Source organism: Methylotenera versatilis 7, assembly GCF_000799165.1.
GTDB lineage: Bacteria > Pseudomonadota > Gammaproteobacteria > Burkholderiales > Methylophilaceae > Methylotenera_A > Methylotenera_A versatilis_A.
The window spans coordinates 1,268,775-1,326,445 of the sequence record NZ_JUGF01000002.1 but is presented as its reverse complement, the minus strand read 5'-3'; the positions used below and the strand labels follow the sequence as shown (position 1 = coordinate 1,326,445).

Sequence of the window (57,671 nt, the reverse complement as noted above, 5' to 3'; positions counted from 1 at the left end):
CTTGTTAAACCGCGAGTTTATCTTCACAGGCTCACAATCAATAAAGGAACAGATTGAATTGATGGAAATGCAAGGTGCTGGCTTAAAAACAAAAGAAGAAACAATTAAGCTTATTGATTTGATAAATAAAGAGATGTCTTTATTACAGCAAATTAGAGCAGCGCATATAGACGTGATTAGAGGCTAAAACTTTATTTCTAACTAGCCATAATATTACATTCTCGAAGTCCAAAAATGACCAAAATTTAAAATACTAAAATGTCATCATCACACTCTATATACTGCAATAATGTATCTAAAGTGCAATTAATTGCACTGAAAAGTGATTTTGAAAAATACATCCATGCAGCACTGGCTTCCAGTACAAGGAGCTCATATCAATCTGATTTAGCGCACTTTATTAGTTGGGGCGGACACATACCCTCAACCCCTGAAATTATCAGCCAATATTTAGCAGTCCATGCTGATTTACTTGCACCTGCGACCCTTAGTCGGCGTGTAGTGAGTATCAATAGAGCACACACTTCGCAGAATTTACTCTCTCCAACTAAATCAGACTTGGTTAAGGCTACGTTACGCGGTATTAAGCGAATCGTCAGCACTAAACAACGTCAAGTTGAACCTGTCCTTAAAAATAATCTGCTTGATATGGTGGCTGGATTAGAAGGTGTTAAAGGTTACCGTGACCGTGCATTGTTATTAATTGGGTTTGCTGGTGCATTTCGTAGAAGTGAGCTGGTTGGGCTGCAATATTCTGATATTGAATTTGTAGAACATGGTTTGGTTGTACATTTAGGCAAATCTAAGACTGACCAGCAAGGCGAGGGTCGCAAGATAGCGATTCCGTATGCCAGAGGTAGTGTATGCCCGGTGCTTGCACTTAAAGACTGGCTAAAACTCATTGAAATAAGTGAGGGTGCAGTATTTAGGCCAGTCACTCGACACGGAAGAATCGAAACTAGTGCTTTATCCACACAAGCAGTCGCCATCATCGTTAAAGAACGTGCTAAAGCGATTGGCTTAGATGCTAGTAAATTTTCAGGTCATAGTTTACGTGCTGGCCTAGTCACCAGCGCAGCGCAAGCAGGGGTTTCTAGTTGGAAGATACGTCAGCAAACAGGCCATAAGTCAGATGCCATGCTCAACCGCTATATCAGAGATGCTAAACTGTTTATTGATAACGCAGTGAGTGCTATTCTTTAATGTGGATCCTAACTAAGCTATGTATAATTAAATTGTAATTTCTATACAGTCTATTTAGACTTTGGCACACAAGCTAAAAATAAAAACGATAAATCAATATCCACTTGGACTCTATCCTAACTTCATTCATCCTAGTGAGTTTGCATTTTTCTAAGAAGACAATTTTTAAATGCAAAAAAATAATCATATTCCAATCGTAGATTTATTTGCAGGGCCAGGAGGACTTGGTGAAGGCTTTTCCTCACTTGATAATGGCTCTGCTTTTAAAATACTTATTTCAGCTGAGAAGGAAACATCAGCCCATCAAACACTCACTCTAAGAGCTTTTTTTAGAAAATTAAAACTCAAAGGTGGAAATGCTCTAGATTGTTACTATCGCTTTTGCAATGGAGAATCGGCTTTTCCATATGACGAATCTACATTAACAGAGTGGGAAGATGCACAGCTTGAAGCTAGACAGATAGAATTAGGAACTGCTGAGGGTGACAAAGTATTAAATGACTCCATTCAAGCTGGTCAGTTAGGTTCAGAAAAACCTTGGGTGCTAATTGGCGGTCCTCCTTGTCAGGCATATTCAATAGTCGGTAGGTCTAGGAATTTAGGTAATGCTCAGTATAAGGCTGAGAATGATCCTAGGCATTTTCTTTATAAAGAATACTTAGAAATTATTCAGAAATATAAACCAACAGTTTTTGTAATGGAAAATGTAAAAGGGATCCTTTCATCTAAGGTGAACGGCAAGAAGGTGTTTCATGAAATTCTTTCAGACCTGTCAAACCCAGATGAAGCACTTCAGCAAAATCCTTCGGGCTTTAAATATAAAATTTACTCTCTCGTTGTCCCAGCTTATTATGAAACAGGCATGGACGCAGCAACATTTAAGGCGAATGATTTTGTAATAAAAGCGGAAGAATTCGGCATTCCGCAAGCTAGACATAGGGTCATTTTACTGGGAGTCAGGGATGACCTGAGAAAATTGCCAGCTCAGTTAGAAAAGGCACCTACTGTTAAAGTCAGTGATGTGATTAAAGCACTTCCTACCCTTAGAAGCCGCCTAAGCAAGGGTGGGGTTGATACAGCACTTAATTGGGCAACAATAGTAAACCAACATATTGAAGAGTTGAGTGAAGAAGCTTCGTCAGTTGCTGGTCTTGAAGAATTGACTAAAATATTAAGAGCACTTGAATTAGAAGATCGTAGTAATTTTGGATTCGGTGGATTAAGAGTCGATTTTAATAAAAGAATTTACAGTAGGAAAAAATCTAATGATCTACCTATGAATCATTGGTATGAAGATGACCGGCTAAATGTCTGGATGAATCACGAAACTCGTGGACACATGCAAAGTGACTTAAGAAGGTACCTTTATGCTTCGGCATTTGCAACAGCTTATCAACGCTCGCCCAAAGGTCATGAAGAATATACCCTTAGCGGTTTGCGGCCAGCTCACGCAAATTGGGAAAGTGGTAAATTTAGTGATAGGTTTCGTGTGCAACTTTGGGATAAATATGCCACTACAGTAACAAGCCATATTTCAAAAGATGGGCATTACTTTATACATCCAGATCCAAATCAGTGCAGAAGTCTAACAGTAAGGGAAGCGGCAAGATTACAAACATTCCCTGATAATTACTTTTTTCAAGGAAACAGAACACAGCAACTACATCAGGTAGGAAACGCAGTCCCCCCCCTACTAGCTTTAAAAATTGCAGGTATCGTTAAAAATTTGTTGTCCTAGAGTAATTTACTTGGGGGAGATGTCATGCAATTGAAAAAATCAAATGATCTTCTTATGCTTGAAATAGGAGACACAGTTACTAAGAGAAACTTGTTTGATTTAATTCAGTACTCTAAAGTCAAAGATTCGCAGTATTGGAGTGATGAAGATTCAATAATTGGAAATACACCACAGCAAGGAATTAACTGGATTGGGACGCTTCCAGAGTTAAAAGCAGTAATTATTAAGACACGCCTAGGCTTGTATGATCATGATGGTTGGTCTACCGATAATAAGGATATATATTTTTATTCGTTTAAGGCCAATAAGGGAAAAGTGTCTTACTCAGAAAAGGCAAATCAAGTTTTAATTAATCAGCCACAGTATCTATATCCAATATTGTTATTTACAGAGATAAAAAACAACTGGAACTATGAAGGCAAGTTTTTAATTAGTGAGCTTAAAGATAACTATGTTACTTTGCACCGTCAAATTAACTTTGATGAAAGTCATGCCTTAGAGATATCGCAAGAGAATCAACTCTACAAAGAAGGCGGTCGTAAGTTTGTGACCCACCTAATAGCAGAAAGAAATATTAAAATTATAAAAGAGTTAAAAAAAACTCAAAAATGGGAATGCAATATTTGTGAGGAAATTTTTAATGCTAAATATGGAGTTGATTATATCGAAGCACATCATAAAATTCCGATTTCAAACTACTCCGCTGATACCTTTGTGACCCTAGATGATTTTGCATTACTTTGTCCAAATTGTCACAAAGCTGTACATGTGTACATGAAACTCTATGCAATGGAGTATGCAGAAATAAAAGTAAAGTTAAAATCAATTCAAACTAAAAAATGCTTATAAGTGATATTTAGGCTGACATCCTGAACCCTTCATCTTCAGCTCCGGATCTAATTTCAAGCAATCTTTTCCAGTCTTTTTCCAACGGAATTTTCATAAAACCTTGTAGCGTACTAGCTTTGAGTACTAGCGCTTTGTCTAAAGGTGAGAAATGCGACGTAAAATCAGACCAGTAATATAGCTTCATAAAATATCCAGAACTGGTGAGGTTAAGAACTTTACCTTGTATTGAAATGCTATCATCAATGGCGCCTTCTACTACGCCGTCCCTCGCTCTAGCTTTAAACTCATCAACACCAACTAGAAATATATTTATTTCCTCTATCGAGGCAACTTCTAGGTTGGACACATTCTTCCAACATAATTCTTTTTTACACCATTCCCCAACATTCTTTTCACCAGGAGGTGGCTCCAAAATTATTGACTGTATTACGATGGCTATCTTTTCAAGATACCTTATTAAATCAAAAGGAAGTTCCTGTTTAAGCCAAATCAAGTCAAGGTCAATCTCTTTATCAATTGATCTAGCTTCATGAAAAAGCTTTGAAATAGTATAAGTCACAATATTTGCCCTATAGCCACCTTGATACCATGTACTTTTTGCTGAATCTACAATCCTTTCCATTGATGCCCATAAAATGGCAACTGAAACGATATTTTTAAAATATGAATCCCCATATTTTGGACTTATTAAGTCCCAATATTCACTTTCACTAAGTTCAGGATTTTTACTATCAAATTGGTTTGCAAACTTAGTAAAGTTTTTCTGAGCGCCAAGACTTACCCAGTATGGTTTTTCATTCCAAGTATTATCAAATTTTCCGAGCTCTGTTTTATTAATCATTTGCTCACTTGGATACTCTTTATCAAAAGCATTTTTTTGTGATGTACTTAAATACAATCTCTCATTTTGATATTGACCACGTGAACGTTCATAAAACCATTTGCTTTGTATCCTCTGACCTGCACGCGCTGGAGTGAGTAGTCTACGGGATATAGTTTGCATTTTTTGATGAAAAGGATGATTTGCAAAAAAGTCAGCGACTGCCACCTTGTTTTGAGTATTCGCATATTCGGCAATTTTTGGAATCAGATTTTGTGCATTAGATCTTTCTACAACTGTTAGTTTCATTTGTACTGAAACACCATCCAATGAAAGCCTATCTTTCTTTCGTGCGCTGAGAATACTAGCTGTTGTTTGCCCCCCATTAACGATTTGCAAATCCGTTAGTTTCGTAATGACTGGTATGCCAAAACTATGGTCGACCTCTATCGCGGATGCAGTTGCTGCAATCCCATTATTATAGGCAAAGAATAAATCTGGATTATCTTGAATAGTTGACCTTATTCCTTTATTCACCCCACCCTTCATGCCTAGGAATGAGCGCACATTTCCCTCTAGCAATCTACTTCCATATCTGTCGAATAGATTAGCCAATAAATCACCCTTAATTACACAAAGGAAGGACTTCAAGGTATCTGAGTTAGCGGCTTCAATACAAGGAACTCCTGTGCTGGAGTACTCAGAAAAACTAATTTCTACAGCTTCTCGCTCCATACTGGATTGATAGATGGCAGAAAGCCTCTCCAAATCCCAAATGTGTTTTTCCAGTGGAATACCAGCGACCTCTCCTTGAAGCTCTTCTTTAAATTTGCTGCTTAGAGTCAAATTGGTGAGAATGTGCAGTCGAATCCTGTTGATTTTCTTTTTTTCATTAAATAACTGTAAGGAAAGTTCATAGGCGGGATTCGCCTCTGCAATGCGTTCACAAAGATTATTCTCAATTGACTCTCTAACAAAGTTTTCAAGATACCCAGAAAGTTGATTCACAGTTGAGGTTGAGAGTGTTTCTGGTGTAACAATATCTTCCCATCTACCAATTACAAGCCCAATACTACCGTCTGAATCTTCAAATCTAGTGAACCCATGAACTCTAAGCATCCGATTTCTGGATCCAGTTCCTTGGAACTCAATTTGTTCAAACTCGCCAAAGACAGGGTCTTCCTCTAACCTATTTGCGACTTCATTTACAAATGCGAGTGTGTCTACTAAATGGCTTGCCGCACTTCTTCTCGCAACTAGCTGACGCAATTCGATTAGAAACTCACTTATATCCATGCTATATCCTGAAATTGCTTATTGCAGACAGTGAAATATTATATGCGGCCTCTAAAATCCCTGATGGCATGAGCTCACGCTTTAATTTTGGAAAATCATCAGTAATTGTGAATTTCATTTCATCTGTAACTTTAAAGCAGATGTCCTTATAAAACTCATTTTCTACATATCCTGATTCAAGCACTTTAGCTTTAAAAATGTTTAATGCATTTGGTTCTGAATTTAATATTGCCTCAATTTTTAATACTTGGCTGAGTAGGTTGATATTATTTTTTTCATCGGAATTGCTTTCCCTTAAGACATAAATCCAAAGCTCTATAGGTAAAATTGAATCAAGCTGTTCAATAGATGAAATGCCAACTTGAGTAACTGAAGGTGCAATTGCTTTGATTTCGAGAGCAAAATCATTGAAAATAAAGTCCTGATCTGCACCTTGTGGGCCAATCCATCCCATTACTATAGTTGTAGCGGAGGTTGTTGAAGTCAATAAGTTTTCTAAAGCAACCAACTCCGCCAATAAACCTTTAATTTCATGTTTTTGAAGTAGCCCTTTGTTACTATTTTGAAATAATTTTTTCCATAAATTTAATCTATCTTTAAACAACTTTATTAAAGCTGTTTGGCTTGGCATACCAGCAGAAGCATCAATTAAATCTTGGCATAATCTGCCAAATACAGTTACTAGATCTAAATCATATAAACGTAAGGCCATCAGCCAAGTGCCATTTTTTCTTTGACTTCTAAAATAATCAATTGCTTGAGTTTCAAGGTTAATATCGGGTGGTCTGCAATTGATTTCGATAGCAATTAAAACACTCTTGTCGCTGTCTACTCCTGCAAAGAAACTAAACTTCGCTTCTGGGTCCAATAATTTTAACTGGTAATCTCCCTCTACAAATTGCAAAGACTCATGATTTAAAAGTATGTCTCTCCACACTTGCTCAATCTTCATCTTCTTCATCCTCGTCATTGGATCCAAATAATTCTGCCATAGCTATTTTATTTAGCCGATATACAACTTTAGAATTTGGATTATCTTTTCCTAATTCTTCAAAATCAGGAAAGCTCAGACTTATTGCTACTACTACCTTAGATTCAATATCAGCAGGCAGCATCATATTTTTATCGTCAGGCTCAACGTTACTTAAACCCACAAAGTGAATCGTTAATAGAGGTCTGGAACGGAATAACCGATACATATATGCAGGTGTAGTTTTACCTTTTGTTGGATCTTTTTCTAATTCTTTTAGCCAAGCATTTTCAGCACTTTCAATTTCTCCAACTGACATTCCGACTTTTTCATCTCCAGTATCACCCACCTTTTGCTTATTAACTTTTAGATAATTAACATTTTTTGCAACCACCTCAAACTTTCTATTTTGACATTTTATGTTTGAAGTAATATCTGAAAGATTTTGAACAAAATTGCCAACTTCTGCTCCTATGCCCTGTGGAATACAAATATCCCATTTGCTTAATTTTTCAATATTGTTTTGGCCAATAAAATCAACTAGAGGTTTAGTCTTACTTTTTGAATCTACAATGAATTTAAAATTCATTTCAGAAATATTTAGTTTTGAAATAAACTCATAAACTAATTGTTTATCAACTTTTTCCCATAAATACTTTCTACCAACTTCCCTAGCTAAACCAAGGGTTTTGGCAAAACTATCGGCTATTAATACATTCTCAGTATTTAGATTTAGATTTTTGTTTAAAAAGGGAGTTTCAGCATCAAAACCACTGAAAGATATTTGATGTACTATTTCGGAAGAATTACGCATTTTATTTAAAGCAGTAACTATAAGTAAGTCAGGATGTGACTGAACTCGAATACCAAACTTGTCCGGTGACAACCGGTTTGCACTCATACGACGAAAATCTGTTCTTAATTCACTTACAGCTGTAGAAATATGTGCAAACCTATCAATGGCATCATTATCCATCCAAATTCTGAAAAGATCATCGTATCCTGGTCTGTAACCAAACCATCTTCCCATTTGAAGTAATGTGTCATATGCTTTGGAGTTACGATAAAAATAACTTACACAAAGCCCATAAAGTGTTAATCCCCTAGAAAGAGCGAGTCCTCCAATGGCAATAACTCTTCGACCTTTTTCTGTATTTTTGTATTCCGAATAATTTAATTTTTCATCTGACTTTTGATTAACTTTAACAACCTTTATTGAAGCTGTTGATTTATGCAACTCACTTCTTAATTCATCCCAGCTTACACCAGAATTATGAAATTCATTTTCCCAAATATTTTTAAGATCAATTAACTTTGGGTGAGTCGACCAAGAAGTACTTAAAAGGTATTGAAGGATTTCTTCGTTTAAATCTGTCAAATATTGCCTTAAATATTCAGCAATTTGAGCTTGTACATCATTAAACCTACTTACATTTATTAGCATAGTCCGATGTTTAAGCTTTTCTTTTCGTATGTCACGAATTGCACAAGTCAACATGAAAACTTTAACTGCATCTTTCATGCTTTGAGGAATGTCATCTAATTCATGATCCTTATTATGTGACTCAGGTATAGGTAATTCAATATCTGTAATTATTCTTAATTGACTGTAGTGCTTCCCTTCTTCAGAAAAAATACTTTCTGCTCCAATGTAATTTGAAGGACTATTTAAGCTATATATAAAATTGGAAGGGAAAAGATCTTTTTCGTTTTCTGGATTAATAAACACGTTAGCAAATGGTGTCGCTGTAAAAGCCACATATGTTGATCTAGAAAACTTACTCAACAAATCTCTAATTAATCTATTTATAGTTGCCGGATCATCTTCATCCTTTTTGGTATTGACTGAAGCATTGTCTGCTTCGTCATCTATTATAAGTAATGGCAAGTCATGCTCAGTTAAACTAGCAGGCAATTGTTGAGAAAGCCATTTATTAAGATTTTCAAGCGGAGATTTATTTTTTTTGATTACAAACAAAACTGGCTCACTAATATTGGATAGAGGAATCCCTCTGAGCGCTCTAGAATTTGAAGTTAAGAAATCTGAATCTAATGAAGTTAAAACATTTGCAAATTTGTTTCTATATTTCCCCACTCCAATAGGGTCCATGTTTTGATTAACACCAAGAACATCTCGACTGTTTCTACCTACAAAACCTTCGTCCATTCTTTCCTGAGTTTGTTTCCTGAGTTCTTCAATTAAGCCAGTAAGCAGTACGATAACTTTGTAGCCAGCATCTGCAGCTTTGGCGATAAGCCCACTATAATTTGCAGTTTTTCCAGATTGAACATCCCCCATTACAAGTCCACGGTGTTTCCAGCCGTCGGTCAGTAAAGGATTTCCACATTCGGTAAGAACTTTATCCGTATCTTCATTTAAAACATCAACAACCTCTTTAGTCCATCCTTCTGATATTAATAATTGAGTATAGCTTTTCCAATAGTCCCAAGATATCTTTGCCTTTGCATCCTCTACCCAAGGAATGTGATCATCTGCATGAATAACTTCACCAGAGCTCATCTTAATTCCAATGTTGTGCTCGAGTTGCTTTTTTAAAGAAGTGATTTGCTCTTTACTAATATTGGTGTCAATACTTGAAATTATCACTAAAACTTCATTTAATAAGTCATCTGTAAGCGGCCTCCCATTTACGATATTCATCGCAACACCTAAATGGTTAATTTCCAGATTACTCATTACTTAATTCCTCAATAATTTTATTATGATGTTGGGGATATCTTGCGATTGGGTCTAAGTTAAAAACTTCCGTGATATTAATACCTGCTATCTCTATTAACTTTTTCGCAATTTCGACTAGCTGCTTTATTAACTCACCCTCAAGTTCAAAATCATTTCTTCTGTCTGAGCAAAGATCTGAATATATTGATTCTAAGGGTAAGGCTGTTTCAATAAGCTTCATCAAAAATTGAATACTTTGTTGACCATCTTTATCAATCCGATTTGTTATTTCTAACAACGCTGGATGATTGATGTTTATGTCATATCTAAATGTACCGTGACTAGGTTCAGTTCTTACCCAAATAGGTTCGAAAGATATATTTTTTTGTTTTCTTCCTGGGTATGTAATTGTTGTTCTGCTTGTATTAGCAAAGTGTGGAATTAACTCTTTAAGTCTATTTCTAATAACATCTGGTGGGTACGCAACAGATTTTTTGATATCCAATGACCATAAGTGATCCAATGTATTTGGAATATCTACTTTTACTCGAGTAAGTTTGTAAAATTCTTCTTTTGGTACTAATCTGAACCAGGTTCCCCAAATTACAAGTCTTCTATTTCTATAAATATAAAAACCTTGGTTATGCCTTAAACCATCTTTTCCACCAGCAAGCTGAATCTCATCAATATTGAGATGACTCATGTGTGGCAACACGTAAGGTTGGACATTAATAATTACTTCATTAACAGGTATCCGCTGACCTTCTAATGGCTGAGTAAAAGAATTTTTTGTTAAAAATGGATCTACTGGATGAAGTTTTACACCGTTAATGAAAATATCAACCGGATCTATTCCGTCTTCTTTTTCAGTAAATCTATGAAATACAAATGATAAATGATCAACTAGATCACGCATGCGGTTTTTCATTTCATCCTGAGGTTGATACGCTCCTGACATGAGTTTATCAAGCAATTGCCAGACAACAAGTGTGCCTGCTTCTTGATCAACCAAGCTTTTGAATAAGGGTAACTCTTCTAGCTCAAGTTTTGTTGGTATCGTAACAAACCAACCATTTCTCTCTTGTACATAGTCAAGATCCCAACATCTAGCATAAATCTGACCGCCTTTTTTACTAACTACAGTTAGCTTTCTGCATTGGGATAAAGATGCGGTTTTTAATCCTAGTCCAAAACGTCCAAGATCATTAATCTCTCTTGCATCATTTGGATTGCTGCTGCCATGACGCATTGCATTAGTTAACTCATTTGCATACATCCCCTCACCATTATCAAGTATTGATACAAATGGTTCACGAGATGCATCATATTCAATTTTTATTTGAGAGGCTTTAGCGGAAAGGCTATTATCAATAATATCGGCTATAGCAGTTTGTGCACTATAGCCAACAGCTCTCATAGACTCAATAAGTGAAACTGGGTCTGGAATTACTTCTAGAAATTCCCGCAATTGAAGTACCTTTTTTATAATTATTAAGCTTTGGGCAGTTCATAACATATTAACAGCACTTTTTAAAAAGGTACAACGACCCCAATATCATCGAAGAAATCCAAAATTCGTTGGAAGTTATTTTGAAAGTATTCATGAATAGTTAATGTAAGAATGAGTTTTTGAGATTTACTTTTTTGTTTACAGGTAGTAAATATTCTAACTATCATATCAACTTACAAACCTTAATAAACTCTTGTTAAATAAGTTATCTATGCAGCCAGTGAAGAGTTTTAAGTTTCAATTCAAAGATTAAATAATGCTTGAAGATAGATATATAAGAATTAAAGAACTCGCCATAATGTTGAGTATTGGGAAAAGTACAATTTACAGATTGATACAGCAAAATAAATTTCCAAAGCAAATTAAACTATCCGAAAGAACGAGTGTTTGGAGACTAAGTGTAATTAATAGATGGATGGAAGAAAAAGAAACCCAAAAATGATAATTAATATTTTTAGTTGGGACACTAGCGGGACAGTAATAGAAAAATTTCCCGCATAACTGATAACAATGTAGAAATGTACTTTTTAAGTAAGTTATTGATTCTATTATTGATGTCTATTACTGAATGTTCTGTGTTTATAAATTCCAAGGATTCATAATCCTGGGGTCGAGGGTTCAAGTCCCTCTTTCACCACCAATTCACTGTATTACGCAGTACATTACAGTACACCAAACCCGCATAAATGCTTAGTTTATGCGGGTTTTTTGTTTCTTCTCGTACATTCCAATTCATTGCAATTTAAACCTTAATGGGGGCATAATATAGACAGTTATGCCCCCAATTGATTTTTGATGCCCCCAAAGCAACTTTTTAATAGGTTAATTTAGATGAATCTTTCAGATATTCAAGTTAGAAAAAGCAAATCAGAATCAAAGGCTTACAAACTTTCAGACGGTGGGGGCATGTATCTTGAAGTGATGCCTAACGGCTCAAAATATTGGCGATTAAAATATCGCTTTGATGGGAAAGAGAAAAAACTTGCTTTGGGTGTGTATCCCGATGTGTCTTTAGCGCTTGCTAGAGAGCGTAGGCAAGATGCTAGAAGCTTATTAGCAAAGGGTGTCGACCCAAGTGAAAATAAAAAAGCCGTTAAAGCTGCTAAATTTGAAAAATCTGAAAATAGCTTTGAAGTTGTAGCGCGTGAATGGCTTGCTTCTCACATGGCAAATAAAGCAGCTAGTCATAGAGAAAAAGTTATTAGACGTTTTGAGTTATATATTTTTCCGTGGCTTGGTAGCAAACCAATTGCAGATATTACTACCCCACAAGTGCTAGATGCCATTAAGCGCATTGAAAAATTAGGCATTCTAGAAACTGCTCATCGTGCGCTACAAACATGCGGTCAAGTATTCAGATATGGGGTTCAAACGGGTAGAGCCCTTAGGGATGTAACAGCCGATTTAAAGGGGGCTCTACCCCCCTCTAGAACTGAGCACATGGCATCATTTACTGAACCTAACGATGTTGCTGAATTATTAAGGGCTATAGAAGGGTTTAAGGGGACAATTACAGTGCAATGTGCATTGCGCCTAGCCCCCTTAGTTTTTGTACGTCCTAGCGAGTTAAGAATGGCTAAATGGGCAGATATAGATTTAGAGACTGGGGAGTGGCGTTATCTTGTAAGTAAAACAAAAACAGACCACTTAGTACCCCTACCCCGCCAAGCTATAGAAATACTGAAAGAAATTCAGGGATTTTCAGGGCATCGTGAATATGTTTTTACAGGCGGTCATTCGCCTCTTAGACCAATGAGTGAAAGCGCGATAAATGCAGCACTTAAACGAATGGGTTATGACACAAAAACACAGATTACAGGGCATGGTTTTAGAGCAATGGCACGTACCATTTTGCACGAACGCCTAAACATAGACCCACATATTATTGAACATCAATTGGCGCATAAAGTACCAGATACATTGGGAGCTGCATATAATCGCACTAAATTTATAGCACAGCGTAAAGAGATGATGCAAATTTGGGCAGATTACTTAGATAAATTAAAAGCAGGTGCTATTGTAATAGAACTTAAAAAAGCATAAATAATAATTGTAAAATTCACTCAATAAACAAAGTCATAAATTTAAGATAACTTATTTTTACAAAAATGAGTCAGGGAAGTAAATGAGCGCAGAAATAATAATAAATTACATTCAAGATGGCGTAAAAAAAGGCCTCATTCGCTTTTACGATGAAAACAAACGGATTGAATACATTCATCAAAAGAAAAGCCGCAACTTCACAACGCCTGAAGAGCAAGTCCAAGCCGAAACCTATTGCCGCCTAATTTTAGAGTATGGCTATCCAGTACAACGCGTACTAAATTTCATTACTGTAACAATGGGAGTAGAAAAAAAAGAGGCTGACATCGTGGTGTACAACGATGATGAATGCTTGCAACCGCACATATTAGTAGAATGTAAAAAACAAGAGGTTTCAGAACAAGAATTTACCCAAGCCGTAAATCAAGCTTATTCATACGCTCACGCACTGCCCAATAATGTGAAATTCGTTTGGGTAACTTCTAAAATAAAAAATGTATTCTTTCAGGTTGATAAAGCCAAAAACTTACGGATTGCAGAATCAGATATTCCAGCTTACGGGGTAGATAAACTTGCACCCTATAAGTTTGTAAAAAATGCTGACAAGCTAACTTACAAAGAACATGACCAAAAGTTTTTTGATATTCGCGTGGTAAGTGAAGACGAGCTGACGCGCCGCTTTAAACTTGCACATAATGCGCTATGGGCTGGCGGGCAACTTAACCCATCAGAAGCTTTTGATGAGTTAGACAAACTAATTTTTTGCAAAATTTGGGATGAGCGTATAGCTCGTAAAAATGGCGACCCTTACGACTTTCAAATCATTCAAGTAGAAGCAACCACCCCAGAAATTGCACTTAAAAAGACTAATGAAGCCTTATTTCAACGCGTAAATGCGCTTTATGAAGAAGGCCGTAAAAAAGACCCTGAAGTATTCCGCGATAACATCCGCCTTACAACAGAGCGCGTGCGCACCATTGTTGAGTATTTGCAAGACATTAACCTAAGCAAAACCGATTTAGATAGCAAAGGCCGTGCATTTGAAACTTTCATGGGTTCGTTTTTCCGTGGGGAGTTTGGGCAATACTTCACCCCGCGCCCGATTGTGCAATTTATTGTGAATGTGTTGCCGATTAAGCACGATTCATTAGTATTAGATACCTCATGTGGCAGCGGAGGCTTTTTGCTACATGCGCTTGAAAAAGTGCGCCGCCAAGCCGATGAATACTTTGATAAAGAAAGTAATGAACACTGGCGGCACTGGCACGACTTTGCCGAGAAAAATCTTTACGGTATAGAGATTAATGAGCAAATTAGCCGCACTGCAAAAATGAATATGATTATTCATGATGATGGTCACACCAATGTCATCACAGCAGACGGTTTGCTTAAAGCCGATGCATTGCAGGAACAAACCAAAAATCAAGGCTTTAAGTATGGGCGTTTTGATTTTATTATCACCAACCCGCCATTTGGTAGCGCGGTAAAACTCACCGAAAAAGCCTATCTGCAACAATACGGCTTAGGTAATAAAGACGTTTCTTGGTTAGACCTTAAAAATAGCGGGGTTAAAAACCGTGATAGTCAAAGCACTGAAGTGCTATTTATTGAGCAATGCCACCAGTTTTTAACCGAAAACGGTTACTTAGCCATCGTGTTGCCAGATGGCGTACTGACTAACAGCAGTCTGCAATATGTGCGCGACCAAATTGAAGACTGGTATCGCATTATTGCCGTAGTGAGTTTGCCGCAAACCGCATTTACCGCCACAGGCGCAGGCGTAAAAAGCAGTGTGCTGTTTTTACGTAAATACAGCGAACAACAAACTGAGCTGATTAAACAGCAAAAACTCAGCCTGCAAAATAACATACTCAATGAATACAACTACAAAACAATCGTAGAAAAGTTAGAACGCGAAAAACTAGCTACCATTAAAAATGCCACTGGCGCGGTTTACACTGGCATGCTGGCAGAATACAAAACCACAGAAGACTACAAAACTTGGAAAGCAGAAATTAGCAACGAATACACCGAAAAAATCAATGCGCTAAAAGAACAATTAGAAGAGGCTTATGCTTTAGCCAAACAAAGCAAGCTGCCTGATTACCCAATTTTTATGGCGATTGCCGAAGATATAGGCTATGACGCAACAGGTAAGCAAACAGGCACGAATGAGCTGGACGTAATAGGCTCAGAACTCGCCCGTTTTATTGTAGAGGTGAATAATGGCGGGGTTTGAATTAAGTGCGGGAGCGAATGCGAATAAAGTATTTTTGGCTAATCATTCTGAATTAGCCGAACGATTTGACCCAGAAATGGTTTCGTATAACAAAAAAGTTAAGCAATTCAAATACGCTACCAAACCACTTAAATCTTTGTTGCTTACATCTCCTCAATATGGTGCAAATGAAAGCGGCATAACACGCAACAGTGCACAATCTCCTCGCTATGTGAGGATTACTGACATAAATGAATATGGTAATTTAATTGATGGTTTAGGTGTCACAGCTGAAACTGTAGAGAAAAAATACATATTAAACAACAACGACTTATTGTTTGCCCGCAGTGGAAATACTGTAGGGAAAACCTATTTACATAAGTCCGATGCTGTTTCATACAGCTGTTTTTTCGCAGGCTACATGATTAGATTTGTCGTTGATTCAAAAAAAATACTATCCGATTTTTTGTTTCTTTATACGCAGCTAGCCCCTTATAAAGACTGGGTAAAAGCCGTGCAAAGAACGGCGGGGCAACCTAATATCAATGCTGAAGAATATAAATCATTGTTAATACCTTTGCCCGATTTAGCTACTCAAGAAAAATTTGTTGATAAATATCAGCAAGCCGAACAGGCAAAACAACAAAAAGAAGAGCAAGCGCAAGCCCTGCTAGATAGCATAGACGGCTATTTGTTGGGCGAGCTAGGTATTACCCTTACCGAACAAGATAACCACCTTGAAAAGCGCATTTTTACTGTGCTATTTAGCGAGGTAACAGGTGGACGCTTAGACCCTGATATTTGCTTTACTAAGCATTACAAAATTGAAGGTGGCAGTTATGCAAACTCACCTTTACACAAACTAGCACATGTTAATAAAGGTCAAAGCATTACTTCTAACCATATTATCGCTGGTAAATATCCAGTTATCGCTGGTGGACAAAGCAGTCCATACTCGCACAATGCCTTTAATTATGAAGGTAATATCATTACAGTAAGCGCATCAGGTGCTTATGCAGGGTTTGTTTGGTATCACGATTATCCAATTTTCGCATCGGATTGTTCGGTGATTCAATCGAAAGATGAAGAAATTCTCAATACGCTGTATTTAGCTGAATTACTAAAAACAAAACAAAAAGAAATTTACAATTTACAGCAAGGTGCGGGGCAGCCTCATGTTTACTCCCGCGACTTAATGCAATTAAACATTCCTTTGCCACACATATCAAAACAAAATGAAATTGCCACCCACATCGCGCAAATCCGCGCCCAAGCCAAGCAATTGCAAACAGAAGCCGAAAATATTATAAAGACAGCCAAAACTGAAATTGAGTCTATGATTTTAGGTGATCCAGCATGATACTAAGAGGCCTTTTAGAGCGCTCATTAGGCGGATTTATTTGCATTCGTGGGTATGCAAAACTAGGTGATTTAGCTGAAATTTCAAAACCTAATGAGCAATATCAGCGTGATTTAGTACCAAGCCATAAAAAAGATTTGGAAAAATATCTAAATGCACGTGAAAGTGTTTTTTTCCCAGAAGTAATTCTGAGTTATACACTAAACCCTAGTATGGACAACATTACAATTTCTGGTACTGCTGAAATGCTTACTGCGTCTACCAGTATAGGCAAGAACATAACAATTACACAGTTCAACAGAAGTTATGCCAGTGCTAAAGATAGTAGGCAAAAAGAATGGGTGCGTTTAGTTACTTTAGAAATAAATGACGCCTATCTTGGGTTAGGTGCACCTAGTTTGTTTAATAGGATAGACGGCAATCACCGTTTAAGTGCTGCAAAAGAAGTTGATGCGGACAAAGCTGGTATACAAGCTCCATTTTGTTTGATTTTACTAAATGAAAATGATGAGGATGCAAAACTGCAAAGTGTAATTTTTCATAATATCAATAGTAAAGGTTTAGCATTAACCTCTGAAGAAAACTTGAAAGCGATTTTAGACGATACACGTTTTTCAGATGATGAGCTTAAACATAGTTTTGGTTGGGCTTATGTTAAAGCTAAAGAATTAATTCCTCAAATCGATAACGAATATTTGGGTTCGTTAAACCATGTATTTGGCACAAGACTACGTACAGTAGTCTTGAAAGGACTTGAGTTTTTAGCTTTGCAAAAGTTGATAAAAGAGACGAGCAGTATAAAGTCCATAAAACAAAAACTGGCAGTCGTTAATCAAGTTTTTAAGCAAGAAGCAAGACTGCAAGCCTGCCAAGAAATAGGTCTTTTGGTTGCATTTCTTTATTATGCTTTTAAAGATACTGGCAGTGATTTTGTTTTAACTACAGCATTTAAAAACTGGGTACTGCGAAATCATATTGACGAAATAAAAGATATAGATGCTGCAAGCATTGTAGACGTCTTTGACAGAGTACATGCTTCGCAGTTAAAAATTTTCATGGCAATGCCATATTCAGAAAGTGATGTTAATGATTACAACACCGCTTTAACAAATGCTGTTACTAAAATTAGATTAAATAACCAACACTTAAATATATTAAATTATCCGATTATGAGAACGCACTCGCCAACTCATGATGTTATCCAAGACATTCTGAATAAAATACAAAGTTGCGATGTCTTTATAGCAGATATTACAGACAACAATCCTAATGTGCTTTATGAATACGGTTTTGCGCGTGGTCAAAATAAGGCATGTATTTTATTAAGAAAAAAATCTGCTGAACAAGCAGTTAAGTCTGATTATGCAAATGATTTACGGTTCCACTTTGAGGGTTATACAGAATTAGAATCAAACTTAAAAACTGAAATTGAGCATGTACTTATAGCGCAAGGATTAGAAGTAAAATGACGCCAAAAGAAGTTGCGATTCATTACTTTGTACAAAAAAAATTTGGAATAATTTCAACACTTACTTCAACAATGGCATCTCTAAAACCTAACGAATCTAACGTGTTCATAGAGAAAAATTTAGAGATTGAAGCATACAAGTTAACGTTACGTAACATGCCAGACAACGAGCTTCTAACGTTACATATACAATCATTAGCAAAAGATACTGAGCAACGTAAACGTAACGTGATTAGTGAAGAAAACAGAAGGCCTTACAATCTGCCCTCAGCAAATGCTGATTTTGTGCATTGGGCAAAAGCAGCGCATTGGACACTTGACGAAGCAATAGCCCTATCATTTGGTAAAGAGCCTGCAATTGTTACATGGAAAGAAATTGAAAAATTAAAAGGTCAAACTGCCTTTGCTGTGTCATTTGCAAAACGTAGGGATTTAGCCTTGCGTGCAACCCGCTGGAAAAAGTTTGGTGACACTATTCCACCTGTTATTTTTATTAGCTGGGCTAAAGAGATAAATATTGAGTTGCCGAACGCTTTAATTGAGGAAGTTACAAAAATTGGCGGCGCTGCAACAAACTGGCATGAGCAATATCTAAAACTTAAAGCTGATTACGATGTATTAGCTGCACAACCCACCAATACACAAAAACCAGAATCTACTCGTAAAACCAATAATGTATTGCAAGCATTTACGGCTATCGCTATTGATGCTTATGGTTATGACCCAAAAGCTGAAAAGTCTACAGCCCCACAAGATATAGCAAATGCTTTGGAAAAGCTCGGGGCAGTTGGAAACCCAAAAACTATAAGAAGCTGGCTAAAAGAGGGTGCCGAGCTATTGCCTTCAAACCCGCATAAAGACTAGGACTTATGGGTAATTACCGATAACAAAACGGTAATTACCTTACACTTCGATTTTTGATGTATTAAATACAAACCCATGCAAGGCAATACCGCCTTGTGCAATCCAAACTAAAGGAATGTAAAAATGGGTAATACATCAAAACAAAACGAATCATTCACACCGCAGTTTTACAGACTGCCTCAATTAAAAGCTCGCTTAGGGGTTTCAGGTTCAAGCATTTGGGCTTGGGTTAAAAAAGGCACGTTCCCTGCCCCAATTAAATTAGCCGAAAATACCACCGCATGGCATTTATCAGACATTGAAGCTTGGGAAAAGTCACGTATTCAAGCAAGTCAAAGAATTAACGGTGAAAGCCATGTTTGAGGTTATAAAAATGACACGCTATAACCGATTATTTTTAGGTAGTTGATATGATGGTATCAACTGATAGTAAAGAAATGACTGTTAATCAGCCTCGTAACAATGATGATGAAGTAATCAGGCGGCTTGCAGCGCTTAAACCCTTAGATTATGACCGAATTAGAAAAGAGAGCGCAAAAGAACTCAATATTCGGCCTGCTACTCTAGATAAGCAAATCAAAGAAGCTCAATCTAAGAGTAGTAAGGAAAATTCGCAGTTCGATGATACAGAACCTTGGCATGAGCCCATTAATCCTGCTGGATTGTTAGATGAAATTACATCTACCATACAGCGATTTATAGTTTTAGATAAACACCAAGCCCAAGCAGCTGCTTTGTGGGTTTGCGCGTGTTGGTTTATTGACGAAATTCATTGCGCCCCTATTTTGCTGATTAATGCACCTGAGAGAGCATGTGGAAAAACACAGTTACTTACGGTATTGGCAAAGCTAGCCCCGCGGACAGCACAGGCGAGCAGTATTAGTCCTAGTGTTTTATTTCGCATGATTGAGACTTACAAGCCTACTCTATTTATTGATGAAATTGAAACTGTACTTAATGACAATGAAGACTTACGGGGGTTAATCAATGCAGGCCATACACGCGATAGCGCCTATGTTTGGCGTAGTGTTGCTAAAGGCGATGATTTTGAGCCTAAATGCTTTACCGTATGGGGCATGAAAGCGATTGCAGGCATTAATGCAATCAAACTTGCAGAAACCGTAACTAGTCGCTCTATTATCATCGAGTTAAGGCGGAAAAAGGCCGATGAAATTGTAGAAAGATTAAGGCATGCTGAATCTGACATTTTCCAAATCTTAGCTGCGAAACTTGCAAGGTTTTTGGATGATTTTCATGAGCAAGTTAAAGATGCTCGGCCTAAGTTGCCTGATAATTTGGGCGACCGAGACCAAGATAATTGGGAACCATTATTTCAGATTGCAAATGTAGCTGGTAGTCACTGGGTAGAGACAGCCTTAAATGCTGCTTTAAGTATATCCAATCAAACACAATCACCGCAAAGTAGTGCTAATGAATTACTCGCAGATATTAAAGAGATTTTTGATTCTAAGCAGACAATTAAAATATCAACTATTGATTTAATAAATGCGCTTTGTGAAGACACAGAAAAATCATGGTGCACCTATAACCGAGGAAAACAGTTAAGCCCTAGGCAACTATCAAACAAGCTGAAAGATTATGGAATCACATCTAAGACAATTAGATTTAATAGTTATGAAACTGCTAAGGGTTACGAAGCCATACAATTTAATGACGCCTTTGAACGCTATCTATCTGACTCCGATAATTTGCAGTTACAAAGTAACATTTCGTTGTAAGCCAAAATTGACGAGGCTGTTAATGTTACGTATACAGTAACTGTTACCGTAACATTAACAATAACGTAACGTAACATAGCGCGTAAATGCTGGATGTGACAGTGTTACGTAATGTATACGGTCGGTAACGATTACAGAGCCGTTACCGTACTGTAACGGTAACGGTAACGGTAACGGTTTGACAATAAACTCAAACTTACAGTTTATTAATAAGAAAGCTAATAAATTATTATCTATAATTAATAAAGTCTAAAACAAACATTGGATATATTTAATTATGCTAGATGAACAAGGTAGAAAAATCCTAGAAGTTTTAGTGGCTCATCTACCAAAGGTTAGAGCTGGCAAGCCTGAAACTTATCTAGGCTATAAAAAAATTCATGAAATTCTAGGGTTACCTCAATTAAGAGAACGCTGGGGTGAGAGTCTTAAAGTTCAAGGCTTATCTTCGTTAGCAGAATGGACTAAAAGCAATGAGCTTCCTGCTATAACTGGGTTAATTATTAGTATGGAAACTTATGAGCCAGGCGAGGGTTACTTTTCCCTCTTCAATAAAAGCGAAAATATCTATGAATGGTGGAAAGGGGAGATTGAAAAGTCTAAGGCATTTGACTGGTCACCCTATATCCAAGAAGAATTTAATTTGGTTCCTGCTGATTTAACTGTACCAGACAGGAAAGATATTACAATTTCAAGAATTATTAGAGATACACCTCTGTCAAGACGGGTTAAATCTCTAAATAACCAACAATGCCAAATTTGTGGTATTTCAATAGAAATGCCTGCAGGTAAGAAATATTCTGAAGCGCATCATATTAAGCCTCTTGGTCAACCTCATAACGGGCCAGACATAATAGAAAACATGATTTGTGTATGCCCAAACCACCATGCAATGCTAGATTATGGCGCAATAAAATTAGTTGCTTCTAACTTATTATTTAAACCTAACCATTCAATTTCAGAAGAGTTCATTAATTACCATAATGAATATATTCATAAACCCTAAGTACTATTGTCTAATCGGCTTTGCGTAAATTTTAATAATCTATATTAAATAATTTATGGGGGCACATTTGGGGGCATATCATCATATTAACAATGCTTAATTAAAGCCAGCTATGGCTAAAACAAGTTTGTTTGGTTGACTCTTTCACCATTTCACTATCTTTTGGTATCCAAGATAGTATAGAGAACCCGCCTAAGTGCGGGTTTTTTTATTGACTCTTTCCCACTCATAAGGCCATATCTTCGGATATGGCCTTTTTTTATTTTTATCAATATTTATTTATAGAAACTATGCTGGTGTGCGCTAAAAAATTACGTGTGAGCAGTTAGTAGTTGTGAGTCGCATACTGTCAATTAAGGCATCCACTTTAATTAAAAATTTGAGTGAAATTGTAGCCTAAAGATTAGCGTCGCGAATTTTCGATAAACTAAGTAAACTATCACGATAGTCTTAACAAGGATAACCCAATGAATCAATATCAAGTATTAATCACAGGCGCAAACCGCGGTATTGGTTTGGAATTTACCAGGCAATATGCGGCGGATGGCTGGAGAGTTCTGGCATGCTGCCGCGATCCAGAATCTGCGGCCGCATTGCAGACACTGGCAAGCGCCAGCAAAAATATACAAGTAATCGCGCTTGATGTTGGTAACTTTAGTCAAATTGACAGTCTTGCGTTGCAATTAAAAAACGAAGCAATCGATGTGTTAATTAACAATGCTGGCGTGTATCCACATAGCAACTTTGGTGATACCAATTATGAAGATTGGGCCGAAGCATTTAAGGTTAACAGCATGGCTCCGCTCAAAATGGCAGAAGCATTTGTACAGCACATCGCTCGTAGCCAGCTTAAAAAAATCGCTACACTTAGCAGCAAGATGGGCAGCATTGATGACAATACCAGCGGTGAAAACTACATTTACCGCACCAGCAAAACTGCTGTGAACATGGCGATGAAAAGTTTATCGATTGACTTAAAACCGTATGGTATTAGTATTGTAACTTTGCATCCTGGATGGGTGCAGACTGATATGGGTGGCGCAAATGGGCTGATTAACACGCAGACTAGCGTCACTGGATTACGGCAAGTGATTGCAGATCTAAGCTTACAAAGCACAGGCCAATTTATTGCATTTGATGGTAAATCTATTAATTGGTAACTCCATAAAAATAGCGATGCGCTTATAAAACTGTGTGTTTAAAAGGCGCTCGCTCTTCTAGCTCATTGGTGTATGCAGTCACCCCTTCGGCCTCACGGCTCAAAAACTGTTTGATTGCTCGCTCAAAATCTGGATGTGCGATTTTATGATAGGAGCAAGTTGACCGAGGCTCAAACCCACGCGCCAACTTGTGTTCTCCTTGTGCGCCGCCCTCAAAAAAAGTAATGTCTTCTGCAATACAAAATTGCTGTGCCTGGTAGTAACACAGTTCGAAATGTAAGCCAGATACGAATTGCGTCGCACCCCAATAGCGGCCATACAATGTAGTTCGATTATAAATATTCAAGGCGCTTGCGATGGGATTTCCATCTATTTCAGCCACGATTAACAAAAGATTATCGGGCATTGTTTTCGCGATTTCCGCAAAAAAACTACGTGTCAGATATGGCGTAGAATGGTGCTCACGGTAAGTATTGGTGTAACAATCATAGAAAAAATCCCAATCTCGCTCGCTCGCATCGGCGCCCTTAATTTGCCTGCAAACAATACCTGCCTGTGAAACTTTCTTGCGTTCCTGATGAATTTTTTTGCGTTTATCGTGACTTAATGTAGCTAAAAATGCTTCAAAATCGGGATATTTTTTATTCTGCCATCTAAATTGTACGCCTGTACGCTTTAACCAACCGGCAGCTTGCAATTGTTGCGCACAGCTTTCATCCGGGAAAAGCACATGCACACTGGAAAGCTGGTGTTGCTGCATCACATTTTCTAATGCCTCAATCACCATCATTTGCAGCTCAGGCTGTTCAGTTAATAATCGTCGGCTTGTAATCGGCGAAAAAGGAATGGCAGATAATAATTTGGGATAATAATTAAATCCGCTATGTTGATAGGCATCAGCCCAGGCCCAATCAAACACGTATTCGCCATAAGAATGGTTTTTTAAGTACAAAGGCATTGCTGCTATAAGTTTTCCACCTAACTTAATCACCAAAGGATGCGGCATCCAACCTGTACCCTGCCCGACCGAACCTGAGTTTTCTAATGCGCTTAGAAATGCATGACTCAGCAATGGAGTGCCATCTGTTAACGCATCCCAATCAGCAGGCTTCACTTGACTGATACTGGTGATGATTTCCACGCGAAAATCGTGCGCAGATTCTGCATTAACTTGTTGGGCTTGTACTTGTGTTGAAATATCTTGCGAGGAAGTCATCAATACTTTTCAATCGATACCAAAATCCACATATGACAGTATTGAATATAAGCTAATCGGAGTAAAGACTGCTGTAAAAAAGACCAGCAAAATGAGTTAAATAGATGGGTTGACTTGGACTGAGCTAAATGGGACGTTTGCGGATATTAGACGCTTGTTTGTTATCTTTAGCTTTGCTTTTATCTTTAATTGCGGTTTCAGCTTCTATAATTTTCTGTGCTTCAATTTTAGCTTCTGCGGCTTTTTGACGTTCGATTAATTTCGCCTGTGCAAGCTGTAACTCTTCTAAAGTGATGACGCCATCTTCATCGACATCGACATAGCTAAAATGGCGCGCGATTTGTGGCAAGCACAAAGTAGCTTCTTCACGATCAAGCGAATCATCATTATCTTTATTACAGTCATTAAAGCGCTTCTCGATACTTTCTTGCATGGCTTTGCGTTTATTTGCAATTTGAGCATGCTCTGGGTCAGTCGATCTTGCATAATCCGATAATGCTTTGCGCAAACGGGCACGATCTTCAGGGCTGAAATTGTATTCAAGCGTTTTTTCTAAACCACTTACGTCTGTTTCTTCAATCAACGATTTATCATCACTCAGCAATGCGTTCCTGCTTCCTGCCGAAACAGGCGTTGCAAGCAAAGTTCCAAACAGCGCTAGCATCGATAAAGCCGGAGTTAGATAATGTGCTTTTAAAACCATTGTTGATGAGTTCTCGTTCTTTCTAAAATATTTTTCGTATTGAAAAAAATTGACCAACTAACAAGATTTGCAATCATGAATCAGCATTGTTAATGTAATGTTTCACAACCCCTTATATTTGTAACTATTTGTAACGATTAATTGTTAACATTAAGACGTTTAATCATGATGAAAAGTTTTCACAATTCTAGATTTATTCATGCTGAAAACATATACTACACAGGCAGTAACGTTTAAGTTGCTCATTCAATGATATGAAAGCGTAAATGATGGCTGAAAATAACAAAAAAATACTAATGGTAGATGACGATTTGCGCATGCGCGAACTGCTGCAACGCTATCTAACCGAACAAGGCTTTAACATTAAAACCGTATCCGACTCTAAAGAAATGGATGCTACGCTAGCCAATGAATCATTTGATTTATTAGTGCTAGATTTAATGTTGCCCGGCGAAGATGGCTTAGCCATTTGCAGACGTTTGCGTGGCAATAAATTCACATCCCCTATCATTATGCTGACCGCGCGCGGTGATGAGGTAGATAGAATTATTGGATTAGAAATGGGCGCAGATGATTATCTTCCCAAACCATTTAACCCGCGCGAACTGTTAGCACGCATTAATGCAGTGCTACGCCGCCATGAATATAGTCCGGAATCTGAAAATACGGGCAAGCAGGAATCCTTTAGCTTCGGTGAGTTTGTGTTTGATCCGTCAACACGTAGCTTAAGCCGTAATGGCATGCCAATTACCATTACCAGCGGCGAGTTTGCCTTGCTTAAAGTGTTTACCGAACATCCACGCCAGCCACTTTCGCGCGATAGACTTATGCAACTGGCTCGTGGTCGCGAGCTGGATGTATTTGACCGCAGTATTGACGTACAAGTATCACGTCTGCGTCGCATTGTAGAGCCTGATCCTGCGCGCCCACGTTACTTACAAACCATGTGGGGATTTGGCTATGTGTTTATTCCCGATGGTGAAGCGTCGCACTAAATAGTACGACCACGGTCACAACTCCCATCATCAATTTTTAAAGCGTCCGCATTGAGACTTTTACCCCGCAGATTGCTTTCTCGCTTAATGTTGCTTATCGCCCTGTTATTGGCGGTAAGCATTTACGCATCGCTTAAAATTTTTGATTATTTTGATCGCGAGCCGCGCGCAACCACTGCGGCTTTGCAGGCAGTTACCATCGTCAACTACACTCGCGCCTCACTCATCGCCTCACATGAAAATCGCCGTCTGGCTCTATTATCCGAACTATCTGGCCGTGAGGGCGTGCGTGTATATGCAGCTGATTTTCTAGAAGACATTGAGCCGCTGCCTGACGATCCTTTTATCAATCTGATTGCCGAAAAAATCCGCGAACGTTTAGGCGTAGAAACCATTATTACGGTAAATCACTATGGCATCCCCGGTTTATGGATTAGCTTCAATGTAGAGCTGGATGATTTTTGGGTAGTCATTCCAAAAATCCAAGTGGACAGACCTTTCCCTTGGCATTGGCTGGGTTGGGGAGCCGTGGTTGGCTTACTGTCATTGCTAGGTGCTTATTTGATTGCTGCGCGCATTAATCGACCGCTTAATTTATTGGTGCATGCAGCGGACAGATTGCGTAATGGTGAACCAGCACCGCGCCTGCCTGAAGACAGTGTTGATGAGCTACGCGATGTAAGCCGTACTTTTAACGAAATGGCCGACTCTCTAGTGCGCCTAGATAATGAACGCACACTATTGTTGGCTGGCGTTTCACATGACATTCGTACCCCGCTTGCACGGTTAAGGCTAGCAGTAGAAATGCTGCCCGAGAATTCCAACTATATGAAAGCCGGCATGATTGAAGACATTGCCGATATGGATAATATCATTCATCAGTTTTTAGATTTTGTGCGCGGTGTCGAAGGCGAGCCGACCAGAATGATGGATATTAACGGTTTATTGCACGCTTTATCCGAACGTCAGGCACGTGCGGGGCGTAATCTAAAACTAAAACTGACCTCAACATATTTCATCCCTTTGCGCCCATTGGCCATGCAGCGATTACTGGATAACTTGGTAGGCAACGCTTATGCGTACTCTAAAGGCGATGTTGAAGTAGTCAGTAAGATTACTGCTGAAAAAATTGTGATTAGCGTACTGGATAACGGCCCGGGCATTCCGCCAGAACACGCAGAAAGATTGCTTCGCCCGTTTGAACGCATGGATAATGCCCGCAATAAAAACGAAGGTGGAAGCGGCTTAGGTTTGGCCATTTGCAATCGTATTGCCAAACTGCATCGTGGTAGCTTGGAGTTGATTAATCGACCAGAAGGCGGATTGGAAGCAAGGCTAACCCTGCCAATACAACAATAATCCAACTGCCATAATTCAGTTAACTTTGATTGCTTTGCGTCAAATTACCCGATATCTGATTACGCCCGGCATATTTGGCCTGATATAAATAGTTGTCTGCTTGTACAACCATCTCATCTAAATCACGGCCTAATACTGTCGTCACGCCAATGCTGCAAGTGTAGCGCAACTTTTCTTGTTTAATCAGCATTGTTTGATTTGCAACGGCAAGCCTAAATTGATTAATATAATCGAAACTATCTGAATATTGAGTAGATTGGCTAATGACGGCAAACTCCTCACCGCCAATACGCGCAATAACATCATCAGCAAAATATTTTTGCAGAATACTGGCAAAATTTTTAATCACCTCATCACCAGTATCGTGCCCAAACTTGTCATTAATCCTTTTAAAGAAATCAATATCCATCATCATCACCGTTAATGCTGGCGCTGAAGATTGCATCTCAAACGTTTCGAACAGTTTATTACCATACTCAAAAAAGTAACGGCGGTTATATAAGCCAGTTAAAAAATCGGTATTGGATATTCTTTTTGCCATGCTAATCGCGTCTAACATATCCAGATTTTGTGTGATACGGCACAACAACATTTCATAATTAAAAGGTTTGGCAATAAAATCGTTTGCGCCTGCTTTTAAAAACTTAACTGCCAGCCGCGGATCTGCCGAACCGGAAATACCAATAATAACCAACTCATCTTTGCTATACATTTCGCGCACTTGCGCCGTAAAAGTATATCCGTCCATTTGTGGCATTTGGTTGTCCACTAAAACCAGCTTAATATCAGGGTTTTCTTTTAATCTGGCGATTGCCTCAACACCATCATTGGCAAGTTGCACTTGGAACTTTTGCAAGGCTAATTCGCGCGCAACAATAAAACGTGAAACTTTCGAGTCATCGACGACTAAAACTTTAATGCTGCTATTTTTATGTACCCTGGATATTAGATCGCAAATATATCGGCGATCAAACTTGTTACCTTTAAGCACATAATCAATGACATTTCGCTTAATCAGTTGATCCCGCATTTCATCTTCATACTCATGCACGATGGCAATCACGGGCAAATTAAACTCGTCTAGTAAATCAATCTTCTCAAAAGCCGATGAATCCAGATTCAGTACACTGGTAATGCTGAGAAAAAAATGATTTGGCTCTTTCTCCAGCAATCGTCTTGCCACTACCGCGGTGCGCACGATAGTCACATCCACTGGCAAACTGCTTTCTATCACTTGTTTTAGTGATAGGGCGTAGTTGGCGTCAGACTCCAAAAGTAATACATTGATTTTCGCTGGGGTGGTACGAGATATCGTTAATTTTCTTGAATGCCTTTGTTGCATATGTCATTTTTAACCTATGAGCCTGAACAAACCCGTCAGACATTAAACCAATTCAATTTTTCGCGCAATCGGACAACTTCCCCAACAATTGTCAGGCACGGCGGTTTCATTTCGGCTAAGGCTACTTTTGCGGCTAAATCGGCCAAGGTAGCCGTCACAACTTTCTGGCGCTGTGTGGTACCTTGTTGTACCACTGCAACAGGCATTGTCGCTGGTACGCCATGCTCAATCAGTTTTTCGCAAATTTCTTTTAATCCAACCAATCCCATGTAAATAACCACGGTTTGATGCGGACGTGACATCGCGACCCAATCCAGATCTAAAGTACCGTCTTTGAGATGTCCCGTAATAAATAGGCAAGCTTGGGCATAATCACGATGTGTTAATGGAATACCTGCATAGCTGGAAACGCCATTTGCGGCAGTAATGCCAGGCACGACCTGAAACGGTACGCCATGCTGCATGAGCGTTTCAATTTCTTCTCCTCCACGCCCAAAAATAAACGGGTCGCCTCCTTTCAAGCGCAGCACACGCTTACCAGCCAAAGCTAATTTAGCAAGCAATTCGTTAATTTCCTCTTGTGGCATCGTATGCTGATCGCGTGATTTGCCCACATAAATCAGCTCTGCATCGCGTCGTACCAGCTCCATCACTTCTGGACTGACTAACTTATCGTATACGCAGACATCGCATTGCTGCATCAGTCTTAACGCTCTAAATGTCAGTAAATCCGGGTCACCAGGGCCACCGCCAACTAAAAACACTTCGCCCTTATTGGCGGTTGCGTCAGCATCATTTAAGATACTCTGCAACAACTCACGCGCGGCCTGCTCTTGCCCGGACAATACACGTTCTACCATCGGGCCTTGCAACACGCCTTCCCAAAAGCGACGGCGCAATTGTGTTGTAGCAAACTTAACCTTCACTTGCTCACGAAACTCACCTGCGATGGCAGCAATGCGGCCATAAGCGGCAGGTAACATGGTTTCAATTTTGGTACGAATATAGCGTGCAAGAACTGGCGCATTGCCTTCAGATGAAATCGCAATAACCACTGGGCTGCGATCAATAATCGAGCCCATGGTAAAGGTGCATAAATCAGGCGCATCTACAACATTAACCGGGATATTCTGTGCTTTTGCAGCAACTGAAACGGCAACATTAACCGCTACGTCATCTGTAGCCGCAATGACTAAACAAGCGTTTTTTAGCTGTGATTCCTCAAAAAACGTTTGCACATAACGAATCTGACCTGCGTCTGCCATTTCACGCAATTCAGCACAGATTTCAGGAGAATATAAAGTGACTGCAGCATGCGCTTTAAGCAGCATGGTAACTTTACGGGCAGCGACATCTCCACCACCAATCACAACACAATGACGATTAATAATATTAAAAAAGATGGGTAATGCTTGCATGGGAATGACTTTAAAGACGTTAATCCTATTTTACCTGCTACTACTCAAATACGCTAAAATTATGCTTTGATTTGCATGAATTTAAACTCTTGAACGATATTAAACAGAATCCAGATTTAGCCAAAACTTTGCCAAAAAAAGTCTTCATTAAAACCTTTGGTTGCCAGATGAACGAATACGATTCATCACGCATGGCTGACATGTTGCATGCAGATAACGGTATGACGCAAACTGACAATGTGGATGAAGCAGATGTGATTTTGCTCAACACTTGCTCTGTGCGCGAAAAAGCCGAAGAAAAAGTGTTCAGCCATCTTGGCCGGTTTATTCCACTTAAAGCAAAAAATCCTAATTTAGTTATTGGCGTAGGTGGTTGCGTCGCGTCGCAAGAAGGCGACAACATCATCAAGCGCGCGCCTTATGTGGATGTGGTTTTTGGCCCGCAAACCTTACACCGTTTGCCTGAGATGATTAAAAATTCCCAATCTAGCGGAAAATCACAGGTAGATATTACCTTCCCGGAAATTGAAAAATTCGACCACCTACCACCGCCGCGCGTGGAAGGTGTGACCGCGTTTTTAAGCATCATGGAAGGTTGTAGTAAATATTGCAGTTTTTGTGTGGTGCCTTACACTCGCGGCGAAGAAGTATCACGACCATTTGATGCAATTTTGCTGGAAGCGGTGCAGTTGGCAGATTTAGGTGTAAAAGAAATTACCCTGCTCGGCCAGAATGTAAATGCTTATCGTGCCGAATACGATGATGTTGAGGCCGATTTAGCGATGTTGATTGAAACGATTGCAGAGATTCCACAAATCGAGCGCATCCGTTTTACCACTAGCCACCCTAACGAAATGAATCAACGGTTAATTGATTGTTTTGCCAATGTGCCGAAACTGGCGATTCAATTGCACTTGCCAGTGCAAGCGGGCTCAGATCGTATATTGATGGCGATGAAGCGCAACTACACGGCATTGCAATACAAATCGATTATCCGAAAATTAAAAACGGCTAGTCCAAACCTGACATTTACTTCTGATTTTATTGTGGGTTTCCCCGGTGAAACAGAAACTGACTTTGAAGCCACGGTAAAGCTGATGCAAGACGTTGGTTTTGATTACAGCTTTAGCTTTTTATACAGCCCTCGTCCGGGTACACCAGCCGCATTTATTAAAGATGACACGCCGCAAGATATTAAATTAGCGCGTTTAAGCAAACTGCAGGCGATTAACGAAGCGCAAGGTGATGTCATCAGTCGCGGCATGTTAGGCAGCATACAGCGCGTGTTGATTGACGGCGCTTCGCGTAAACATGCTGACTTATTAGCGGGAAAGACGGACAATAATCGTGTGGTGGATATTGCTGGCAGCGATGATTTAATTAATACCTTTGTGAACGTTAAAATCACCGATGTATCCAACCCAAAACGATTGCAAGGCGAATTAATCGGATAAGAATTAACCATGGAAATTACGCTACAACCTGAAGACAACGCGCGTCTGGCCAACCTTTGCGGCGCATTAGATGAAAATATCAAGCAGATTGAAACCGCCCTTGAGGTGAATATTAATCGCCGTGGCGGTACGTTTAATATTAGTGGAAAATTAGACAACACCAGAATGGCCGCGCAGATGATAGAAAATTTCTACGTCCGCGCAAAAAAACCGCTTGAGCTAGAGGATGTGCAATTAGGTTTGGTTGAAATCGACAAACTAAAACCAGAAGATGTCGCCACTAGCAACATGCCTGTTTTAATGACGCGCCGCGGCGATTTACATGGCCGCACACCGCGCCAAGTTACTTACTTACAGCAAATTCAGGATCACGATATCACTTTCGGTATTGGCCCCGCAGGTACAGGTAAAACCTATTTAGCTGTTGCCAGTGCAGTCGATGCGATGACGCGTGACCGTGTAAAACGTATTGTATTAGTACGCCCAGCGGTTGAGGCTGGCGAAAAACTGGGCTTTTTACCAGGTGACTTAAATCAGAAAGTAGACCCTTACTTACGCCCTTTGTATGACGCATTATATGATTTAGCCGGTTACGACACAGTGAATAAAATGTTTGAGCGCGGCGCTATTGAAGTTGCGCCACTGGCTTATATGCGCGGTAGAACGCTGAATCAAAGCTTTATTATTCTGGATGAAGCACAAAACACCACGCCAGAACAAATGAAGATGTTTTTAACCCGCATTGGTTTTGGCACCAAAGCGGTCGTTACAGGTGATGTGACGCAAATCGATTTGCAACGACACCAAAAAAGCGGCTTGGTTGAAGCGCAAAAAATCCTGAAAGACGTCAAAGGCATTGCTATGACGCATTTTTTATCCGCCGATGTCGTTCGCCACCCATTAGTACAAAAAATCATCAATGCTTATGAGGATTACGAATTTAAGCAAAATGACACATCACGCTAAATTTTAGGCCTGTTTTTATAGTAATAATGACACTTAAAACACATTAACAAAATTAATCTGTTTAGTAGCTCAAACCGTATTACGCACAAAATGCAAACAATTACTTAACCTTTAAAACCGATAGAGGAAATCATGGCACTCGTTTCATTACGTCAATTATTAGACCACGCGGCTGAACACAGCTATGGTATTGCCGCATTCAATGTGAACAATATGGAGCAGGTGCATGCCATTATGCAGGCCGCAGATGCGACTAACAGCCCTGTTATTTTGCAAGGCTCCGCTGGGGCACGTCAATATGCAGGTGAAGCATTTTTGCGACATTTAGTGTTAGCCGCCATTGAGTCTTATCCACATATTCCAGTCGTGATGCATCAGGATCACGGCCACACGCCCGCTGTTTGTATTCAAGCCATGCGTTCAGGTTTTTCCAGCGTGATGATGGATGGTTCATTAATGGAAGACGCCAAAACGCCATCTAACTATCAATACAACGTAGACACCACCAAAAAAATCGTAGAATTTGCACATGCCATTGGTGTCTCGGTGGAGGGTGAATTAGGCGTGCTTGGATCACTGGAAACAGGCATGGCGGGAGAAGAAGATGGCTCTGGTGCTGAAGGTGTTTTAGACCAATCTCAACTATTAACCGACCCAGAAGAAGCGGCTGACTTTGTGCATCAAACAGGCGTGGATGCGCTGGCAATTGCCATTGGCACATCGCATGGCGCTTATAAATTCAGCAAACCGCCAACCGGAAGAACGCTTTCAATTCAACGCATTAAAGAGATTCACACACGCATTCCAAATACGCATTTAGTCATGCACGGCTCATCTTCCGTGCCGCAAGAATGGCTAAAAATCATCAATGCTTACGGCGGCGATATGGGCGAGACCTATGGCGTACCAGTAGAAGAAATCGTTGAGGGCATTAAATACGGCGTACGAAAGGTGAACATTGACACCGACTTACGCATGGCATCCAGTGGCGCAATCCGCCAGTTTTTTGATCAGCATAAAAAAGAATTTGACCCCCGAAAGTTTTTAACCGCAGCAACCGTCGCGATGCGGGATATTTGTATCGCACGTTATGAAGCATTTGGCTCTGCCGGTTATGCCAATAAAATCAAACCCATTTCTTGTGAGCGTATGGCTGAACGCTACAAAAGCGGCGAATTGAATGCTATCGTCAAAAATATAGCTGACGCTAAGAACGGTGCCAAATAATGACCGCTACACAAAATAAACGTCGCAAACTGGTGGTCGGCAACTGGAAGATGCATGGCGATTTATCCAGTAACCAACGCTTGCTAGCCGACATCGTTAAAGGCTTAAGTGAGTTTAATCGGGCCGATTATGTTATATGCCCACCCACACCCTATCTTTTTCAGGCGCGCGAACTATTGGGCGATAGCAAAATCGCCTGGGGCGGGCAAAACGTCAATCAGTTTGAAAAAGGCGCTTTTACCGGCGCAGTTGCCGCACATATGTTAACGGATTTAGGCTGCACTTATGTGCTGCTTGGCCACTCTGAACGGCGCGTACTATTTCATGAAACCAATTTAACCGCTGCTGCCAGATTTGACGCATCGATTAAAGCAGGCTTAACACCGATATTGTGTGTGGGTGAAACTTTGGCCGAGCATGACGCCGGCTTAACGGAGGTGATTGTTGCCAGTCAAATGGATGCGGTGATGGCAACATTGAGCGATGAGAATTTTTCCGTTGCCATGCAAGTGAATATGGTATTTGCCTACGAACCGGTATGGGCAGTGGGAACAGGCAAAACAGCCACACCAGAACAAGCGCAAGCAGTTCATGAGTTTATTCGCAATCGTATTGCCAGGCGCAATAGCGAAGCTGCTGACCATGTGCGTATCATCTACGGCGGCAGTATCAAAGCCAATAATGCTAAAAAACTATTTGCCATGCCAGATGTGGATGGCGGGTTAATTGGAGGCGCTTCATTATCCGCAGAGGAATTTATCGCCATTTGCAAAGCAGCTAATTAAGATAAAATTTTGGGTATATTTTTAGGTTAACTTAACCCTAAAATATACCCAACTTTAAACCAATATTATTTACGTTTTGATTTTTTCTGGTGATAGCTGGCAATTCTGTCTATCTCATTTTTGCTACCCAGCATAATCGGCACACGTTGATGAATACCCGTTGGACTTACTTCCAGCACCCGCTGCAAACCTGTACTAGAGCCACCGCCCGCCTGCTCCACAATAAAACTCATCGGGTTTGCCTCATACATTAAACGCAGCTTTCCCATCCTGGCTTTTGCGTCACTTGGATACATAAATATACCGCCACGCACCAGTATGCGGTGTACTTCCGCCACCATCGATGCGACCCAGCGCATATTAAAATCTTTATCGCGCTCGCCTTCCGTGCCTTGCAGACACTCATCAACATAACGCTGTACAGGTTCTTGCCAAAAGCGGTAGTTGGACATGTTAATCGCAAATTCCGTAGTATTTTGCGGAATTTGCATCTGCGGATGTGTTAACAAAAATGTATTGGTTTTCTTATCTAGTGTAAATCCATTTACACCGTCGCCAGTGGTGAATACCAGCATGGTCGAAGTGCCATACAAAGCATAACCGCCGCAAATTTGCTCTGTGCCCGCTTGTAAAAAATCTGCTAATTCAGGTTGACTGTTTGGGGCTTTTAATACGGAAAATATCGTACCAACCGAAATGTTCACATTGACATTGGATGAACCATCTAAGGGGTCAAAACACAGCAAGTATTGACCGTTTTTTACCATTGATTTAATTGGATCAACCACCTCTTCCGAAACCATACCTGCGACGTAACCACTTTTCTGGATTGCCTCGACAAATATATCATTGGTCAGCACATCCAAAGTTTTCTGCACTTCACCATGCACATTTACACCCTGAACACTTTCAGTTGCCAAGCTACCCATATTGCCAGCAATTGCGCCTGCATCGATTACGACTGCAATTTGCTTAACCGCATGTGCAATATCGCTCAACATTGCAGTCAGCGCGGCACTATGTTCGCCTTGTAAATGTTGGGCTAAAAATTCTGTAATCGTCATATTTTGCATCATGGTTTAATTATATAATCTAAACAGTTCAAACAGATGACAAACCACGTTATAAATCTAAGCCCGAAATCATGCCTAAACTCAACATCACCATTCAATACGAATCTCAGCGCGCTGATCTACCCACTAAGAAACAATTCCAAAAATGGGCAAAAGCAGCAATCAATGTCGATACCGAAGTGACCATTCGACTGGTAGATGAGCAAGAAGGTCGTGAATTGAACAGTATGTATCGTGGTAAAGATTATGCAACTAATGTACTGACTTTTCCGTTGACTGAAACGCCTTTTTTAATGGGTGACATTATCATTTGCGCGCCTGTGGTTGAATCTGAAGCGCAATTCCAACAAAAATCGCTGGAAGCACATTATGCACATTTAACCGTACATGGCATGTTACATTTGCATGGTTATGACCACGAAATTGAGCCGCAAGCTGTATTGATGGAGAGCTTAGAAATTTCTATTTTAGGCAAATTAGGTTATGCTAACCCCTATCTTGTTATGTAGGACGCCTTAATGGCCAGTGAGTCGGAAAATTTAAGCAACAAACCCACCAATAGTAAGCCAAGCAACAAACCCAGTTTATTAGAACGCCTGAGCAATTTCTTGCTACGCGAACCAGAAGATCGTGAGCAGCTTGTTGAGCTGTTGCATGGTGCGTATGAAAATCATTTAATGGATGCAGACTCACTCGCCATGATAGAAGGCGTGCTGCAAGTGTCCGAGATGCAAGTGCGCGACATCATGATTCCACGCTCGCAAATGGATGTCATCGACATCACTGATCCGCCCGAAACCTTTATTCCACACGTCATCGAAACCGCGCACTCACGTTTCCCGGTCATTGAAGATGATAAAAACGATGTGATTGGCATTCTGTTAGCCAAAGATTTATTGCGCTATTACGCAGGCGAAGATTTTGAAGTGCGCGATATGTTGCGCCCTGCGGTGTTCATTCCGGAGTCCAAACGTTTAAATATTTTACTCAAAGAGTTTCGCAGCAATCGCAACCATATCGCCATTGTGGTGGATGAATACGGCGGTGTAGCCGGCATGGTCACGATCGAAGATGTGCTGGAACAAATCGTCGGCGATATCGAAGATGAATACGACTACGACGAAGACGAAGACAATATCATTAAAGATGCACAAGGTCATTACCGCGTTAAAGCACTCACCGAAATTGCCGATTTTAACGAAGCGTTAGGCACACAATTAAGTGATGAAGAGTACTCAACCATTGGTGGGTTAGTGGTGAATAATTTTGGTCATTTACCCAAGCGCGGCGATCACATCGTTATTGGGAATTTAAGCATTTCCGTGATACGTGCCGATAGCAGGCGCTTACACTCTATCTTGGTAGAGGTGTTGCCAGATGAGCCTTTCCCTATTGAGTCAACTTAACATTGAGCTAATTCGCATTCGTTGAGTGCGGCATGTTGAACTAGATAATAAGCTTTAACCTCTTAATAAAACTGTTAGAGAATCTTAATATGAACAAGTTATTCATCACTCTTTTGTTATCCATGCAAATAATGTTGCCTGTGGCTGCTTTTGCTGAAGATGCTGACGAAGCGATAATAATGCCGCTATCTGAAGATGTGCCGGCGCAATTGGCAGAAAGCCCATTAGTACAACTGCCACTTACGCAATCAACAGAAATCCCCATCAGTGAAAAAGAATTTGTGGATGCGATTAATAACTTTACCAAAGCCCAAATTATTGAACAATTCGGCGAACCTGCCAGAGCAGATGATATTAAATTGAAAGACTCAGGCCGGGTAGTGGCTTCGATTTGGCAGTATCACAACATTAACACCGCAGCCGACGGCACTTATTATCAAACCACAGAGTTGGATTTTATTGATGAAAAAGTGGTGCAAGTGGTATTTTTAAATAACGATGGCAGTGAAAGAGATGATGGGCAAGCTTATGAGTTGCCTGGCAAGCCTGAGATGTGATGAATACTTTCACTTTGTCTTAGCCAATAAAAAAGGACGCATATGCGTCCTTTTTTATTATTGATGATCTATATTAGTAAGTTATTTTTTTAGTGCATCGCGAATTTCACGCAGTAATAAAATGTCATCTGGCGTCGCGACTGGCGCAGCAGGCGGTTCTGCCCTTTTCAGGCGATTCACCATTTTCACCATTTGGAAAATGATAAAAGCCAGAATAATAAAATTTAATACCACGGTAATAAAATTACCATAAGCCAATACCGCACCGGCTTTCTTCGCCTCAACCAAAGCCAAGCCGAGTTCTTGACCATTAAGTGGAATGTACATATTACTAAAATCCAAGCCGCCAAAAATCTTACCCACGATTGGCATAATAATGTCGTTCACCATCGAATCTACAATCTTGCCGAAAGCCGCACCGATGATGACACCCACTGCCAGGTCCATCACGTTGCCCTTACTAATAAAGTCCTTAAATTCTGATGTCATACTCATTATATTTTCTCCCAAAGTAAATTAAAGCAAGCTTGTATCGCAAGAGCAATATAGGTCTAAGCTAGCATCGTTGTCAACGTTTTGTCATGTAGTGCCATAAATAATGCTAATTTGATTACAATGCGCTATTCATATTTTTAATCAGCTCAAACAATGCAAATTTTCACACGGTTTCGTTTTGCTATCCCCTATTTGTTGGGCGCTTTCGCCGTACTGGCATTTGCACCTTTTTATGTATTCCCAGCCGCTATATTATCTTTAATCGGGTTGATTTTTTTATGGTTTAAAACAGACTCGGCCAAATCTGCTTTTAAACTGGGCTTTCAATATGGTTTAGGTTTATATGTCGTTGGGATCTATTGGATTTATATCAGCCTGCATGATTTCGGCGGTATGCCGTGGTGGTTTGCCGGCTTTTCCACTTTTTGCCTGTGCGCCTTTATGGCGCTGTTTGTGGGCGCAGTTGGCTACTTGAGTAAACGTCTGGGCTTTTTAGTGATTAGCGCGCCTATTCTGTGGGGATTGTCGGATTGGATCCGCAGCTGGATTTTCACAGGATTTCCATGGTTAACTTTAGGTTACAGCCAGGTGCCACATAGCCCATTAGCAGGCTATGTGCCGATTATCGGCGTGTATGGCGTATCGGTTATTACCGCGCTGGTCGCTGCAATTATTGCATCTTGGTTAGCACAAGCTAATTTTTCTGCCATTTGCAAACGCAACGCAATCGCATCTTTAGTCTTAATATTAGTTGCTGGCGGCTTGTTAAAAACAGTCGAGTGGACAACTCCAATCGGCGAGCCGATTAGCGCAGCGCTGATTCAAGGCAATATTGCACAAGATACAAAATGGTCAGCCGATACCGCGCAAAATACCATTAACACGTATATCAACATGGTAAAACAAAGCAAAGCGCAATTAATTGTTCTGCCAGAAACCGCGCTGCCTGTTATTTCCAGCCGAATTGATGCCAGTATCACTGACGCATTAACCAATCATGCCAAGCAAAATAATGGCGACGTCATTGTCGGTATGGTCGAATTAAATGAAAAAACGGATGAATACTTTAACAGCGCATTCAGCTTTGGCACTGCGCCCACCCAAAGCTACGCCAAAAATCACTTAGTGCCATTTGGTGAGTTTATTCCATTAAAACAAGTATTTGGCTGGATTTACCGCGATTGGCTCAATATGCCATTAAGCGATTTGTCACGCGGCGGCGCGTACCAAACACCCATGCAATTAGGCAAGCAAAAGGTCGCGATAAATGTGTGTTATGAAGACGTTTTTGGTGAAGAAATCATCCGCCAGCTGCCTACAGCAACACTCTTAGCCAACATTAGCAACGATGCATGGTATGGCCAATCTTACGCGGCAGATCAACATATGCAATTCAGCCAAGCGCGTGCACTTGAAACTGGCAGAATGATGTTGCGAGCCACCAATACTGGCGCAACCGCTGCAATTGATGCACATGGCTATGTAATTGCACACGTGCCGCACGATATTCAGACAACGCTGAATGTACAAGCCCAAGGCTACAGTGGTAGTACTCCTTATGTGCGCTGGGGTAATTGGCCGTTTATTGTGTTGTGTTTTGCGGTTTTGACCAACCTAGTTTGGCGAAAAAGAAGTTTTCTAAGGTAAAATCAGACTTTTCGTTTAAGCAATACTCATCATGGTGCTAACCTTCCAGCAAATCATTCTAACCCTACAACAATATTGGGATAAGCAAGGCTGTGCCCTACTGCAACCGTATGATATGGAAGTCGGCGCAGGCACTTCACACACGGGCACTTTTTTGCGCGCACTTGGGCCAGAACCGTGGAAAGCCGCCTACGTGCAGCCAAGCCGTCGCCCAAAAGATGGTCGTTACGGCGAAAACCCAAACCGCTTGCAACATTATTACCAGTATCAAGTGGTATTAAAACCCGCACCGGCGAATATTCTAGAGCTGTATTTGGGCTCACTTGAAGCATTGGGTTTCGATTTAAAACAAAATGACATCCGCTTTGTAGAGGACGATTGGGAAAATCCGACTTTAGGCGCGTGGGGTTTAGGCTGGGAAGTCTGGCTCAACGGCATGGAAGTCACGCAATTTACTTATTTTCAGCAAGTGGGCGGCATTAACTGCAAACCCATCACCGGCGAAATCACTTACGGTTTAGAGCGTTTGGCCATGTATTTACAGGGCGTCGATAGCGTTTACGATCTGCAGTATTCTGAAAACGTGAAATACGGCGATGTATTCCATCAAAATGAGGTGGAACAATCAACTTATAACTTTGAGCATTCAGACGTTGATTTCCTGTTTACCGCATTTACTGCACATGAAAAACAGGCACAAAATCTGGTTGAACAAAAACTTGCTCTGCCTGCTTATGAACAAGTACTAAAAGCCGCGCACACATTTAACTTGCTGGATGCGCGTGGCGCAATCAGCGTGACCGAGCGCGCCGCTTATATCGGAAAAATCCGCAACATCGCCCGCGCTGTTGCTGCCAGTTATCTTGATAGTCGCGCCAGACTTGGTTTCCCGTTGGCACCGAAAAACTGGGCCGATGAGGTGCTGGCCAGTCTAGTCAAGTTAGAGTCAGCGAAAAAAGCAGCTTAATAATTAAAAAAATGCCATTTTTGCTGGAGCCATGAACAAGGCAAGAATGATAAATGAGTGAAGTTAACGGATTAAAAATGTCAGTAAAAAACTTATTAATAGAATTATTTGTAGAAGAACTACCGCCCAAAGCTTTGAATAAGCTGGGGGAATCATTCAGCAGCAGCCTGTTTGATTCACTTAAAGCACAAGGCTTAACGGCAGAAAACTCTATCGTGACCGCCTATGCGACACCGCGCCGTTTGGCGGCGCACATTACTGCCATTTCTGAAAAAGGCGCAGATAAACAAATCTCACAAAAACTGATGCCTGCCAATGTGGGTTTGGATGCCAACGGTAATGCTAGTCTGGCTTTACTTAAAAAACTGCAAGTCTTAGGTGCAGGCGAAAGCGCAGTTTCTCAGCTTAAAAATGAAAATAACGTACTGTTTTTGGACGTGTTGCAAGCTGGCGCAAGCTTAAAAGATGCTTTGCAAAAAGCGATAGAAGAAGCGCTGGCAAAACTGCCGATTCCCAAAGTGATGACGTACCAATTGCATAGCAACACAGATAACCCTGGCTGGGAAAGCGTGAAATTTGTACGCCCCGCGCATAGCTTGGTTGCGTTACATGGTGAAACAATTGTGCCTGTAAACACGCTGGGGTTAAATGCCAGCAACACAACACAAGGTCACCGTTTTGAAGCAAAACAGCCACTTATTACCATTAACAATGCAGATAGTTATGAAAAACAATTATTAGACGATGGTGCTGTTATAGCAAGTTTTGTTAGCAGAAAAGCTGAAATCGCCCGCCAGTTAAACGCCGCCGCTGCCAAACAAAATCTGAAGCCGATCGAAGATGACGCATTGCTGGATGAAGTAACTGCTTTAGTAGAACGCCCAAATGTGTTGCTTGGCCAATTTGAAGAGATTTACCTGGAAGTACCGCAGGAATGTTTAATTTTAACCATGAAAGCGAATCAAAAATACTTTCCGCTTTTAGATGCTAATAACAAACTGACCAACAAGTTTTTAATCGTTTCTAACATTAATCCAGCCGACCCCAGCGCAGTAATTGGCGGCAATGAGCGCGTTGTGCGTCCGCGACTGGCGGATGCAAAATTCTTCTTTGATCAAGACCGTAAAAAGACACTGGAAAGCCGTATTGCGGGTTTAGATAAAGTGGTTTACCACAATAAATTGGGTAGCCAAGGTGAACGCAATCAACGTGTCGTTAAAATTGCAGGTCAAATAGCGAGCTCGATTGTAACGTCTAAATTAGCTGATACAAGCTTGATTGTTAAAGCAGAACTCGCAGCAAAACTTTCAAAAGCTGACTTAGTGACCGATATGGTGAGCGAATTTCCAGAGCTACAAGGCATTATGGGGCGTTATTACGCACAGCAAGAAGGTTTGGATAACGATGTAGCTTTTGCGATTGAAGACCACTATAAGCCGCGCTTTGCGGGTGATGACTTACCACGCAATCAAGTAGGTATTTGTGTGGCTTTGGCAGATAAATTAGAGACCTTAGTAGGTTTATTCAGCATAGGTGAAAAACCAACAGGGGACAAAGATCCTTTCGCCTTACGTCGGCAGGCGTTAGGAATTATTAGAATGTTGATAGATGCAAAACTGCCATTCTCGTTCGGCGCTCTGGTGGAAGGTGTTGCTAAACACTTCGATAGCAATCAAGCGGTTGTCAGCGCAATTCAGGAATTCTGTTTTGATCGATTAAGTGTCAATTTACGCGACCAAGGCGCTAGCCCACAAGAAGTTGAAGCTGTGTTGTCTTTAGCACCAGATAAATTGAGTGAGATTCCGCCAAAACTAGAAGCGGTTCGTTCATTCTCAACGCTAGCAGAAGCCCCCGCTCTGGCCGCTGCAAACAAACGTGTTGGCAATATCTTGAAAAAAGTAGAAGACGAAGTAAAGGCTGAAGTGAATACAGGCCTATTACAAGAACCCGCAGAAATTGCATTAAATGCAGCATTAAGTAAAGTAAAACCAGAGGCAGATAAGCTGTTTGAAAGTGGCGATTACACTGGTTCGCTTAAGGCTTTAGCGGCATTAAAATCACCAGTGGATGATTTCTTTGATAACGTAATGGTAAATGCGGACGATGCTGCGCTAAAAACAAACCGCTTAGGTTTATTGGCAATATTGCACCAAACAATGAATCGCGTTGCAGATTTATCTAAGCTGGCAAATTAAAACGATAGGCAGGTAAACGTGAAACTGGTCATTTTAGATAGAGACGGTGTCATTAATCTTGATTCCGCCAATTTCATCAAGAGTCCAAATGAGTGGATTCCAATAGCCGGCAGCCTAGAGGCCATTGCGTTGCTCAACCAATCAGGTTTTCGCGTAGCTTTAGCGACGAATCAATCTGGCATTGCGCGTGGCTTGTTTGATATGGTCACGCTGAACAGCATTCACGACAAAATGCATCGCGCTTTAGCACTTGTCGGCGGCCGTATAGACGCATTGTTTTACTGTCCGCATGCGGCGGACGATCACTGCAACTGTCGTAAACCTAAAACCGGCATGATAGAAGATATTGGCCGTCGATTTTCTGTAGAACTGAATGAAGTCTTTGGCGTCGGCGATGCGTATCGCGATTTAAAAGCGTTTGCGGACGCAGGCTGCAAGCCGATATTGGTACGCACTGGCAAAGGTGAAGACACGCTGATACAAGGACAATCACCCGACAAAGCGCTGCCAAAAAACACCTTGGTTTTTGCCGACTTAGCTGAAGCGGTGCAGCATATTATTGCAGAGCATGCATAAGTAGTTTGCTTAAGTAATTTTAGAACACGATTAAGATAATGTTATTTTTACGCTCTGCATTGTTTTTTTTAGGCCAGGTTATCACTGCGCCTATTTTCACCCTTGTTGCGCTGCTGGCCTTACCGTTTAATCCCATCACGCGGAATTATTTAATCTCCGGCTGGGCACGCAGCATGATTTGGTGGTTACGTATCACTTGCAATATCACGCATAAAATCAGCGGCTTAGAGAATATGCCCAGCACGCCCAGCATCATTTTATCCAAGCACCAATCCGCCTGGGAAACATTGGCTTTTCAGGCGATATTCCCAGAGCAGTCTTATGTGATGAAGCGTGAATTATTGTGGATTCCTATTTTTGGCTGGGGTTTAGCCATGAGTTCGCCCATTGCGATTAATCGCAGCGCAGGTCGTGAAGCGTTAAAGAAATTAGTATCTATTGGTAAAGACAGATTGAATAAAGGCTTGTGGGTAGTGATTTTCCCCGAAGGCACGCGAAAATCACCGGGCGAACGCGGCAAATATCATATTGGCGGCGCATGGCTCGCAACGCACACCAACACGCAAATTGTACCAGTAGCCCACAATGCAGGTGAGTTCTGGCCTAAGAATGGTTTTATCAAAAAACCGGGCGTGATTCAAATCCATATTGGACCAGCAATCCAAACCGCAGGCCTAAAAGCCGATGCGGTAAATCAATTAACTGAAACGTGGATTGAGGCTGAAATGCCTGTTTTAAACAGCACATTTTAAACATGGCGAACCAAGTATTAACTTTAGCCAACGGCGAAACGATTCCGTATTTATTAGAACATCGTCAGCGCCGCACGGTGGGTTTAAAGATTACCGCCGATGGCTTGGTAGTGCATGCGCCAAAACGTATTTTTGCTTTTCAGTTAAATCAGATTTTGCAGGAAAAATCCGGTTGGATCATCAACAAACTGCAAGCGCGAGCGGCGAACCAAGTTGATGCGATTAACTGGATGAATGGTGAGCATTTGCTATATTTAGGCCAGGATATTCAGTTAAGTATTGTGAAAAATCCAAGTAATAAAGCACCTGTGTTTGATGCAAACACGCTGACTTTAGCGACACCAACGCCCGATAATCAGACGCTCATCCAGCGTAAAGTCATTCAATGGTATCAAAAACAAGCAGGTTTGGATTTTAGCCGTCGCTTAGAAATTTTTGCCACAAAACTGGGTGTGCCAATCCCACTGCTCACATTATCTAATGCAAAATCGCGCTGGGGAAGTTGCAATAGCCGCGGTGAAGTACGGCTGAATTGGCGCTTGCTGCAAGCACCACCGCACATTATTAACTATGTGATTTGCCACGAACTAGCGCATTTAAAACAAATGAATCACTCGGCCAAATTTTGGGCAGTGGTAGAAAGCTTGTTTCCCAACTATAAATTGGCAGAAAAAGAATTAAAAACTTTATCGCCACAATTGCACCGCATGTAATTTTGCCCGCAGGTGGTTTTACCCATCTGGTATTTTATGTTAGCTTGGTAACGCAATCTTCGTTGCTCAATATAAAAAAGGGGGAGTAAGTCATGTCTTTTACTGATTCAATCAAGCTATGTTTTGCTAAGTATGCAGATTTTTCAGGGCGCGCCAAACGTCCGGAGTTTTGGTGGTTTGCGCTATTTTGCCTAATCGTGTCGTTATTATTAGAAGCTGTTAGCAGCGGTGTTTCCTGGCTCTTTTCGTTAGCCACTTTACTGCCTTCACTTGCCGTTGGCTCACGTAGATTGCATGATTTAAACAAAAGTGGCTGGATGCAATTAATATGGATCATCCCCATATTAGGCTGGATATACATGATTTATTTACTCGTCCAACCTGGTGAATCCGGCGATAACCAATATGGTACGCCTCCGGCTAACTAGTATAAAAAAAGGGGCTGACCGCCCCTTTTTACATTAATTTAAGTTCTATATTTCCGCTTACATTAACTTAGTTAAATCACTCGCAATATCAACCGGCTTTTGACCATAATCTAAATAAAGTCTTATTTTTCCTGTTTTATCAAACACATACATACCTGCGCTGTGGTCAACCGTGTAATCACCTTTGATTTTACCATCTACTTTTGAATAATATATTTTAAAGTTACCCAATGTTTCAGCTGTCTCTTGCAAATTACCCCATAAGCCAATAAAACGTGGGTCAAACGATGGTACAAATTGCGCTAAAATTTGCTGTGTATCACGTTGCGGGTCTACTGTTACAAAAAGCACCTGCACTTGGTCAGCTTTATCACCCAGCAATTTCATGGTTTGTTTTAAGTCGCTCATCGTCGTTGGACACACATCAGGACAATGTGTGTAGCCAAAAAATAGCGTCACTACTTTGCCTTTAAAATCGCTCATGGTGCGCGGGTTACCGTTGTGATCAGTCAAAGCCAAGGGCTTAGGAAAATCCGCGCCGGTAATATCGGTACCCACAAAGCCACTGGCATTATTACCTGTACTTGTCTGGGCATTTGGGTTACATGCGCTTAAAAACAAAACCAAGCCAGCCCACAATAATTTTTTCATCACTAAAACTCCAATTAAACACTGTATTTATTCAACATTTTGATTTTAACATGCATAGATAAGTTCGCCCTTTAGTTTACAATAATGGTTTTGCAAAATTGAGAGCTTTAAGGAAAAGTATGGCAAACCCAGCAGCAACTTCTGGCGGTATGGCAGACCGCGACGGCGTTATTTGGTATGACGGCAAAATGGTCAATTGGCGCGATGCCACCACTCACGTACTGACTCACACTTTGCACTATGGCATGGGTGTATTTGAAGGCGTGCGTGCATACAAAACCGACAAAGGCACTGCGATTTTCCGTTTGAAAGAACATACAGACCGTTTGTTTAGAAGTGCGCATATCTTGGGTATGACTATGCCATTCACTAAAGAAGAGATGATGGAAGCGCAAAAAGCTGCTGTTCGCGAAAACAATCTAGAATCCGCTTATATGCGCCCAATGGCGTTTTACGGCGCTGAAGCGATGGGCATTTCTGCTAAAACCCTGTCTACACATGTAATCGTTGCCGCTTGGAAATGGGGCGCCTATATGGGTCAAGAAGCGCTTGATAACGGCATCCGCGTTAAAACCTCTTCATTCTCACGCCATCATGTGAACATCACCATGTGTAAAGCCAAAGCCAATGGCAATTACATGAACTCTATCTTAGCGCACCAAGAAGCGGCGCAAGATGGTTACGATGAAGCGTTGTTATTGGACGTAGATGGTTTTGTAGCTGAAGGTTCAGGCGAGAACATTTTTATCGTGCGTAACGGCAAACTTTACACGCCAGATTTAACCTCTGCGTTGGAAGGCATTACTCGCGACACGATTGTTCAATTAGCTGGCGAAATTGGTTTACAAGTAATTGAGAAGCGCATCACACGCGATGAAGTATATTCAGCAGATGAAGCGTTCTTTACTGGTACGGCAGCAGAAGTCACCCCAATCCGTGAACTGGATCGTCGCAATATCGGCGCTGGTACCGCTGGCCCAGTGACAAAACAATTGCAAAAACTATTCTTTGATGTGGTAACGGGAAAATCTGCTAAACATGCAGATTGGTTAACGTTAGTTTAACCAACAGAAAGCATCTAAATGTCTGATAAGAAAGAGTTTGAAGTCACCGCAAAAGACTTGCCCTTGCACTGCCCCACTAAAGAAGTAGCGCTTTGGGCAAGCCATCCGCGTGTATTTTTAGATATTGCCGCAACAGGACACGCAACATGTCCTTACTGCGGAACTAAGTACACATTAAAAGCGGGCGAACACGTAAAACATCACTAAATACTGCTAATTACTGGTTAAATCCAAGCATCAACATGGTAGATTAATTAAAATTTTCAATTAATCTACCAATCAGCCGACTACTTGTGATGCGCCGTTGTAACTAAAGCTATTTATGTTCGTTGGCTTTGTCTTTAATTGCTTCGCCACCTTTTTCAATATCTTTACCCGCACCCTCAACAGTATTACAGCCAGAAATGACAGCTGCCGTTCCAGCAAGAAACATGACGGCAAGTAAGGTCGTTAATGTTTTTTTAATCATGGCAAAACCTCCATTAATGTGAATAAATCAGCAAGGTAGAAGTTAATAGCAAAAATCTATTAGACTCTTCTTGCAATCATTATGAGCCTGCAAAAAAAACTGCTCTGTGCGCTAACGCACAAAACAGCTTTAGGCTGGCACAGCATTCAATTCACTGTTATAGAAAATTCACTGGTGCGGCTTTCCCCCATAACTGATTAATAATCAATTGTGGTTGAGCGATCTCGCTATTCGTCCAAAAGGTAATCTCAGAAAGCTGGTTCCCTTCATTAGCATCAGCAAGCAAATTAAGCGCTAGCAAACGTTTTTGCAAATGCCTCGCCACTGCCTCGCCAGTATCAATCAATGTAACGTCCGCCCCCACTGTTTGCTCGATCAGCGGCCGAACAAACGGGTAATGTGTACAACCCAAAACAATCGTATCGGCGCCCTCTTCCAGCAAGGGTTTGCAATACTGCTGAACCAGCTCAAGTGTACTTTGGCTGGTTAATTCACCGCGCTCAATACATTCCACTAAACCAACACAGGCTTGCGTCACTACCTCTACATTACGCCCATAATTTTCCAATAACGCTGCGAATTGCGCACTTTTAAGCGTTCCAACCGTTGCTAACACCCCAATAATGCCACTTTTAGTCGCAGCTGCCGCGGGTTTTACAGCTGGTTCCATACCAATAATCGGTAAATCATATTTTGCACGCATGGCATCAATCGCCGCCGCAGTGGCCGTGTTGCAGGCAACCACTAAAGCTTTTGCGTTTTTAGCGATTAAGAAATCGGCAATCTCAAAACAACGTGCGGTGATTTCTGCTGGTGTTTTGCTGCCATAAGGCGCGTATTTGCTATCGGCCACATAAAGTAAATCTTCATGCGGCAACAGGGCGTGGATATGCTTTAAAACTGAAATACCGCCGACACCGGAATCAAACACGCCGATTGGGGGTTTATTACTGCTGAAAGGAAGCTTATTCAATGAAAGTGAAGTCATCGAAATAGGTTTGGATGATTTATAATGCTTGAATTATATAGGATTTTAAATGGCAAATAGGCTGAGCAAAATTTATACGCGTACGGGCGATGCAGGTACCACGGGCCTGGGTGACGGGACACGCGTTGCAAAAGATAGCTTGCGTGTGGTGGCGATGGGTGATGTAGATGAGCTCAATTCGGTGATTGGATTATTACTAACCGAACCGGTTTCTGCCAAAATCAATGCCTGCTTAACCCGTGTACAGCACGATTTATTTGATATGGGCGGCGAGATTTGCATGCCTGGTTATGCATTAATCAAAGCTGAACGTGTCACCGCTTTAGAAACGATATTAGACGAGTGGAACGATACACTGACGCCATTAAAAGAATTCATCTTGCCAGGCGGCAGTCGTGCAGCAGCCTATTGCCATTTGGCCAGAACCGTTTGCAGGCGAGCCGAACGGCAGATGCATACCTTAAATGCCCAAGAAAAAATTACGGATATCTCTTTGCAATACATTAATCGACTGTCTGATTTATTATTTGTGCTGTGCCGCATATTGAATAAAGAAGCGGGTGTGCCAGACGTGTTGTGGCAAAATGAATTTAAGAAGTAAATTAAATATGATCAAACCAATATGATTAAAAGATTCCTACAAAAAGTTTTTAGTAAAAGAACGAAGGCGACATTAGCCATTAACCAAGCTGACAGTATTGACACCAGCATGGCTAAAAAAATCACGGCAAAAGTACATAAGATCGATAAAAGCTTAATCAGCCAAGCGGCATTAAAAACTTGCGATGGCTTACAGAAAGCTGGATTTGAAGCATTTATTGTCGGCGGTGCTGTACGCGATTTGTTGTTGAATTACAAGCCGAAAGATTTTGATATCGCCACCAATGCCACACCAGAAGAAGTCAATCGCGTCTTCCGCCGTTCACGCATTATTGGTCGCCGTTTTCGCTTAGTGCATGTGTTGTGGGGACAGGAAACGATTGAAGTTTCCACTTTCCGCGGTCATCATCAAGCAGAAGGTGACGCAAAAACCAACGATAGCGGACGGATTCTTCGCGACAATGTTTTTGGCAGTTTGGAACATGATGCAGCGCGACGCGACTTTACCGCCAATGCCTTGTATTACAACCCAGCCAATGCAGAAGTACTGGATTTTCACAATGGCGTGGCGGATATAAAGGCTAATGTGCTGCGCATGATTGGCGACCCGCTTACACGCTATCAGGAAGACCCCGTGCGCATGCTTCGTGCGGTGCGTTTATCCGCTAAGCTTGGCTTAAAAATTGATGCTGCAACCCAAGCACCTATCGCCAAAAATGCCAATTTATTGCAGGACGTTCCGCCGAGCCGTTTGTTTGATGAAATGCTCAAGCTTTTTCTTTCCGGCCATGCGATTGAAAGTGTCAATGCCTTGCGTGCACAACATTTACATCATGGCTTACTGCCTATGCTGGACGTAGTATTGGAACAACCTTTGGGCGAAAAATTCGTCATGCTGGCACTTAAGAATACCGATGACCGTATTTCGATAGGCAAATCTGCAAATCCCAGTTTTTTATTCGCTTGCTTACTGTGGCATGAAGTATTAGCCGCTTGGCAAACGTATCAGGATAAAGGCGAAAGCTTTATCCCTGCCCTGCATATGGCGATGAACGAAGTGATTGCGACACAAGCCGAAAAATTGGCCATTCATAATCGCCATACCGCCACCATGAAAGAAATTTGGGGCTTGCAACCACGATTTGAACAACGCGCAGGTAAACGCCCTTTTGGCATTTTAGAACACCCACGCTATCGTGCTGGCTATGACTTTTTACTGCTACGTTGCGATTCCGGCGAAATTGATGCTGAGCTGGGTACTTGGTGGACAACTTTTGCGGAAGCAAAACCAGAAGATCGTACCGCGATGTTATTACCGGATACAAGCCCTAAAAAACGCCGCAAACGTAGCCGTAAGAAATCGACTGCTACCGATAAAGTCGTGCTGGACTCAATTCATTGATGCAAAAAACACCGATACATAAGACACAGTCACACATTGCTTATATTGCACTGGGTAGCAATCTACAAAACCCTGTTATGCAAGTTAAACAGGCTTTTATTGCACTCAGCCAATTAACAAATTCAAGCTTAATTCAGGTTTCCAGTCTTTATCAAAGCGAGCCGGTAGGCTATGAAAACCAACCTGATTTCATTAATGCCGCAGCCGAAATCAGCACCACTTTAAGTCCTGACGAATTATTAGACGCATTGTTGACGATTGAAAATCAGGCTGGTCGCGAACGTCCATTTGCCAATGCACCGCGCATATTAGATTGCGATCTACTGTGTTATGACAATGTAGAAATGCAGTCACATAAACTCACTCTGCCGCATCCACGCATGCATTTACGTGGCTTTGTATTATTACCTTTGGCTGAAATTGCACCAGATTTATCCATTCCAAATCATGGCAATGTTGTAAAATTAGCGCAAAAGCATTTAAATCAAGGCATCCAGAAATTAGACACTTCAAATTAAGTACTTCAAATGAGCATATTCAGTAAATATCCCTATATCGTGATTGAAGGCCCGATTGGTAGCGGCAAAACCACACTGGCTAAATTATTGGCAGACAAATTTTCAGTACAACTGCTCAGCGAAAAAGCAGAAGATAATCCATTTTTGCCGCGTTTTTATCAAGATGCGCAACGTTACTCGCTACCAACGCAGCTGTTTTTCTTATTCCAACGTTCACGCCAAATCGCGGATATGACACAACGCGATTTATTTTCTACGCCTACAGTGGCGGATTTTTTTCTGGAAAAAGATCCGCTATTCGCACGACTTAATTTAGACGATGAAGAGTACGCGTTGTATCACCAAATCTACACGCATTTGCAATTAAAATCACCCAAACCAGATTTAGTAATTTACCTGCAAACACCGATTGAAGAGCTTGCCGAACGTATTGAAGAACGCAATATCAGTTATGAGCAAGAAATTCCACTGGAATATATTGAGCGTTTAGCAGATGCTTACAGCGAGTTTTTTCATACTTACGATACATCGCCTGTATTAATTGTGAATAACGAAAAACTCAATATTATTAAGGATGAAAGTGCGCTTAATTTGCTGGTGGATAGAATCTTGCAGATTAAAAGTAGTCGCGAATATTTCAATCCTAACTTCGACTAAGGCTACAACCCAAATCAGACACTCTTTCCAAGACCCAATCGGGCCATTGTGCTCATTTAGCAATTAATAGATTATCCGTTATAAGATTTTTGCATAAGATTAACGTGATATATCATGAAAAAACTATTTACACTTGTGGCTTTATTAACAGTCGCGACCACAGCAAATGCCAACCTAATACAAAACGGTTCTTTTGAAGAAACAATTCAAGCAAATGGCACATGGGGTATTTATAACAGCATCAATGGCTGGTCAACAACCAATGGAGCCGGCATCGAAATTCGCAATAACGTAGAAGGCGCTGCTTCTAACGGCGTTAACTTTGTTGAATTAGATTCAAATAACAACAGTGCAATGATACAAACGATTACGACTTCAGCTGGCTCGCTGTACGAACTTTTGTTCGATTATTCGCCGCGTGTTAATCAGCCCGCTACTACTAATGGCATTTCAGTCTTTTGGAACGGCACATTATTAGCTGAGATTACCGGTACAGGCGGCGTAAGCAACTCATGGGTAACGCAACAATTTTTTGTAACAGGCACTGGCAACGATGTGTTGAAGTTTGCCGCAACTGGCACAAGCGATAGCCTTGGTGGCAATATTGATTATGTGCAGTTAAACGCCGTACCAGTCCCCGCCGCAGCTTGGTTGTTTGCCTCTGCATTATGCCTGTTTGGTTTTGCGCGACGTAACTCTATTTAAATTTACTTTTTAAATAGTATCTAACAGATGGGGCTTATATTAAGCCCCATTTTTTCGTCTTGATTTTAATCTCCGTCGCTCACTTTCGCCTGTCTGTTTAGTATTGTTGGCAATATCAAAACAATTTTATTGTAAAATGCTGACATGCTGCTATCCCAACTGAATCACAAAGTTCAATCTGGCGAAAAAATCGCCATGCTTACTTGTTACGACGCCACTTTTGCCAAACTAATGGAAGCTGCTGGTGTGGATATCTTACTGGTGGGTGATTCGCTCGGTATGGTGCTGCATGGCGCAGAAAATACGCTCAATGTGAGTATGCATCACATGACCTATCACACCAAAAGCGTAGCCGCAGGCGCACTTAACACGTTGATTATTGCTGATATGCCACTGGGCAGCTACGAACATGACGCTGAAGCTGCATATAAAAATGCAGAGTGGTTAATCAAATCTGGTGCGCACATGGTTAAATTTGAAGGTGGTGGCGAAAAAGCCAATACAGCCAGATATTTAGTCGAGCGTGGCATACCTGTCTGCGCGCATTTAGGCTTTACACCACAATCAGTTAATCAGCTTGGCGGCTACAAAATTCAAGGAAAAACGGCCGAAGGCGCGGCGAAAATTGTACAAGATGCAAACACCATGGCAGATGCCGGTGTTAGCTTGATTGTGCTGGAAATGGTGCCAGCCAGCTTAGCCAAAAACATCACCGAAACAATTAAAGTACCGACAATTGGCATAGGAGCAGGCGTGGACTGTAGCGGCCAAGTGCTGGTTGTACAGGATCTATTGGGCATTTATACAGGGCCGGCGAGCAAAAATGCAGCAGAGTTCAAATCACCCCGCTTTGTGCGCAATTTTTTGAAAGACACCAACAGCATTCAAGATGCGGTATCCACTTACGTGAAGTCGGTCAAAAACAAAACCTTTCCTGCTGCAGAACATAGCTACTAGCGCTTTGAAATCGATGGACTAAGAACTGAATCGATTTTTTATTTGTATCGCCGCACTATTCAGCGCTGATTAATCAAACGTTTCAATCCTGTTGTGGTTTAAAATAGCGCCATGCAGATAATCGATTCAAAAAGCACATTAAGGCTTGCCCTTAAAAACCGCATCAATATTGGCCTTGTGCCGACTATGGGCAATTTACATGCGGGCCATATTCAATTAGTGAAGTTAGCTAAGCAGCACGCAGAATGTGTGGTTGTGAGCATTTTTGTGAACCCATTACAATTTGGCGCCAATGAAGATTTGGCCAGTTATCCGCGCACATTGGCAGCCGACTGTGAAAAACTGGAAGCTGCAGGCGCAGATATCGTATTTACACCCAGTATGGCTGAGCTATATCCAAACTTTGATGGTATCCATCTCAATCAAAACATCACAGTTAACCTGCCAGACATTGCAAATATACTCTGTGGCGTCAGTCGCCCAGGCCATTTTGCAGGTGTTGCAACGATAGTCACCAAACTGTTCAATATCGTGCAACCGCAAATTGCACTATTCGGTAAAAAAGATTTTCAGCAACTTTTTATCATTCGTGAGCTGGTTAAACAACTCAACTATCCGATTGAAATCATTGCCGGCGAAACAGTGCGCGAAATAAGTGGCCTTGCATTAAGCTCGCGCAATGGTTATTTAAGCGAAACTGCGCGTGCCAATGCAAGCCAATTAAATAAAGCGTTACAGGTCATCATTAACGCTATTGAAAATGGCAACACGCACTTTGATGCATTAGAAAAGCAAACTGCATTGGAGTTAGCAGCGCACGGCTGGCTGGTAGATTATATTTCTGTACGCGCAGTCGAAACCCTGCTGCCTGCGAAACCGAACGATAAAAACTTAGTGGTATTAGGTGCTGCCAAAATAGAGAGTACGCGCCTAATTGATAACATTGAGTTTTGCGCTAAGTAATTGAAAAGACTATAATACAATCCCTTTTTAAAAACGGTTAAACCTGCAAGGAAATCATGCAACGAACCATGCTTAAATCTAAACTGCACCGTGTACATGTGACTCACAGCGAGTTACATTACGAAGGTAGCTGTGCGATTGATGAAGCTTTATTGGAAGCTGCAAATATTAAAGAATATGAAGAGATTCATATTTACAATGTGACCAATGGTCAGCGCTTTAACACTTATGCTATCCGCGCAGAGCGTCATTCTGGCATTATTTCTGTTAACGGTGCTGCTGCGCACAAAGCACAGCCGAAAGATATTATTATCATTGCCAGCTACGCACACTACACCGAAGCGGAACTGCAAAACTATGCTCCACAACTTGTGTATGTAAATGCTCAAAACCAGATTCAAACTCAACGTAACGCAATCCCAGTACAGGCCGCTTAAATGACAACAGAATCAAATTCAACAGACTTAAAACAAGCAGCCCCCTTCGATTTAGAAGCCATGAAGCTTGCCGTGATTGACGCATTAGACGATGTTAAAGGTTTCGATATCACGACAATGGATGTACGCAAGCTCACCAATATGACTAGCTACATGATAGTTGCCAGCGCAACTTCCAGCCGCCAAGCCAGAGCTATGGGCGATAATGTGCGTACAAAACTGAAAGAAAAAGGCTATGAAGTTCGTGGCACTGAAGGCGAAAAAGATGGCGAATGGGTGCTAGTCGACTTAAATGATATTGTCGTACATATTATGGTGCCTACTACACGTGCCTACTATAATCTCGAACAACTTTGGGGCGATGCCGAAGCACGTCGCGGGCATATTAAATCGGCTTAATTAACCGTAATAAAACTGCAAATAATGAAGTTGTAATGAAGCTACGTATTATTTCAGTTGGTCACAAAATGCCGGGCTGGGTTGAAACAGCCTGCACAGAATACACAAAACGCATGCCACGTGAGGCGACTGTTGAGATTATCGACATCAAACCTGAAAAACGTGCTGCTGGCAACAGCATAGAGAATATCCAACTGATTGAAGCAAAACGCATTTTAGAGGCAATTGGGCGCGACTACCTGATTGCTTTAGATGAGCGCGGTAATGAAGTCACTACTCTGCAGCTTGCCGAAAAGCTTTCAAACTGGCTAGCAGGCGATATGACTGGCGGTAGAGATATCGCTTTAGTGATTGGTGGTGCAGATGGCCTGCATGCGTCCATCAAACAAAAAGCCGATTGGCTATGGAGCTTATCTAAACTCACACTGCCGCATGGTATGGTGCGCATCATGCTGGCGGAACAACTTTACCGCGCACATTCCGTTATTCAAAACCATCCATATCACCGCGAATAAATTCAAAGCATGCTGGCATGTTAAATGCTTCTATATGTCTACAGGGCATATAGAAGCTTAGTTTCATCGTAAACATGCCCCAAAAGAGTGATTTTAGCCCTGAATTAGCATCTTTTTGAAACAATTTAAGATCGAGGATTTCATGATGGATAACAAAAGCTTAGTCTTATTATCAAAATTTTCAGTCTCAGCCAGAAGGTTAATTGGCTCAGTTAATCCTGCCAAACTCATTAAAGACAGTGAATATAGCGCAGAGGTTTTTCAAAAAGCATTTGAACTGGGAGACGAGGAATTAATTATGTTATCGCTTGAAGTTCAAGCAATGCTTGGGTTAATCATAGTCAGTTCATCAGCTGAAAGCACGGCAAAGGTAACCACGATCAAGCCTGCAGCTGAGCCTGAACAAAAATATATGTTCGGTGCCAGAAGTTAATTAATCCAGCCCAGCATCTATTCAAATTCAACTGTTAAATTTATAGATATTAAGTTTGTTAAACTAGACAGCTTATCAGTTGTCTTTTTAACATGGCTTATTCAAAATCCACCACAAATTCTTATGTAAAATCCCTGGTCTGGTTTAGACGTGATTTACGCGATTATGATCATGCAGCTTTTTATCATGCACTTAAATCATCATCCCAAGTATATTGCGTCTTTGTATTTGATACCGATATTCTGAGCCACTTACACGACAAAGAGGATCGCCGCGTCGAGTTCATTTGGGAAAGCATACAAGCACTACAAACCGCCTTACAGCTTAAAGGTGGCGACTTGATTGTGTTGTACGGCAGCGCGCAAGAGGAAATTCCAAAGCTAGCTCACGCATTGCAAATCGAGGCAGTGTTTTCTAACCATGATTACGAACCAAGCGCTATTAAGCGTGATGAAATTGTTGCTCATGCATTAAAACAAAATAATATCGACTTTCAACACTACAAAGATCAAGTGATCTTTGAAAAAAATGAAATTCTTAACATGACTGGCAAGCCTTATGGCGTATTTACACCATACAAAAACATGTGGCTTAAAACAGTCAATGATTTTTATGTAAAGCCATATCCAGTAGATAGCTACATACAAAACCTAGCCAAAACTACACCAACACCATTGCCTAGCTTGGAAAATATGGGATTTAAGCGCACCAATTTATCCAGCATGCGCCTTCCCACTGGCATGAAAGGTGGATTAGCGTTGTTCGAGGACTTTAAACAACGCATGAGCCACTACAAAGAAGCCCGCAACTTTCCTGCAATTAAAGGCGTATCTTATTTATCAGTCCATTTGCGATTCGGCACTGTATCGATTCGCCATCTAGCGCGCGAAGCCATGCAGGCCGCAAACATCGGCAGTCAAAGCTGGCTGAATGAATTGATATGGCGTGATTTTTATTTTCAAATACTGCATCACAATCCAAAAGTCGCATCAGGAAAAGCTTTTAAGGCAGAATATGAAACGCTTCCCTTCCCCAACAATGAAGCTTTTTTTAAAGCATGGCGCGATGGAAAAACAGGTTATCCATTAGTGGATGCGGCCATGCGACAACTAAACACCACTGGATTTATGCATAACCGCCTGCGCATGGTTACGGCAAGTTTCTTAGTAAAAGATTTACTCATCGACTGGCGTTGGGGTGAGCGCTATTTTGCAGAAAAATTAATGGATTTTGATTTAAGTGCTAATAATGGTGGCTGGCAATGGGCTGCCAGCACTGGTTGTGATGCGCAACCATGGTTTAGAATTTTTAACCCCATCACCCAAAGTGAGAAGTTTGACGGCGCAGGTAAGTTTATCCGCAAATACGTGACAGAATTGGGCCCATGCAATGACAAAGAAATACACGCACCGTGGTTAATCCCGCCTCTTCGCCAACAACTTATAGACATTAATATCGGTACAAATTACCCCCCGCCTGTCGTTGATCATGCTTCTCAGCGAACACTGGCTTTATCTCTCTATAAAAGCTGTAGCTCTAATAAAAATGAAAACGACATAACAGATAGCGAGGCATGATAATTGCTATGTGTATGATTGAACACAGACTCACCTATTTATAGTTTATAGATATTTCTTACGCACGTTGTTTTTACGCAACAATACGCTAAATGTATAAATTGTTAAAATTTTATCAGTAGACAACGCAAACACTGT

Annotated in this window: 57 protein-coding genes (1 of these 57 only partly in view); 44 read left to right on the top strand and 13 right to left on the bottom strand. The window is 40.9% G+C overall.

Features of this window, described 5'->3' with window-relative positions; all coding sequences use genetic code 11:
- The 4 genes from K370_RS10455 to K370_RS10440 form a co-directional block, all read left to right on the top strand.
- Positions 1-187, top strand: the 3' end of a protein-coding gene (locus K370_RS10455; protein ID WP_047541378.1) for a hypothetical protein. Its footprint begins 986 nt before the window's first position; 187 of the gene's 1,173 nt are visible here — the last part of the coding sequence; its start codon lies beyond the left edge, outside the window; it ends in the stop codon at positions 185-187.
- Between the two features lie 71 nt (positions 188-258).
- Entirely contained in the window at positions 259-1,203 is a 945-nt protein-coding gene (locus tag K370_RS10450; RefSeq protein ID WP_235272734.1) for a site-specific integrase, read from the top strand.
- A gap of 169 nt (positions 1,204-1,372) precedes the next feature.
- Positions 1,373-2,941: a DNA cytosine methyltransferase gene (locus K370_RS10445; protein WP_047541376.1), complete on the top strand. Its 1,569-nt coding sequence runs from the start codon at positions 1,373-1,375 to the stop codon at positions 2,939-2,941.
- Positions 2,942-2,965: 24 nt separating this feature from the next.
- Positions 2,966-3,790, top strand: a complete 825-nt coding sequence (locus tag K370_RS10440) for an HNH endonuclease (protein ID WP_047541375.1) — start codon at positions 2,966-2,968, stop codon at positions 3,788-3,790.
- Positions 3,791-3,797: 7 nt separating this feature from the next.
- On the opposite strand, the gene K370_RS10435 is transcribed toward K370_RS10440, so the two are convergent.
- The 4 genes from K370_RS10435 to K370_RS10420 are packed head-to-tail and all read right to left on the bottom strand — an operon-like array spanning position 3,798 to position 11,024.
- The gene (locus K370_RS10435) at positions 3,798-5,906 is read right to left on the bottom strand and encodes an AIPR family protein (RefSeq protein WP_052185238.1); all 2,109 of its coding nucleotides are present in this window, start codon (positions 5,904-5,906) and stop codon (positions 3,798-3,800) included.
- A gap of 1 nt (position 5,907) precedes the next feature.
- Positions 5,908-6,858 carry a PD-(D/E)XK motif protein gene (locus tag K370_RS10430; RefSeq protein WP_047541374.1) on the bottom strand — a complete coding sequence of 317 codons (951 nt, stop codon included), beginning with the start codon at positions 6,856-6,858 and terminating at the stop codon, positions 5,908-5,910.
- Positions 6,848-9,574 carry a Z1 domain-containing protein gene (locus K370_RS10425; RefSeq protein ID WP_047541373.1) on the bottom strand — a complete coding sequence of 909 codons (2,727 nt, stop codon included), beginning with the start codon at positions 9,572-9,574 and terminating at the stop codon, positions 6,848-6,850. Before K370_RS10425 ends, K370_RS10430 begins: the two co-directional genes overlap by 11 nt.
- Positions 9,567-11,024: an ATP-binding protein gene (locus tag K370_RS10420; RefSeq protein WP_200883477.1), complete on the bottom strand. Its 1,458-nt coding sequence runs from the start codon at positions 11,022-11,024 to the stop codon at positions 9,567-9,569. Before K370_RS10420 ends, K370_RS10425 begins: the two co-directional genes overlap by 8 nt.
- Before the next feature lie 298 nt (positions 11,025-11,322).
- On the opposite strand from K370_RS10420, the gene K370_RS10415 reads away from it, so the two are divergent.
- The 10 genes from K370_RS10415 to K370_RS10370 all read left to right on the top strand — a co-directional run bounded on the left by K370_RS10415 (position 11,323) and on the right by K370_RS10370 (position 22,924).
- Positions 11,323-11,508 carry a helix-turn-helix transcriptional regulator gene (locus tag K370_RS10415; protein ID WP_047541372.1) on the top strand — a complete coding sequence of 62 codons (186 nt, stop codon included), beginning with the start codon at positions 11,323-11,325 and terminating at the stop codon, positions 11,506-11,508.
- Positions 11,509-11,897: 389 nt separating this feature from the next.
- Entirely contained in the window at positions 11,898-13,109 is a 1,212-nt protein-coding gene (locus K370_RS10410; protein WP_047541370.1) for a tyrosine-type recombinase/integrase, read from the top strand.
- Positions 13,110-13,191: 82 nt separating this feature from the next.
- Positions 13,192-15,348 carry a restriction endonuclease subunit M gene (locus K370_RS10405; protein WP_052185236.1) on the top strand — a complete coding sequence of 719 codons (2,157 nt, stop codon included), beginning with the start codon at positions 13,192-13,194 and terminating at the stop codon, positions 15,346-15,348.
- A complete protein-coding gene (locus K370_RS11895; protein ID WP_052185235.1) occupies positions 15,335-16,687 on the top strand; it encodes a restriction endonuclease subunit S in 1,353 nt (450 codons plus the stop codon). The genes K370_RS10405 and K370_RS11895 overlap by 14 nt, the downstream gene beginning before the upstream one ends.
- A complete protein-coding gene (locus K370_RS10395) occupies positions 16,684-18,156 on the top strand; it encodes a hypothetical protein (protein ID WP_047541369.1) in 1,473 nt (490 codons plus the stop codon). The genes K370_RS11895 and K370_RS10395 overlap by 4 nt, the downstream gene beginning before the upstream one ends.
- Positions 18,153-19,019: a hypothetical protein gene (locus K370_RS10390; RefSeq protein ID WP_047541368.1), complete on the top strand. Its 867-nt coding sequence runs from the start codon at positions 18,153-18,155 to the stop codon at positions 19,017-19,019. Before K370_RS10395 ends, K370_RS10390 begins: the two co-directional genes overlap by 4 nt.
- 123 nt (positions 19,020-19,142) lie before the next feature.
- Positions 19,143-19,382: a helix-turn-helix transcriptional regulator gene (locus K370_RS10385; protein WP_047541366.1), complete on the top strand. Its 240-nt coding sequence runs from the start codon at positions 19,143-19,145 to the stop codon at positions 19,380-19,382.
- Positions 19,383-19,429: 47 nt separating this feature from the next.
- Entirely contained in the window at positions 19,430-20,758 is a 1,329-nt protein-coding gene (locus K370_RS10380) for a DUF3631 domain-containing protein (protein ID WP_052185234.1), read from the top strand.
- 277 nt (positions 20,759-21,035) lie between these two features.
- Positions 21,036-21,764, top strand: a complete 729-nt coding sequence (locus K370_RS11890; protein WP_052185233.1) for an HNH endonuclease — start codon at positions 21,036-21,038, stop codon at positions 21,762-21,764.
- A gap of 467 nt (positions 21,765-22,231) precedes the next feature.
- Entirely contained in the window at positions 22,232-22,924 is a 693-nt protein-coding gene (locus tag K370_RS10370; protein WP_047541365.1) for an SDR family oxidoreductase, read from the top strand.
- Between the two features lie 22 nt (positions 22,925-22,946).
- On the opposite strand, the gene K370_RS10365 is transcribed toward K370_RS10370, so the two are convergent.
- Together K370_RS10365 and K370_RS10360 are read right to left on the bottom strand one after the other, a co-directional pair.
- The gene (locus K370_RS10365) at positions 22,947-24,140 is read right to left on the bottom strand and encodes a GNAT family N-acetyltransferase (RefSeq protein WP_047541364.1); all 1,194 of its coding nucleotides are present in this window, start codon (positions 24,138-24,140) and stop codon (positions 22,947-22,949) included.
- 124 nt (positions 24,141-24,264) lie between these two features.
- Positions 24,265-24,804, bottom strand: coding sequence for a hypothetical protein (locus K370_RS10360; protein WP_235272733.1), 540 nt, complete (start codon positions 24,802-24,804; stop codon positions 24,265-24,267).
- Between the two features lie 305 nt (positions 24,805-25,109).
- Here K370_RS10360 and ompR point away from each other — a divergent pair, with 305 nt between their 5' ends.
- Entirely contained in the window at positions 25,110-25,838 is a 729-nt protein-coding gene (gene ompR / locus K370_RS10355; RefSeq protein WP_047541362.1) for a two-component system response regulator OmpR, read from the top strand.
- Between the two features lie 51 nt (positions 25,839-25,889).
- Complete coding sequence (locus K370_RS10350) at positions 25,890-27,197, top strand: sensor histidine kinase (protein ID WP_327036985.1); 1,308 nt, start codon at positions 25,890-25,892, stop codon at positions 27,195-27,197.
- A gap of 19 nt (positions 27,198-27,216) precedes the next feature.
- Here the strand turns inward: K370_RS10350 and K370_RS10345 are convergent, their stop codons facing one another.
- Both K370_RS10345 and cysG read right to left on the bottom strand, forming a co-directional pair.
- A complete protein-coding gene (locus K370_RS10345; protein ID WP_052185232.1) occupies positions 27,217-28,539 on the bottom strand; it encodes a diguanylate cyclase in 1,323 nt (440 codons plus the stop codon).
- Between the two features lie 35 nt (positions 28,540-28,574).
- Positions 28,575-29,957 (bottom strand): siroheme synthase CysG, encoded by a 1,383-nt coding sequence (cysG, locus tag K370_RS10340; RefSeq protein ID WP_047541359.1) that lies wholly within the window; start codon positions 29,955-29,957, stop codon positions 28,575-28,577.
- A gap of 128 nt (positions 29,958-30,085) precedes the next feature.
- Here cysG and miaB point away from each other — a divergent pair, with 128 nt between their 5' ends.
- From miaB to tpiA, 4 genes are all read left to right on the top strand, one after another.
- Entirely contained in the window at positions 30,086-31,411 is a 1,326-nt protein-coding gene (gene miaB, locus K370_RS10335; RefSeq protein WP_200883512.1) for a tRNA (N6-isopentenyl adenosine(37)-C2)-methylthiotransferase MiaB, read from the top strand.
- A gap of 9 nt (positions 31,412-31,420) precedes the next feature.
- Positions 31,421-32,377: a PhoH family protein gene (locus K370_RS10330; protein WP_047541357.1), complete on the top strand. Its 957-nt coding sequence runs from the start codon at positions 31,421-31,423 to the stop codon at positions 32,375-32,377.
- A gap of 132 nt (positions 32,378-32,509) precedes the next feature.
- Entirely contained in the window at positions 32,510-33,604 is a 1,095-nt protein-coding gene (fba, locus tag K370_RS10325) for a class II fructose-bisphosphate aldolase (RefSeq protein WP_047541356.1), read from the top strand.
- A complete protein-coding gene (tpiA, locus tag K370_RS10320) occupies positions 33,604-34,389 on the top strand; it encodes a triose-phosphate isomerase (protein WP_047541354.1) in 786 nt (261 codons plus the stop codon). Before fba ends, tpiA begins: the two co-directional genes overlap by 1 nt.
- Before the next feature lie 65 nt (positions 34,390-34,454).
- Here tpiA and K370_RS10315 read toward each other — a convergent pair whose 3' ends face one another.
- Positions 34,455-35,465, bottom strand: coding sequence for a class 1 fructose-bisphosphatase (locus K370_RS10315; protein WP_047541352.1), 1,011 nt, complete (start codon positions 35,463-35,465; stop codon positions 34,455-34,457).
- 68 nt (positions 35,466-35,533) lie between these two features.
- On the opposite strand from K370_RS10315, the gene ybeY reads away from it, so the two are divergent.
- The 3 genes from ybeY to K370_RS10300 all read left to right on the top strand — a co-directional run bounded on the left by ybeY (position 35,534) and on the right by K370_RS10300 (position 37,425).
- Positions 35,534-35,971, top strand: a complete 438-nt coding sequence (gene ybeY, locus K370_RS10310; RefSeq protein WP_047541350.1) for an rRNA maturation RNase YbeY — start codon at positions 35,534-35,536, stop codon at positions 35,969-35,971.
- Between the two features lie 9 nt (positions 35,972-35,980).
- Entirely contained in the window at positions 35,981-36,868 is an 888-nt protein-coding gene (locus K370_RS10305) for an HlyC/CorC family transporter (RefSeq protein WP_047541348.1), read from the top strand.
- An 89-nt stretch (positions 36,869-36,957) separates the two neighbouring features.
- Positions 36,958-37,425, top strand: coding sequence for a hypothetical protein (locus K370_RS10300; protein WP_047541347.1), 468 nt, complete (start codon positions 36,958-36,960; stop codon positions 37,423-37,425).
- Between the two features lie 81 nt (positions 37,426-37,506).
- Here K370_RS10300 and mscL read toward each other — a convergent pair whose 3' ends face one another.
- Complete coding sequence (gene mscL / locus K370_RS10295) at positions 37,507-37,920, bottom strand: large conductance mechanosensitive channel protein MscL (protein ID WP_047541345.1); 414 nt, start codon at positions 37,918-37,920, stop codon at positions 37,507-37,509.
- Between the two features lie 153 nt (positions 37,921-38,073).
- On the opposite strand from mscL, the gene lnt reads away from it, so the two are divergent.
- The 7 genes from lnt (at position 38,074) to K370_RS10260 (ending at position 45,198) form a co-directional block, all read left to right on the top strand.
- A complete protein-coding gene (lnt, locus tag K370_RS10290; RefSeq protein WP_047541344.1) occupies positions 38,074-39,567 on the top strand; it encodes an apolipoprotein N-acyltransferase in 1,494 nt (497 codons plus the stop codon).
- A 34-nt stretch (positions 39,568-39,601) separates the two neighbouring features.
- The gene (glyQ, locus tag K370_RS10285) at positions 39,602-40,534 is read left to right on the top strand and encodes a glycine--tRNA ligase subunit alpha (protein WP_047541951.1); all 933 of its coding nucleotides are present in this window, start codon (positions 39,602-39,604) and stop codon (positions 40,532-40,534) included.
- Positions 40,535-40,611: 77 nt separating this feature from the next.
- A complete protein-coding gene (gene glyS / locus K370_RS10280; RefSeq protein ID WP_047541342.1) occupies positions 40,612-42,729 on the top strand; it encodes a glycine--tRNA ligase subunit beta in 2,118 nt (705 codons plus the stop codon).
- Between the two features lie 18 nt (positions 42,730-42,747).
- The gene (gene gmhB / locus K370_RS10275; protein ID WP_047541340.1) at positions 42,748-43,305 is read left to right on the top strand and encodes a D-glycero-beta-D-manno-heptose 1,7-bisphosphate 7-phosphatase; all 558 of its coding nucleotides are present in this window, start codon (positions 42,748-42,750) and stop codon (positions 43,303-43,305) included.
- 38 nt (positions 43,306-43,343) lie between these two features.
- Positions 43,344-44,057: a lysophospholipid acyltransferase family protein gene (locus tag K370_RS10270; protein ID WP_047541338.1), complete on the top strand. Its 714-nt coding sequence runs from the start codon at positions 43,344-43,346 to the stop codon at positions 44,055-44,057.
- Between the two features lie 2 nt (positions 44,058-44,059).
- Positions 44,060-44,770 carry a M48 family metallopeptidase gene (locus K370_RS10265; RefSeq protein WP_047541337.1) on the top strand — a complete coding sequence of 237 codons (711 nt, stop codon included), beginning with the start codon at positions 44,060-44,062 and terminating at the stop codon, positions 44,768-44,770.
- A 92-nt stretch (positions 44,771-44,862) separates the two neighbouring features.
- Positions 44,863-45,198: a DUF805 domain-containing protein gene (locus K370_RS10260; protein WP_047541336.1), complete on the top strand. Its 336-nt coding sequence runs from the start codon at positions 44,863-44,865 to the stop codon at positions 45,196-45,198.
- 57 nt (positions 45,199-45,255) lie between these two features.
- Here K370_RS10260 and K370_RS10255 read toward each other — a convergent pair whose 3' ends face one another.
- A complete protein-coding gene (locus tag K370_RS10255; RefSeq protein WP_047541334.1) occupies positions 45,256-45,849 on the bottom strand; it encodes an SCO family protein in 594 nt (197 codons plus the stop codon).
- A 119-nt stretch (positions 45,850-45,968) separates the two neighbouring features.
- Here K370_RS10255 and K370_RS10250 point away from each other — a divergent pair, with 119 nt between their 5' ends.
- Positions 45,969-46,913, top strand: a complete 945-nt coding sequence (locus tag K370_RS10250) for a branched-chain amino acid transaminase (protein WP_200883476.1) — start codon at positions 45,969-45,971, stop codon at positions 46,911-46,913.
- A gap of 18 nt (positions 46,914-46,931) precedes the next feature.
- Complete coding sequence (locus K370_RS10245) at positions 46,932-47,120, top strand: zinc-finger domain-containing protein (protein WP_047541332.1); 189 nt, start codon at positions 46,932-46,934, stop codon at positions 47,118-47,120.
- A 109-nt stretch (positions 47,121-47,229) separates the two neighbouring features.
- Here K370_RS10245 and K370_RS11885 read toward each other — a convergent pair whose 3' ends face one another.
- Both K370_RS11885 and murI read right to left on the bottom strand, forming a co-directional pair.
- A complete protein-coding gene (locus tag K370_RS11885) occupies positions 47,230-47,382 on the bottom strand; it encodes an entericidin A/B family lipoprotein (protein WP_052185231.1) in 153 nt (50 codons plus the stop codon).
- Between the two features lie 157 nt (positions 47,383-47,539).
- Positions 47,540-48,370, bottom strand: a complete 831-nt coding sequence (murI, locus tag K370_RS10240; protein WP_047541331.1) for a glutamate racemase — start codon at positions 48,368-48,370, stop codon at positions 47,540-47,542.
- Between the two features lie 49 nt (positions 48,371-48,419).
- On the opposite strand from murI, the gene K370_RS10235 reads away from it, so the two are divergent.
- The 12 genes from K370_RS10235 (at position 48,420) to K370_RS10180 (ending at position 57,533) form a co-directional block, all read left to right on the top strand.
- Positions 48,420-48,971: a cob(I)yrinic acid a,c-diamide adenosyltransferase gene (locus K370_RS10235; RefSeq protein WP_047541329.1), complete on the top strand. Its 552-nt coding sequence runs from the start codon at positions 48,420-48,422 to the stop codon at positions 48,969-48,971.
- Positions 48,972-48,992: 21 nt separating this feature from the next.
- Entirely contained in the window at positions 48,993-50,372 is a 1,380-nt protein-coding gene (gene pcnB, locus K370_RS10230; RefSeq protein WP_047541327.1) for a polynucleotide adenylyltransferase PcnB, read from the top strand.
- Entirely contained in the window at positions 50,372-50,890 is a 519-nt protein-coding gene (folK, locus tag K370_RS10225; RefSeq protein ID WP_047541326.1) for a 2-amino-4-hydroxy-6-hydroxymethyldihydropteridine diphosphokinase, read from the top strand. Before pcnB ends, folK begins: the two co-directional genes overlap by 1 nt.
- A 9-nt stretch (positions 50,891-50,899) precedes the next feature.
- Positions 50,900-51,547: a deoxynucleoside kinase gene (locus tag K370_RS10220; protein WP_047541325.1), complete on the top strand. Its 648-nt coding sequence runs from the start codon at positions 50,900-50,902 to the stop codon at positions 51,545-51,547.
- 114 nt (positions 51,548-51,661) lie between these two features.
- Positions 51,662-52,252 (top strand): hypothetical protein, encoded by a 591-nt coding sequence (locus K370_RS10215; RefSeq protein ID WP_047541323.1) that lies wholly within the window; start codon positions 51,662-51,664, stop codon positions 52,250-52,252.
- Between the two features lie 144 nt (positions 52,253-52,396).
- A complete protein-coding gene (gene panB, locus K370_RS10210; RefSeq protein WP_047541322.1) occupies positions 52,397-53,209 on the top strand; it encodes a 3-methyl-2-oxobutanoate hydroxymethyltransferase in 813 nt (270 codons plus the stop codon).
- Positions 53,210-53,320: 111 nt separating this feature from the next.
- A complete protein-coding gene (panC, locus tag K370_RS10205; RefSeq protein ID WP_047541321.1) occupies positions 53,321-54,172 on the top strand; it encodes a pantoate--beta-alanine ligase in 852 nt (283 codons plus the stop codon).
- A gap of 56 nt (positions 54,173-54,228) precedes the next feature.
- On the top strand, positions 54,229-54,609 hold the full coding sequence (gene panD, locus K370_RS10200) for an aspartate 1-decarboxylase (RefSeq protein WP_047541319.1): 381 nt from the start codon (positions 54,229-54,231) through the stop codon (positions 54,607-54,609).
- Positions 54,610-55,008: a ribosome silencing factor gene (rsfS, locus tag K370_RS10195; RefSeq protein ID WP_047541316.1), complete on the top strand. Its 399-nt coding sequence runs from the start codon at positions 54,610-54,612 to the stop codon at positions 55,006-55,008.
- A 35-nt stretch (positions 55,009-55,043) separates the two neighbouring features.
- A complete protein-coding gene (gene rlmH / locus K370_RS10190; RefSeq protein WP_047541314.1) occupies positions 55,044-55,523 on the top strand; it encodes a 23S rRNA (pseudouridine(1915)-N(3))-methyltransferase RlmH in 480 nt (159 codons plus the stop codon).
- A gap of 142 nt (positions 55,524-55,665) precedes the next feature.
- Complete coding sequence (locus K370_RS10185; RefSeq protein WP_235272731.1) at positions 55,666-55,956, top strand: hypothetical protein; 291 nt, start codon at positions 55,666-55,668, stop codon at positions 55,954-55,956.
- 92 nt (positions 55,957-56,048) lie between these two features.
- A complete protein-coding gene (locus K370_RS10180) occupies positions 56,049-57,533 on the top strand; it encodes a cryptochrome/photolyase family protein (protein WP_047541313.1) in 1,485 nt (494 codons plus the stop codon).
- Positions 57,534-57,671 lie beyond the last annotated feature (138 nt).

Excerpts from the sequence above, each read along its gene's own strand:
- panC (WP_047541321.1), top strand. The coding sequence starts at position 53,321 with ATGCAGATAATCGATTCAAAAAGCACATTAAGGCTTGCCCTTAAAAAC.
- rlmH (WP_047541314.1), top strand. The coding sequence starts at position 55,044 with ATGAAGCTACGTATTATTTCAGTTGGTCACAAAATGCCGGGCTGGGTT.
- K370_RS11885 (WP_052185231.1), bottom strand. The coding sequence starts at position 47,382 with ATGATTAAAAAAACATTAACGACCTTACTTGCCGTCATGTTTCTTGCT.
- K370_RS10390 (WP_047541368.1), top strand. The coding sequence starts at position 18,153 with ATGACGCCAAAAGAAGTTGCGATTCATTACTTTGTACAAAAAAAATTT.
- K370_RS10370 (WP_047541365.1), top strand. The coding sequence starts at position 22,232 with ATGAATCAATATCAAGTATTAATCACAGGCGCAAACCGCGGTATTGGT.
- K370_RS10385 (WP_047541366.1), top strand. The coding sequence starts at position 19,143 with ATGGGTAATACATCAAAACAAAACGAATCATTCACACCGCAGTTTTAC.
- K370_RS10395 (WP_047541369.1), top strand. The coding sequence starts at position 16,684 with ATGATACTAAGAGGCCTTTTAGAGCGCTCATTAGGCGGATTTATTTGC.
- K370_RS10245 (WP_047541332.1), top strand. The coding sequence starts at position 46,932 with ATGTCTGATAAGAAAGAGTTTGAAGTCACCGCAAAAGACTTGCCCTTG.
- K370_RS10365 (WP_047541364.1), bottom strand. The coding sequence starts at position 24,140 with ATGACTTCCTCGCAAGATATTTCAACACAAGTACAAGCCCAACAAGTT.
- K370_RS11895 (WP_052185235.1), top strand. The coding sequence starts at position 15,335 with ATGGCGGGGTTTGAATTAAGTGCGGGAGCGAATGCGAATAAAGTATTT.
- K370_RS10345 (WP_052185232.1), bottom strand. The coding sequence starts at position 28,539 with ATGCAACAAAGGCATTCAAGAAAATTAACGATATCTCGTACCACCCCA.
- K370_RS10305 (WP_047541348.1), top strand. The coding sequence starts at position 35,981 with ATGGCCAGTGAGTCGGAAAATTTAAGCAACAAACCCACCAATAGTAAG.
- K370_RS10215 (WP_047541323.1), top strand. The coding sequence starts at position 51,662 with ATGAAAAAACTATTTACACTTGTGGCTTTATTAACAGTCGCGACCACA.
- K370_RS10250 (WP_200883476.1), top strand. The coding sequence starts at position 45,969 with ATGGCAAACCCAGCAGCAACTTCTGGCGGTATGGCAGACCGCGACGGC.
- folK (WP_047541326.1), top strand. The coding sequence starts at position 50,372 with ATGCAAAAAACACCGATACATAAGACACAGTCACACATTGCTTATATT.
- pcnB (WP_047541327.1), top strand. The coding sequence starts at position 48,993 with ATGATTAAAAGATTCCTACAAAAAGTTTTTAGTAAAAGAACGAAGGCG.
- K370_RS10220 (WP_047541325.1), top strand. The coding sequence starts at position 50,900 with ATGAGCATATTCAGTAAATATCCCTATATCGTGATTGAAGGCCCGATT.
- panB (WP_047541322.1), top strand. The coding sequence starts at position 52,397 with ATGCTGCTATCCCAACTGAATCACAAAGTTCAATCTGGCGAAAAAATC.
- K370_RS10380 (WP_052185234.1), top strand. The coding sequence starts at position 19,430 with ATGATGGTATCAACTGATAGTAAAGAAATGACTGTTAATCAGCCTCGT.
- cysG (WP_047541359.1), bottom strand. The coding sequence starts at position 29,957 with ATGCAAGCATTACCCATCTTTTTTAATATTATTAATCGTCATTGTGTT.
- K370_RS10445 (WP_047541376.1), top strand. The coding sequence starts at position 1,373 with ATGCAAAAAAATAATCATATTCCAATCGTAGATTTATTTGCAGGGCCA.
- K370_RS10315 (WP_047541352.1), bottom strand. The coding sequence starts at position 35,465 with ATGATGCAAAATATGACGATTACAGAATTTTTAGCCCAACATTTACAA.
- K370_RS10360 (WP_235272733.1), bottom strand. The coding sequence starts at position 24,804 with ATGCTAGCGCTGTTTGGAACTTTGCTTGCAACGCCTGTTTCGGCAGGA.
- K370_RS10255 (WP_047541334.1), bottom strand. The coding sequence starts at position 45,849 with ATGAAAAAATTATTGTGGGCTGGCTTGGTTTTGTTTTTAAGCGCATGT.
- ompR (WP_047541362.1), top strand. The coding sequence starts at position 25,110 with ATGATGGCTGAAAATAACAAAAAAATACTAATGGTAGATGACGATTTG.
- K370_RS10405 (WP_052185236.1), top strand. The coding sequence starts at position 13,192 with ATGAGCGCAGAAATAATAATAAATTACATTCAAGATGGCGTAAAAAAA.
- mscL (WP_047541345.1), bottom strand. The coding sequence starts at position 37,920 with ATGAGTATGACATCAGAATTTAAGGACTTTATTAGTAAGGGCAACGTG.
- K370_RS10430 (WP_047541374.1), bottom strand. The coding sequence starts at position 6,858 with ATGAAGATTGAGCAAGTGTGGAGAGACATACTTTTAAATCATGAGTCT.
- K370_RS10410 (WP_047541370.1), top strand. The coding sequence starts at position 11,898 with ATGAATCTTTCAGATATTCAAGTTAGAAAAAGCAAATCAGAATCAAAG.
- K370_RS10440 (WP_047541375.1), top strand. The coding sequence starts at position 2,966 with ATGCAATTGAAAAAATCAAATGATCTTCTTATGCTTGAAATAGGAGAC.
- panD (WP_047541319.1), top strand. The coding sequence starts at position 54,229 with ATGCAACGAACCATGCTTAAATCTAAACTGCACCGTGTACATGTGACT.
- K370_RS10180 (WP_047541313.1), top strand. The coding sequence starts at position 56,049 with ATGGCTTATTCAAAATCCACCACAAATTCTTATGTAAAATCCCTGGTC.
- K370_RS10270 (WP_047541338.1), top strand. The coding sequence starts at position 43,344 with ATGTTATTTTTACGCTCTGCATTGTTTTTTTTAGGCCAGGTTATCACT.
- fba (WP_047541356.1), top strand. The coding sequence starts at position 32,510 with ATGGCACTCGTTTCATTACGTCAATTATTAGACCACGCGGCTGAACAC.
- ybeY (WP_047541350.1), top strand. The coding sequence starts at position 35,534 with ATGCCTAAACTCAACATCACCATTCAATACGAATCTCAGCGCGCTGAT.
- K370_RS10330 (WP_047541357.1), top strand. The coding sequence starts at position 31,421 with ATGGAAATTACGCTACAACCTGAAGACAACGCGCGTCTGGCCAACCTT.
- K370_RS10435 (WP_052185238.1), bottom strand. The coding sequence starts at position 5,906 with ATGGATATAAGTGAGTTTCTAATCGAATTGCGTCAGCTAGTTGCGAGA.
- K370_RS10450 (WP_235272734.1), top strand. The coding sequence starts at position 259 with ATGTCATCATCACACTCTATATACTGCAATAATGTATCTAAAGTGCAA.
- K370_RS10300 (WP_047541347.1), top strand. The coding sequence starts at position 36,958 with ATGAACAAGTTATTCATCACTCTTTTGTTATCCATGCAAATAATGTTG.
- glyS (WP_047541342.1), top strand. The coding sequence starts at position 40,612 with ATGTCAGTAAAAAACTTATTAATAGAATTATTTGTAGAAGAACTACCG.
- murI (WP_047541331.1), bottom strand. The coding sequence starts at position 48,370 with ATGACTTCACTTTCATTGAATAAGCTTCCTTTCAGCAGTAATAAACCC.
- tpiA (WP_047541354.1), top strand. The coding sequence starts at position 33,604 with ATGACCGCTACACAAAATAAACGTCGCAAACTGGTGGTCGGCAACTGG.
- K370_RS10265 (WP_047541337.1), top strand. The coding sequence starts at position 44,060 with ATGGCGAACCAAGTATTAACTTTAGCCAACGGCGAAACGATTCCGTAT.
- K370_RS10185 (WP_235272731.1), top strand. The coding sequence starts at position 55,666 with ATGATGGATAACAAAAGCTTAGTCTTATTATCAAAATTTTCAGTCTCA.
- K370_RS10425 (WP_047541373.1), bottom strand. The coding sequence starts at position 9,574 with ATGAGTAATCTGGAAATTAACCATTTAGGTGTTGCGATGAATATCGTA.
- rsfS (WP_047541316.1), top strand. The coding sequence starts at position 54,610 with ATGACAACAGAATCAAATTCAACAGACTTAAAACAAGCAGCCCCCTTC.
- K370_RS11890 (WP_052185233.1), top strand. The coding sequence starts at position 21,036 with ATGCTAGATGAACAAGGTAGAAAAATCCTAGAAGTTTTAGTGGCTCAT.
- lnt (WP_047541344.1), top strand. The coding sequence starts at position 38,074 with ATGCAAATTTTCACACGGTTTCGTTTTGCTATCCCCTATTTGTTGGGC.
- K370_RS10235 (WP_047541329.1), top strand. The coding sequence starts at position 48,420 with ATGGCAAATAGGCTGAGCAAAATTTATACGCGTACGGGCGATGCAGGT.
- K370_RS10415 (WP_047541372.1), top strand. The coding sequence starts at position 11,323 with ATGCTTGAAGATAGATATATAAGAATTAAAGAACTCGCCATAATGTTG.
- K370_RS10260 (WP_047541336.1), top strand. The coding sequence starts at position 44,863 with ATGTCTTTTACTGATTCAATCAAGCTATGTTTTGCTAAGTATGCAGAT.